The 57,671-nt window shown below is 29.7% G+C and carries 59 protein-coding genes and 2 pseudogenes (1 of these 61 running past the window's edge); 28 read left to right on the top strand and 33 right to left on the bottom strand.

What is annotated here, in order from left to right; translation table 11 throughout:
* Positions 1-846 carry the 3' portion of a hemolysin family protein gene (locus tag ELQ07_RS06470; RefSeq protein WP_134224904.1) on the top strand. 513 nt of this gene lie to the left of the window's left edge, so the window shows 846 of its 1,359 coding nt (coding positions 514-1,359); its start codon lies beyond the left edge, outside the window; the stop codon is at positions 844-846.
* Between the two features lie 12 nt (positions 847-858).
* Here ELQ07_RS06470 and ELQ07_RS06465 read toward each other — a convergent pair whose 3' ends face one another.
* The 10 genes and pseudogenes from ELQ07_RS06465 to tig all read right to left on the bottom strand — a co-directional run bounded on the left by ELQ07_RS06465 (position 859) and on the right by tig (position 9,639).
* Positions 859-2,043 carry a metallophosphoesterase gene (locus tag ELQ07_RS06465; protein ID WP_134224903.1) on the bottom strand — a complete coding sequence of 395 codons (1,185 nt, stop codon included), beginning with the start codon at positions 2,041-2,043 and terminating at the stop codon, positions 859-861.
* A gap of 9 nt (positions 2,044-2,052) precedes the next feature.
* Positions 2,053-2,262, bottom strand: coding sequence for an alkylphosphonate utilization protein (locus tag ELQ07_RS06460; protein ID WP_070316669.1), 210 nt, complete (start codon positions 2,260-2,262; stop codon positions 2,053-2,055).
* The gene (locus ELQ07_RS06455) at positions 2,255-2,974 is read right to left on the bottom strand and encodes a TerC family protein (protein ID WP_134224902.1); all 720 of its coding nucleotides are present in this window, start codon (positions 2,972-2,974) and stop codon (positions 2,255-2,257) included. Before ELQ07_RS06455 ends, ELQ07_RS06460 begins: the two co-directional genes overlap by 8 nt.
* Before the next feature lie 71 nt (positions 2,975-3,045).
* Positions 3,046-3,612 carry a phosphoribosylglycinamide formyltransferase gene (gene purN, locus ELQ07_RS06450; protein WP_070316667.1) on the bottom strand — a complete coding sequence of 189 codons (567 nt, stop codon included), beginning with the start codon at positions 3,610-3,612 and terminating at the stop codon, positions 3,046-3,048.
* Positions 3,603-4,972, bottom strand: a pseudogene (locus tag ELQ07_RS06445) (NAD(P)H-hydrate dehydratase). Before ELQ07_RS06445 ends, purN begins: the two are co-directional and overlap by 10 nt.
* On the bottom strand, positions 4,956-5,654 hold the full coding sequence (locus ELQ07_RS06440; RefSeq protein WP_002937165.1) for an NYN domain-containing protein: 699 nt from the start codon (positions 5,652-5,654) through the stop codon (positions 4,956-4,958). Before ELQ07_RS06440 ends, ELQ07_RS06445 begins: the two are co-directional and overlap by 17 nt.
* A 1-nt stretch (position 5,655) precedes the next feature.
* Positions 5,656-7,161 (bottom strand): YifB family Mg chelatase-like AAA ATPase, encoded by a 1,506-nt coding sequence (locus tag ELQ07_RS06435; RefSeq protein WP_088303917.1) that lies wholly within the window; start codon positions 7,159-7,161, stop codon positions 5,656-5,658.
* Positions 7,158-7,685 carry a peptide deformylase gene (gene def / locus ELQ07_RS06430; protein WP_088303918.1) on the bottom strand — a complete coding sequence of 176 codons (528 nt, stop codon included), beginning with the start codon at positions 7,683-7,685 and terminating at the stop codon, positions 7,158-7,160. The genes ELQ07_RS06435 and def overlap by 4 nt, the downstream gene beginning before the upstream one ends.
* Before the next feature lie 35 nt (positions 7,686-7,720).
* Positions 7,721-8,305 carry an ATP-dependent Clp endopeptidase proteolytic subunit ClpP gene (gene clpP, locus ELQ07_RS06425; protein WP_002806309.1) on the bottom strand — a complete coding sequence of 195 codons (585 nt, stop codon included), beginning with the start codon at positions 8,303-8,305 and terminating at the stop codon, positions 7,721-7,723.
* Positions 8,305-9,639: a trigger factor gene (gene tig / locus ELQ07_RS06420; RefSeq protein WP_134224900.1), complete on the bottom strand. Its 1,335-nt coding sequence runs from the start codon at positions 9,637-9,639 to the stop codon at positions 8,305-8,307. The genes clpP and tig overlap by 1 nt, the downstream gene beginning before the upstream one ends.
* Before the next feature lie 142 nt (positions 9,640-9,781).
* Here tig and folE point away from each other — a divergent pair, with 142 nt between their 5' ends.
* Together folE and fliI are read left to right on the top strand one after the other, a co-directional pair.
* Positions 9,782-10,354 (top strand): GTP cyclohydrolase I FolE, encoded by a 573-nt coding sequence (gene folE / locus ELQ07_RS06415; protein ID WP_002937171.1) that lies wholly within the window; start codon positions 9,782-9,784, stop codon positions 10,352-10,354.
* Complete coding sequence (fliI, locus tag ELQ07_RS06410; RefSeq protein WP_002854283.1) at positions 10,354-11,739, top strand: flagellar protein export ATPase FliI; 1,386 nt, start codon at positions 10,354-10,356, stop codon at positions 11,737-11,739. Before folE ends, fliI begins: the two co-directional genes overlap by 1 nt.
* Before the next feature lie 2 nt (positions 11,740-11,741).
* Here fliI and purF read toward each other — a convergent pair whose 3' ends face one another.
* The 5 genes from purF to ELQ07_RS06385 form a co-directional block, all read right to left on the bottom strand.
* Complete coding sequence (gene purF, locus ELQ07_RS06405) at positions 11,742-13,079, bottom strand: amidophosphoribosyltransferase (protein WP_134224899.1); 1,338 nt, start codon at positions 13,077-13,079, stop codon at positions 11,742-11,744.
* 1 nt (position 13,080) lies between these two features.
* The gene (dapB, locus tag ELQ07_RS06400) at positions 13,081-13,809 is read right to left on the bottom strand and encodes a 4-hydroxy-tetrahydrodipicolinate reductase (protein ID WP_044260750.1); all 729 of its coding nucleotides are present in this window, start codon (positions 13,807-13,809) and stop codon (positions 13,081-13,083) included.
* A gap of 62 nt (positions 13,810-13,871) precedes the next feature.
* On the bottom strand, positions 13,872-15,053 hold the full coding sequence (locus ELQ07_RS06395) for an AAA family ATPase (protein WP_134224898.1): 1,182 nt from the start codon (positions 15,051-15,053) through the stop codon (positions 13,872-13,874).
* Positions 15,053-16,180, bottom strand: a complete 1,128-nt coding sequence (locus ELQ07_RS06390) for a hypothetical protein (RefSeq protein ID WP_070316659.1) — start codon at positions 16,178-16,180, stop codon at positions 15,053-15,055. The genes ELQ07_RS06395 and ELQ07_RS06390 overlap by 1 nt, the downstream gene beginning before the upstream one ends.
* A 134-nt stretch (positions 16,181-16,314) precedes the next feature.
* The gene (locus ELQ07_RS06385) at positions 16,315-16,662 is read right to left on the bottom strand and encodes a hypothetical protein (RefSeq protein WP_096702706.1); all 348 of its coding nucleotides are present in this window, start codon (positions 16,660-16,662) and stop codon (positions 16,315-16,317) included.
* A gap of 319 nt (positions 16,663-16,981) precedes the next feature.
* Between ELQ07_RS06385 and ELQ07_RS06380 the strand changes: the two genes are divergently transcribed.
* The 10 genes from ELQ07_RS06380 to ELQ07_RS06335 all read left to right on the top strand — a co-directional run bounded on the left by ELQ07_RS06380 (position 16,982) and on the right by ELQ07_RS06335 (position 28,659).
* On the top strand, positions 16,982-18,328 hold the full coding sequence (locus ELQ07_RS06380; RefSeq protein WP_002933750.1) for an SLC13 family permease: 1,347 nt from the start codon (positions 16,982-16,984) through the stop codon (positions 18,326-18,328).
* A 182-nt stretch (positions 18,329-18,510) separates the two neighbouring features.
* Positions 18,511-20,508, top strand: a complete 1,998-nt coding sequence (locus ELQ07_RS06375) for an oligopeptide transporter, OPT family (protein WP_096702702.1) — start codon at positions 18,511-18,513, stop codon at positions 20,506-20,508.
* A 73-nt stretch (positions 20,509-20,581) separates the two neighbouring features.
* Positions 20,582-21,385 carry an undecaprenyl-diphosphate phosphatase gene (locus tag ELQ07_RS06370; RefSeq protein ID WP_096702700.1) on the top strand — a complete coding sequence of 268 codons (804 nt, stop codon included), beginning with the start codon at positions 20,582-20,584 and terminating at the stop codon, positions 21,383-21,385.
* Between the two features lie 130 nt (positions 21,386-21,515).
* Positions 21,516-23,324, top strand: a complete 1,809-nt coding sequence (thrS, locus tag ELQ07_RS06365; RefSeq protein ID WP_070316655.1) for a threonine--tRNA ligase — start codon at positions 21,516-21,518, stop codon at positions 23,322-23,324.
* Entirely contained in the window at positions 23,321-23,839 is a 519-nt protein-coding gene (gene infC / locus ELQ07_RS06360) for a translation initiation factor IF-3 (RefSeq protein ID WP_002861015.1), read from the top strand. Before thrS ends, infC begins: the two co-directional genes overlap by 4 nt.
* Before the next feature lie 38 nt (positions 23,840-23,877).
* Positions 23,878-24,969: a DNA adenine methylase gene (locus tag ELQ07_RS06355; RefSeq protein WP_088303831.1), complete on the top strand. Its 1,092-nt coding sequence runs from the start codon at positions 23,878-23,880 to the stop codon at positions 24,967-24,969.
* A gap of 164 nt (positions 24,970-25,133) precedes the next feature.
* A complete protein-coding gene (gene argC / locus ELQ07_RS06350; RefSeq protein WP_070316653.1) occupies positions 25,134-26,162 on the top strand; it encodes an N-acetyl-gamma-glutamyl-phosphate reductase in 1,029 nt (342 codons plus the stop codon).
* A gap of 9 nt (positions 26,163-26,171) precedes the next feature.
* Positions 26,172-26,618 (top strand): N-acetyltransferase, encoded by a 447-nt coding sequence (locus tag ELQ07_RS06345; protein ID WP_070316652.1) that lies wholly within the window; start codon positions 26,172-26,174, stop codon positions 26,616-26,618.
* Positions 26,619-26,621: 3 nt separating this feature from the next.
* Positions 26,622-27,467 (top strand): acetylglutamate kinase, encoded by an 846-nt coding sequence (gene argB / locus ELQ07_RS06340; RefSeq protein ID WP_079862127.1) that lies wholly within the window; start codon positions 26,622-26,624, stop codon positions 27,465-27,467.
* Positions 27,468-27,477: 10 nt separating this feature from the next.
* Positions 27,478-28,659, top strand: coding sequence for an aspartate aminotransferase family protein (locus ELQ07_RS06335; protein ID WP_070316650.1), 1,182 nt, complete (start codon positions 27,478-27,480; stop codon positions 28,657-28,659).
* Between the two features lie 19 nt (positions 28,660-28,678).
* Here ELQ07_RS06335 and ELQ07_RS06330 read toward each other — a convergent pair whose 3' ends face one another.
* The gene (locus tag ELQ07_RS06330) at positions 28,679-29,308 is read right to left on the bottom strand and encodes a protein-L-isoaspartate(D-aspartate) O-methyltransferase (protein ID WP_070316649.1); all 630 of its coding nucleotides are present in this window, start codon (positions 29,306-29,308) and stop codon (positions 28,679-28,681) included.
* 88 nt (positions 29,309-29,396) lie between these two features.
* Between ELQ07_RS06330 and ELQ07_RS06325 the strand changes: the two genes are divergently transcribed.
* The gene (locus tag ELQ07_RS06325; RefSeq protein ID WP_070316648.1) at positions 29,397-29,945 is read left to right on the top strand and encodes a gamma carbonic anhydrase family protein; all 549 of its coding nucleotides are present in this window, start codon (positions 29,397-29,399) and stop codon (positions 29,943-29,945) included.
* Here ELQ07_RS06325 and ELQ07_RS06320 read toward each other — a convergent pair.
* The 7 genes from ELQ07_RS06320 to ELQ07_RS06290 all read right to left on the bottom strand — a co-directional run bounded on the left by ELQ07_RS06320 (position 29,914) and on the right by ELQ07_RS06290 (position 35,076).
* Positions 29,914-31,287 (bottom strand): nicotinate phosphoribosyltransferase, encoded by a 1,374-nt coding sequence (locus tag ELQ07_RS06320; RefSeq protein WP_079862126.1) that lies wholly within the window; start codon positions 31,285-31,287, stop codon positions 29,914-29,916. The two genes, ELQ07_RS06325 and ELQ07_RS06320, sit on opposite strands and share 32 nt — an antisense overlap.
* Positions 31,274-32,296, bottom strand: a complete 1,023-nt coding sequence (locus ELQ07_RS06315; protein ID WP_002851758.1) for a ribonucleotide-diphosphate reductase subunit beta — start codon at positions 32,294-32,296, stop codon at positions 31,274-31,276. Before ELQ07_RS06315 ends, ELQ07_RS06320 begins: the two co-directional genes overlap by 14 nt.
* Positions 32,297-32,309: 13 nt before the next feature.
* A complete protein-coding gene (locus ELQ07_RS06310; RefSeq protein WP_070316646.1) occupies positions 32,310-32,720 on the bottom strand; it encodes an RDD family protein in 411 nt (136 codons plus the stop codon).
* Entirely contained in the window at positions 32,721-33,329 is a 609-nt protein-coding gene (gene pyrE / locus ELQ07_RS06305) for an orotate phosphoribosyltransferase (RefSeq protein ID WP_070316645.1), read from the bottom strand.
* A 2-nt stretch (positions 33,330-33,331) separates the two neighbouring features.
* Positions 33,332-33,895, bottom strand: a complete 564-nt coding sequence (gene frr, locus ELQ07_RS06300) for a ribosome recycling factor (protein ID WP_079460285.1) — start codon at positions 33,893-33,895, stop codon at positions 33,332-33,334.
* 9 nt (positions 33,896-33,904) lie between these two features.
* Positions 33,905-34,276, bottom strand: a complete 372-nt coding sequence (gene secG, locus ELQ07_RS06295) for a preprotein translocase subunit SecG (protein ID WP_002854650.1) — start codon at positions 34,274-34,276, stop codon at positions 33,905-33,907.
* Between the two features lie 104 nt (positions 34,277-34,380).
* Positions 34,381-35,076, bottom strand: coding sequence for a Bax inhibitor-1/YccA family protein (locus ELQ07_RS06290; protein WP_002851668.1), 696 nt, complete (start codon positions 35,074-35,076; stop codon positions 34,381-34,383).
* Between the two features lie 159 nt (positions 35,077-35,235).
* Between ELQ07_RS06290 and ELQ07_RS06285 the strand changes: the two genes are divergently transcribed.
* On the top strand, positions 35,236-35,871 hold the full coding sequence (locus ELQ07_RS06285) for a carbonic anhydrase (RefSeq protein ID WP_002851887.1): 636 nt from the start codon (positions 35,236-35,238) through the stop codon (positions 35,869-35,871).
* Positions 35,868-37,751, top strand: a complete 1,884-nt coding sequence (locus tag ELQ07_RS06280) for a mechanosensitive ion channel family protein (RefSeq protein WP_088303824.1) — start codon at positions 35,868-35,870, stop codon at positions 37,749-37,751. Before ELQ07_RS06285 ends, ELQ07_RS06280 begins: the two co-directional genes overlap by 4 nt.
* A 22-nt stretch (positions 37,752-37,773) precedes the next feature.
* On the opposite strand, the gene ELQ07_RS06275 is transcribed toward ELQ07_RS06280, so the two are convergent.
* The 4 genes from ELQ07_RS06275 to ELQ07_RS06260 form a co-directional block, all read right to left on the bottom strand.
* Positions 37,774-38,745 carry an iron-sulfur cluster assembly scaffold protein gene (locus tag ELQ07_RS06275; RefSeq protein ID WP_088303823.1) on the bottom strand — a complete coding sequence of 324 codons (972 nt, stop codon included), beginning with the start codon at positions 38,743-38,745 and terminating at the stop codon, positions 37,774-37,776.
* A gap of 9 nt (positions 38,746-38,754) precedes the next feature.
* Positions 38,755-39,936: a NifS family cysteine desulfurase gene (locus ELQ07_RS06270; RefSeq protein WP_002858709.1), complete on the bottom strand. Its 1,182-nt coding sequence runs from the start codon at positions 39,934-39,936 to the stop codon at positions 38,755-38,757.
* A gap of 177 nt (positions 39,937-40,113) precedes the next feature.
* Complete coding sequence (locus ELQ07_RS06265) at positions 40,114-40,515, bottom strand: bacteriohemerythrin (RefSeq protein ID WP_002851900.1); 402 nt, start codon at positions 40,513-40,515, stop codon at positions 40,114-40,116.
* Positions 40,516-40,651: 136 nt separating this feature from the next.
* Positions 40,652-41,818 (bottom strand): hypothetical protein, encoded by a 1,167-nt coding sequence (locus ELQ07_RS06260; protein WP_134224897.1) that lies wholly within the window; start codon positions 41,816-41,818, stop codon positions 40,652-40,654.
* A 158-nt stretch (positions 41,819-41,976) separates the two neighbouring features.
* On the opposite strand from ELQ07_RS06260, the gene rpmI reads away from it, so the two are divergent.
* Positions 41,977-42,168 (top strand): 50S ribosomal protein L35, encoded by a 192-nt coding sequence (gene rpmI, locus ELQ07_RS06255; RefSeq protein ID WP_002777995.1) that lies wholly within the window; start codon positions 41,977-41,979, stop codon positions 42,166-42,168.
* A 93-nt stretch (positions 42,169-42,261) separates the two neighbouring features.
* The gene (gene rplT, locus ELQ07_RS06250) at positions 42,262-42,615 is read left to right on the top strand and encodes a 50S ribosomal protein L20 (RefSeq protein WP_002880898.1); all 354 of its coding nucleotides are present in this window, start codon (positions 42,262-42,264) and stop codon (positions 42,613-42,615) included.
* A gap of 53 nt (positions 42,616-42,668) precedes the next feature.
* Here the strand turns inward: rplT and ELQ07_RS08340 are convergent, their stop codons facing one another.
* Both ELQ07_RS08340 and ELQ07_RS08335 read right to left on the bottom strand, forming a co-directional pair.
* Complete coding sequence (locus ELQ07_RS08340; protein ID WP_070316639.1) at positions 42,669-43,796, bottom strand: methyl-accepting chemotaxis protein; 1,128 nt, start codon at positions 43,794-43,796, stop codon at positions 42,669-42,671.
* Positions 43,772-44,645: pseudogene (locus ELQ07_RS08335) on the bottom strand (FIST N-terminal domain-containing protein). Before ELQ07_RS08335 ends, ELQ07_RS08340 begins: the two are co-directional and overlap by 25 nt.
* 193 nt (positions 44,646-44,838) lie before the next feature.
* Here ELQ07_RS08335 and cheP point away from each other — a divergent pair.
* Positions 44,839-45,696: a cheVAW transcriptional regulator CheP gene (gene cheP, locus ELQ07_RS06240; RefSeq protein WP_002933722.1), complete on the top strand. Its 858-nt coding sequence runs from the start codon at positions 44,839-44,841 to the stop codon at positions 45,694-45,696.
* Positions 45,697-45,720: 24 nt separating this feature from the next.
* The gene (cheQ, locus tag ELQ07_RS06235) at positions 45,721-46,200 is read left to right on the top strand and encodes a cheVAW transcriptional regulator CheQ (protein ID WP_079264939.1); all 480 of its coding nucleotides are present in this window, start codon (positions 45,721-45,723) and stop codon (positions 46,198-46,200) included.
* On the opposite strand, the gene ELQ07_RS06230 is transcribed toward cheQ, so the two are convergent.
* A complete protein-coding gene (locus ELQ07_RS06230) occupies positions 46,169-47,479 on the bottom strand; it encodes an MFS transporter (RefSeq protein ID WP_002866386.1) in 1,311 nt (436 codons plus the stop codon). The genes cheQ and ELQ07_RS06230 overlap by 32 nt on opposite strands.
* A gap of 2 nt (positions 47,480-47,481) precedes the next feature.
* Positions 47,482-47,637: a highly acidic protein gene (locus ELQ07_RS06225; protein ID WP_002851965.1), complete on the bottom strand. Its 156-nt coding sequence runs from the start codon at positions 47,635-47,637 to the stop codon at positions 47,482-47,484.
* 92 nt (positions 47,638-47,729) lie between these two features.
* Here ELQ07_RS06225 and moaC point away from each other — a divergent pair, with 92 nt between their 5' ends.
* From moaC to ELQ07_RS06210, 3 genes are read left to right on the top strand one after another with little or no spacing between them, the layout of a single operon-like run.
* Positions 47,730-48,203: a cyclic pyranopterin monophosphate synthase MoaC gene (gene moaC, locus ELQ07_RS06220; protein ID WP_070316637.1), complete on the top strand. Its 474-nt coding sequence runs from the start codon at positions 47,730-47,732 to the stop codon at positions 48,201-48,203.
* Positions 48,181-48,444, top strand: a complete 264-nt coding sequence (locus ELQ07_RS06215) for a DUF493 family protein (RefSeq protein ID WP_088303818.1) — start codon at positions 48,181-48,183, stop codon at positions 48,442-48,444. The genes moaC and ELQ07_RS06215 overlap by 23 nt, the downstream gene beginning before the upstream one ends.
* Positions 48,434-49,594, top strand: coding sequence for a hypothetical protein (locus tag ELQ07_RS06210; RefSeq protein ID WP_088303817.1), 1,161 nt, complete (start codon positions 48,434-48,436; stop codon positions 49,592-49,594). The genes ELQ07_RS06215 and ELQ07_RS06210 overlap by 11 nt, the downstream gene beginning before the upstream one ends.
* 19 nt (positions 49,595-49,613) lie before the next feature.
* Here the strand turns inward: ELQ07_RS06210 and ELQ07_RS06205 are convergent, their stop codons facing one another.
* Entirely contained in the window at positions 49,614-50,372 is a 759-nt protein-coding gene (locus ELQ07_RS06205; protein ID WP_052791911.1) for an exodeoxyribonuclease III, read from the bottom strand.
* A gap of 117 nt (positions 50,373-50,489) precedes the next feature.
* Here ELQ07_RS06205 and eptC point away from each other — a divergent pair, with 117 nt between their 5' ends.
* Genes eptC through ELQ07_RS06180 form a run of 5 tightly spaced genes read left to right on the top strand, consistent with a single transcriptional unit; the run spans position 50,490 to position 56,884 of the window.
* Positions 50,490-52,025 carry a lipid A/FlgG phosphoethanolamine transferase EptC gene (gene eptC / locus ELQ07_RS06200; RefSeq protein WP_134224896.1) on the top strand — a complete coding sequence of 512 codons (1,536 nt, stop codon included), beginning with the start codon at positions 50,490-50,492 and terminating at the stop codon, positions 52,023-52,025.
* On the top strand, positions 52,022-52,378 hold the full coding sequence (locus ELQ07_RS06195) for a diacylglycerol kinase (protein WP_070316635.1): 357 nt from the start codon (positions 52,022-52,024) through the stop codon (positions 52,376-52,378). The genes eptC and ELQ07_RS06195 overlap by 4 nt, the downstream gene beginning before the upstream one ends.
* Positions 52,375-52,620 (top strand): replication/maintenance protein RepL, encoded by a 246-nt coding sequence (locus tag ELQ07_RS06190; protein ID WP_070316634.1) that lies wholly within the window; start codon positions 52,375-52,377, stop codon positions 52,618-52,620. Before ELQ07_RS06195 ends, ELQ07_RS06190 begins: the two co-directional genes overlap by 4 nt.
* On the top strand, positions 52,610-53,605 hold the full coding sequence (gene pyrC / locus ELQ07_RS06185) for a dihydroorotase (protein ID WP_088303816.1): 996 nt from the start codon (positions 52,610-52,612) through the stop codon (positions 53,603-53,605). The genes ELQ07_RS06190 and pyrC overlap by 11 nt, the downstream gene beginning before the upstream one ends.
* A gap of 9 nt (positions 53,606-53,614) precedes the next feature.
* Positions 53,615-56,884: a type ISP restriction/modification enzyme gene (locus ELQ07_RS06180; protein ID WP_134224895.1), complete on the top strand. Its 3,270-nt coding sequence runs from the start codon at positions 53,615-53,617 to the stop codon at positions 56,882-56,884.
* 6 nt (positions 56,885-56,890) lie between these two features.
* Here the strand turns inward: ELQ07_RS06180 and ELQ07_RS06175 are convergent, their stop codons facing one another.
* Complete coding sequence (locus tag ELQ07_RS06175) at positions 56,891-57,601, bottom strand: class I SAM-dependent methyltransferase (protein ID WP_070316631.1); 711 nt, start codon at positions 57,599-57,601, stop codon at positions 56,891-56,893.
* Positions 57,602-57,671 lie beyond the last annotated feature (70 nt).

Genomic DNA, 57,671 nt, shown 5'->3' with positions numbered 1-57,671 from the left:
TGTATTAAAATTTTCGATTTTTTAGCAGCTATAAGTTTGAAACTTTTTGGAATAAAACCTGCTAAAGAAAGCGAGCTAACTCATAGCGAAGAAGAAATTAAAATCATAGCAAGTGAGAGTCAAAAAGGTGGAGTTTTAGATGAATTTGAAACAGAGATCATACGCAATGCTGTTGATTTTTCAGATACTGTTGCTAAAGAGATTATGACTCCTAGAAAAGATATGATTTGTCTAAATAAACAAAAAAGTTACGAAGAAAATATGCAAATCATTTGTGAACATAAACATACTCGCTTTCCTTATATTGACGGTTCTAAAGATACTATTTTAGGGATGATACACATACGAGATATAATACAAAATGAATTAAGCCATAAAAGTCAAAATTTAGATACTTTTGTTAAACCTTTGATTTTAGTTCCTGAAAATATCAGCATTTCAAAAGTACTTGTAATGATGAATAAAGAACGCTCTCATACTGCATTAGTAGTTGATGAGTATGGTGGAACTGCTGGAATTTTAACCATGGAAGATATCATGGAAGAAATTATTGGCGAAATTAAAAGCGAGCATGAAGAAGACAGCTATAAAAAACTTGCTGAAAATATCTATGAATTTCAAGGACGATGCGATATAGAAACTGTTGAAGAAATGCTTGTAATAAACTATAATGAGGATTTAGAACAAGTTACTATAGGTGGATATGTATTTAATCTTTTAGGACGCTTGCCTATAGTAGGAGATCGCATTGAAGATGAACTTTGTTACTATGAAGTTAAAAAAATGGATGGGAATTCTATAGAGCGTGTTAAGGTGGTTAAAAAAACAAATAAAGATGAAGAATAAGCCTCTTTAGGCTTATTTCTTTTTGTAAATTTGGTTTTTAATTTCTATACACTCAAAACCTTTTTTATCTAGTGTAACTACGCGTAAATATCCACCATCATCTATTTTACCCTCGCATAAAAATACTCTTTTGGCTATTTTCATAGGAAGTTTTTCTTTATTTCTGTGTCCAAAGATTTGATAAAGATTGTCCGAGGTGAAATTACAAAATTGATTTGCTATTTTTTGACTGTCTTCATATCCACCTACACCATAAATAAAATCATGGCTTGGTATAAAACTTATTTTTTCAGGTTTGGAGGGTATAAAATTTACTCCTCCATGTGAACAAAATATGAATTTATTTTGGAATTTGTAGTATAAACATTCTTTTAGATGAGGATAGAGTTTTCTAGCATCTCTTGGAGTAAGTTTTTCTTTTCTAAAATCCTTTAAAGTATTTTCATTAAATTCTTTGGAATTTGACAATTCTCCATTAGCCCATTTTATAAGATGTCTTTCGTGATTTCCTTCTAGTAAGCATACATTTTCTTTTTCACAAATTTTTAAAAGAAATTTTATTACTTTGCCATTTTCTATACCTCTGTTGATATAATCTCCTAAAAATATATAAAATTCATCTTCTTTGATTGTTTTAATGTATTCTTTTAAAACACTATAACAACCTTGTAAATCTCCTATATGATGAATTTTTTTGTATTTGCTTAAATTTGGCATTTGGTAAAGACATTTTTTCCAGTCACTTGAGTCTAAAATTGCGTATTTTTTTGGATTTTTTTTGAGTAAATCTTGAGTTTTTTCCAAAAGAGCATAAGGGATGATATATCCATTTTTTTTAGCTTCTAAAAGATTTTTTTCTTGACATTGTTTTAAAGAGCTATCAAAAACAATAACATACATTTTATAGCGATATTGTTTAGCTAAGTCTTTATAAATTTTTAATGTTTCATTGTAAGCGTTTATGATGCAAAACTCACCTTTTTGCATACGCATTTCTAGAAGTTTGAGTAAAATTTTACTCAAATCTTCATCATTTTTAACATTTAAAATTTTATATTCACTGACTATATTTTTAACGCTTCCTGATAAAAGACGCAAAGCATTTAAATCAAGTGTATAATTTTGAAGTTTATTATTTTTGATAAATTCTTCTTGTCCTGCGTAATAATTCCCTCTTAAAACAAGTAAGATTCTCACATTCTTTGCCTAGATTTTCTTTAAAAATTCAGTTTTTAAAACAATAACGCCAAATTTATCTACTCTAGCCTCAATTTCACCTTCTTTAGAAGTGAGCTTAATATTTTTTATAGTAGTTCCACGTTTTAAAGTTGTACTTGCACCTTTAACCTTAAGATCTTTTATTGCACTCACGCTATCACCTGCGTTAAGTTCTGTTCCATTAGCGTCTTTAGCCATTTTTTTCCTTTCTTTGATCTAAAATATTTAAAATTTGCACCACTAAAGCAAAAACCATAGCAGTATAAATATATGCCTTATCAATATGAATATCAAAACTTTCAGCAACTAAAACTACGCCTATTAACACCAAAAAAGCTAAGGCTAAAATTTTAATGCTTGGATATTTTTCAACGAAATTTGCTATAGGTTTAGAAGCAAAAAGCATCACAGCTACTGCGATAATAACAGCGATAATCATGATGGTTACATCTTGAGCAATTCCTACTGCGGTAATAACACTATCAAGCGAAAACACTATGTCAATCACAGCAATTTCAGCTACAACTATCCAAAGTTTATTGCTTGCTTTAAAATGACTTTGACTTTCTTCTTGATGAGAAATTTGCTCTTTAATTTCTTTAATAGACTTTACAATCAAGAAAAGCCCACCTAGTAAAAGAACCAGATCTCTTCCTGAAATTTCATTGCCTAATACACTAAACAAAGGTGTTACAAGTTTCATCACCCAAAAAAGAGATAAAAGAAGTAAAATTCTTGTAATCATTGCAAAAGCTAAACCTAAAATACGTCCTTTATCACGATGTTTAGGGGGTAGTTTACTTACTAAAATAGCTAAAAAAATGATATTATCTATCCCTAGTACAATTTCAAGAGCACTTAAAGTAGCTAAAGTAATCCAAGCATCAATACTAAATATCCATTCAAACATAAATTTCCTTGAAAATTTTAAAATTTTTTAAAGCGATATTTTATAGTTTTAAAGCAAATACCTTTAATTCTTTAAGAAAAAATTTCAATCACACTTAAGGGTAAAATTTCATGTTCTAGACTATGAATTTTTTCTTCAAATTCTTCAAAACTCAAATTTCTTTTTTCAAAAGCTTTTTGAGCTATAATCATTCCACCATCAAGTTCTTCACTGACCCAATGCACACTCACACCAGCCACTTTCATATCACTTTCATAACTTTCTTTAATCGCATGTGCTCCTTTAAAAAGTGGCAATAAAGAAGGATGAAGGTTAATTGCCTTAATATTTTTTGTAAAAACAGGGCTTAAAATTCTCATAAAACCTGCTAATACAGTAAGATTTGCTCCACTTTCTTTGATTTTTTGTACCAAAATTGCATCAAATTCTTCACGAGTATTATAAGCCTTATGATCAACAATGACAGTATCAAGACCAAATTTTTTTGCTCTTTGTATACCAAAAGCGTCTTTTTTATTGCAAAGGCAAAGTACTACTTCATAGGTATTTTCCCTTATGGTTTTTTTATGAAGTTTTTCTAAAATATTTTCTAAATTACTTCCATTTCCACTAAAAAGTACAGCTAATTTTACAAGCATTTTAATCCTTTGATAAGTTTTAAAGCGTCAAAGCTATTTTTATTAAATTTATATTTTTTGCAACAAGTCCATGAGCTAAAGTAGCATTTTTTACTGCTTCTAAAGCGCTAAAACCAAAACCTAAATGTGCAGCAATCATTCCACTTAAAACATCTCCGCTCCCACCTTTAGCTAAGGCTTGATTTCCTAAATTTACAACAAATAATTTTTCTTTTTGCACAATAATAGGATTTGCTCCTTTTAAAACAAGAACACAATCATAATTTTGTGAAAATTTTCTAGCATAGAAAAAGCGATTTTTTTGCAATGTTTCTATATCTAAATCCTCATCAAAGCACATTTTATAAAGTTTTATAAATTCTTTTGGATGAGGGGTTATAACGACATCTTTTCTGTTTAAATACCAAAGCAAAGCCTCACTTAAAAAGCAGTTTGCATCCAAGATCAAAGGAGTGTTTTGCAAAATTTCATCTTTTAGAAAATCCAAATTTTCAAGCCCCATACCTAAAGCAATAGCACTTGCATTATTTTCAATTTTTTCTTTTAACATCAAAAGAGGCGAGAAACTTTTTTGTGCTACTAAAGAAACAAGACCTGCTCCAAAATTTAAGGCTCCAAGTCCTGCTAAAGTTCCAGCACTTGCATTGGCAACTATATAAATATGGCCAAAATTTCCTTTATTGGCGTTGATTTTTCTATCTATAGTTTTTAAATCTTTTTTTTCAAGCAAAAAAGCTTGAGAATTAGGGTAAAATTGCTTAGAGTTAATGCCTAAATTGGCTATTTTAATCCTTCCTACAAATTCCTTAGCAAAATCTTCAAGTAAAATTTCCTTTAAAGCTCCCATGCAAAGTGTAATATCAGCTTTAAAACAAGGATAAAATCCCAAATTTGTAGGTATATCACAAGCTATTTTTAAAGCCTTGCTTTGATTAACTTTTTGAATGATTAAACTTGTTTTTTCATCTAAACAACGATTTGAACCTGTGCCTAAAATACAATCAACAATAATATGAAATTTCTTAAAATCGGGTTCTTTTTTACAAAATTTAAAAGCATAATTTTGTAAAATTTGCTCTTGTTTTTTAAAAAGCGTATTTTCTTTAAAGCCTATTTTATAAGCTTTAGCGTGTTTTAAATTTCTTAAAGCCACCAAGCCATCTGAAGCGTTGTTACCCCCACCTAATAAAAAAAGTATTTTTACTTTTTTAATCTTGCATTGAATGCGAATTTTTTTAGCTTCTTTTTTAATTAGCTTAGCTAAATTTAATCCCGCATTTTCCATTAAAATAAGCTCATCTAAGCCTTTATTTATAGCATTTTGTTCTAAAATTTTTATATTATCAATAATAGCTTTCATAATCTTTTTTCACCAAAAAATATATATTTTTTTCTCTTTCTTCTTCAAATTTTTTCATTTTGGGTAAAAATTTCTGGATCAAAGCACGAAAATTCTTAAAACCATAATTTTGTGGATGAAAATCCGAGTATTTGCGGTTCATATTAGTGCGGATTTGTGCGTATTCGGCACGCCCTTTTTCATCGATAAGCTGTTCGGTGATATTGATTAAAGCTCTTAAATAATCCTTACTTAAAATATCTTCTTTTTTACTCTCATCTTTATCTAAATAAAAAAATTCACTAAAAGCATTTATATAAGATTTTATAGACTTTTCAAGCCCCATTCCTATAACTTGTTTTTTATTTTCTCTTAATTTTTGAATGAGTGAAGTATAATCACTATCGCTTGAAACAATAACAAAAATATCTATATTTTTTTCATAAAATATGGACATGATTTCAGTGATTAAATACATATCGCTTGAGTTTTTGTTGGCTGCAAAATTAAATTGTTGCATAGCGATTAAAGAATATTCAGCAATTTGCTCTCTCCAACCTTGTATATTTTTTTGAGTCCAATCCCCATAAATGCGTTTAATGATAACCTCTCCATAATCTGAAGCGATATCAAAAATACTTTTAGCGTATTTTGCAGGGATATTTTCTGCATCTATAAAGATAGCTATACTTTTATTTTCCATTTTAATTCCTTGCTCTAAAGCTTAAAGCTTCTAAAATATGGGTTTTGTTAATATTAAGACTTTGTTCTAAATCTGCTATACTTCTTGAAACTTTTAAAATTTTATTAAGCGATCGCAAAGAAAGATTATAACGTGAAATTGCTAAATCTAGCGTATCTTTAGCATCTTTTTCCAATACACAAAAACGACTTAAATCTTCATCTTTTAATTTCCCATTAAATTCTTTTTGCCCTCGTTTTTTACCAAAAATAAAAGCTTGTAAAATTTTTTCACTCATTTCTTTAGAACTTATACTTGTTTTATCATCCTTGCTGATCTCATCCATAGCTACATAAAGATCAATCCTATCCATAATAGGAGCTGAAATGTGATTTTTGTATTTTTTAATCTCATTTTCACTACAAACACAAGAAAGATTTTTAGAAAATAAATTTCCGCAAGGACAAGGATTTTGGGCAGCTATAAAGCTAAATTTTGTTTCATAAGTGATTTTAGAATTTACTCTTGAAATATGAATTTTATGATCCTCCAAAGGTTCTCTTAAACTCTCTATGATTTGCTTGTTAAAATGTGGAAATTCATCAAAAAACAATACTCCACCATTTGCAAGTGCGACTTCTCCAATTCTAGCATTTTTTGTTCCTCCGCCAAAAATACTTGCTCTTGTAGAAGTATGATGAGGATGACGAAAAGCACGAATTTTAGTAAATTCACAATCTTTTGAATCTAAAGACATATAAGCATTTTGCATTAAAATTTCACTTAAACTTTGAGGAGGCATGATATAAACAAGGCGTTTAGCACACATACTTTTACCACTTCCTGGACTTCCTTCAAATAAGATATTATGCATACCTAAAGCAGCTATCATACAAGCTCTTTTGGCTTTTTCTTGTCCTTTGATGTCTTTAAAATCAAGTTTAAAATCCATATTTTGTAAAAAAATTTCATTTTCTATTTGTAAAGGGCTTGCGAATAAAGGATGATTGTGAGAAAAGCGAAAATTTTCATAATTTTTTTCTTTAAAAAACTCTATTGCTTCATTTAAATTTTCAAGTCCATAAACCTCCAAATTTGGTATCATGGAAGCTTTTTGCGCTATACTTTTTGGAACAACGATTTTAGCTTTTTTAATTTTAGCAGAGAGAAACAAAAGCAAAGAAAAAAGCTCATTTGTACTTTTAATACTTCCATCAAGTCCTAATTCTCCTACTACAAAAAAGTCATCTAATTCTTCATTTTGCAAAAGAATTAATAAAGCGATAGCCAAATCAAAATGCGATCCCTTTTTTGGGATGCCTGAAGGACTAAGATTGATAGTAATTTTTTTAGCAGGAAAAGCAAAATCACAACTTAAAAGCGTGGCTTTGATGCGTTCGACACTTTCCTTAATCGCTGCACTTGCAAGCCCTACTATGCTTAAATTTGGCAAACCTCTTGTAAAAGTGGATTCTACCTCTATAATGTCTAAGCCTTCATGAAAGCTTATGCACTTTAGTTTTTTCATTTCTCTTTTTTATGATTTTTCTTCTTTTTCTTAAATTCTTTATCGAATTTTTGACGCTTGGCAAAGGAAATTTTTTCTATAAATAAATGTCCATTTAAATGATCATTTTCGTGTTGAATAGCCACAGCTAAAAAACCTTTTGCTTCAAGTTCTTTAAATTCTCCAAAGCGATCTTGATATTTAAGCAAGATATGATTATAGCGTTTCACTTCTTCAAAAAAATCTGGCACACTCAAACATCCTTCTATGCAAGTGATCATTTCTTCATCTAAAGGAATAATTTCAGGATTGATAATCTCTAGCAAATCTTCTTTTTTTTGTTCATCATTTTCATTAAAAATATTCACAAGTAAAACACGCAAAGGAATATCCACTTGAATAGCTGCTAAACCTACTCCATTACTTGCTATCATAGTTTCATACATATCATCAAGTAAGGTGTGAAGTTTTGTATCAAATTTATTTACAATTTCAGAGTTTAAAAAAAGTCTAGGATTGGGATAAGTGATAATTTTTCTAACCATTAAAAAGCCTTTGTTTTAAATGATCTCCAAAGAAATCATTTAAAACTTTTTTCCAAAACCTTATCAATCAGCCCATATTCTTTAGCTTCTTGTGCTGACATGAAAAAATCTCTTTCTGTATCTTTTGCTATTTTTGCAACTTTTTGCTTAGTATTTTTTGCCAAAATATCATTAAGTATAGTTTTGAGTCTTAAAATTTCTTTGGCTTGAATTTCAATATCTGTGGCTTGACCTCTAGCTCCACCTAAAGGTTGATGAATCATAATACGTGAATTAGGCAAAGCAAAACGTTTTCCTTCTGCGCCACAACTAAGCAAAAATGCTCCCATAGAAGCAGCTTGTCCTATACAAATCGTACAAACATCAGGTTTGATATAGTTCATAGTATCATAAATGCTAAAACCACTTGTAATTACACCACCTGGAGAATTGATATAAAGATAAATATCTTTCGTAGGATCTTCAGCTTCTAAAAAAAGAAGTTGTGCTACGATAGAAGCGGCAAGTTCATCATGAATTTCACCACTTAACATAATAATTCTATCTTTTAAAAGGCGTGAATAAATGTCATAACTTCTTTCACCACGACTAGATTTTTCAATAACATAAGGAATAAACATTATTTATCTTCTTTCTCTTTTTTGCTCACTTTTTCCGATTTTTCTGTTTTTGGCATAAAAATATCATTAAAAAGTTTTTCTTCAATTAAAGCCATTTTCACAGCAGGTAAAGCTCCTTGTTTTTTATAGTTTTCTAAATGCTCTTTTGGATTCATACCATAGCGATATGCTTCAAAATAAATCGCTTGAATCAATTCTTGATCATTTACCTCAATCTTACGCAATTTTGCAAGCTCATCAATAATAAAAGTAAGTTTTACACTTTTTTGCGCTTCTTCTTTAAAAGAATCACGTTTTTCTTGGTATTTTTCTTTACTTGCTTTAAGCTCTTCAATTTCTTTTTCGCTAAAAGTATTAAAAGCCGCACGCATTTGCATATCAGTTTCTTGTTCTACTATGCCTTTAGGTAAATCAAAATTATATTTTTCAATCAAAGCATCTGCAAATTTACCTTTTAATTCGTCATTTACAAGTTTAAAAAGTTTTTCATTTTTGATTTGCTCTTTTAATTTTTCATCTAAAACTTCAACACTAGCTTTTTCTTCTCCTGGTAAAAGTTTTTTAAGCATTTCATCATCAAGTTCTGGAATTTTAAGTTCTTGAATTTCATGTAGTTTTACTTTAAATACTGCATCTTTACCCGCTAAATGCGTCGCACCGTATTCTTTAGGGAAAGTTACTTTGATATCTTTTTCTTCACCTATTTTCATTCCTACCATACCATCTTCAAAACCTGGAATAAATTGCTTAGAACCAATTTCTAAAACATAATTTTCAGCTTTACCACCTTCAAAAGCTTTATCATCTACAAAACCTTCAAAATCAAATTTTGCAAAATCACCTTCTTTTAAAGCTCTTTTTGTTTTTATAGCTTCAGGAGTAGCAAAACGCTTTAAAAGTTCATCTTTCTTCTCATCAATTTCTTTTTTACTTACTTTTGGAGTTTGATATTCAGGGATAAGTTTTTCATAACCATCAAGTTTAATTTCAGGTTTAAAAGAAAGTATTAACTCAGCAATAATTTCTCCATCTTTACGATCAAATTTTTCAAAATATGGCTCACCTACAAGCTCTTTACTTTCTTTTTTAAGTTCTTGTAAAGCACTATTTACAGCGGATTTAAAAAGATTTTGTTCTGCATCTTGAGTGAGTTCTCTTTCATATCTTTTAAGTACAGCACTTACAGGAACTTTTCCTGGTCTAAAACCGTCCATTTTTACACTTTTAGAAGCTTTTTTTGCTAAATTTTCTACTTCACTTTTGATCATTCCTGAAGGAATTTTTACACTAGCAGTCGCATTAACAGAATCTAGTTGCTTTGCCTTTACTTCCATAGTTTTTTCCTTATAAAATAAAATTTGCTTTCAATGATAGCAAATTTTTCCTTATTACTTGCATAAAATTTTAAAGTAATTTATGATAAAATTGCAATATTACATTATTATTAAAATATAAAAATATTTTTTGGAGAAAAATTTGCAAAAAAAATTTGAAGATTGTGTTAAAACCATGCTTGAAATTATAGGAGAAAATCCAAATCGTGAAGGGCTTATTAAAACACCAAATCGTGTTTTTAAAGCTTATGAATTTCTTACCAGTGGTTATACGCAAAATGTCAAAGAAATTTTAAATAATGCTTTATTTGAAAGCTCTAATAATGAAATGGTTTTGGTGCGTGATATAGAATTTTATAGTCTTTGCGAACATCATCTTTTACCTTTTTTTGGGCGTGCTCATGTAGCCTATATTCCTAATAAAAAAGTAGTAGGTTTAAGCAAAATTCCACGCCTTGTAGAGGTGTTTGCAAGAAGACTTCAAATTCAAGAACAACTTACCGAACAAATCGCACAAGCTTTAATGGAAAATGTCGATGCCAAAGGTGTTGGCGTAGTCATAGAAGCAAGACATATGTGTGTTGAAATGCGTGGAGTACAAAAAGCTAATTCCACCACTACAACTTCAGCTTTGCGTGGAATTTTCTTGAAAAATGAAAAAACTAGAGAGGAATTTTTTTCTCTCATAAACTCTGCTAAACAGGTAAGATTTTAATGAATCTTGAAAAACTACGATCAAAACTTGGTAAAGAAAATTTAAGTGCTATTTTTGGAGAGATTACAAAAATTTCTGCTACGAGTATAGAAATTCGTGGGCTTAAAACAGGGGTTGGAGATATAGTGAAGTTAGTTTCCAATGAAAATGAAAATTTAAACACTCTAGCTATGGTCGTAGAAATTAAAGAACAATTTAGCTATTTAAGTCCTTTTTCTTTTATAGAAGGTTTTAAAATAGGCGATCGTGCTTTCATAAGTGATGCAGGTATGCAAATAGGCGTTAGCGATGAACTTTTAGGCAGAGTGGTAGATCCTTTTATGCGCCCAAAAGATGGTAAAGGAGCTATAGAAGTAAGTAAATATATGCCTATAATGCGTGCACCTATTGATGCGATGAAAAGAGGGCTTATAGAAGAAGTTTTTCCCGTGGGTGTTAAAACCATAGACGCGCTTTTAACTTGTGGTGTAGGACAAAAACTTGGTATTTTTGCAGGAAGCGGGGTAGGAAAATCCACTCTTATGGGAATGATAGTTAAAAATTCCAAAGCTCCTATAAAAGTAGTGGCTCTCATAGGAGAAAGGGGGCGTGAAATTCCTGAATTTATACAAAAAAATTTAGGTGGAAAGCTCGATGATACAGTGATTATTGTTGCTACAAGTGATGATAGTGCTTTGATGCGTAAATACGGTGCTTTTTGTGCAATGAGTGTGGCAGAATATTTTAAAGAACAAGGTAAAGATGTACTTTTTATCATGGATAGTGTAACGCGTTTTGCTATGGCGCAAAGAGAAATAGGACTAGCTCTTGGGGAGCCTCCTACAACCAAAGGTTATCCGCCAAGCGTTTTAAGTCTTTTGCCTCAACTCATGGAAAGAACGGGTAAAGAAGAAGGTAAAGGCACTATAACAGCCTTTTTTACCGTTTTAGTAGATGGAGATGATATGAGCGATCCAATCGCCGATCAAAGTCGTTCTATCTTAGATGGACACATTGTTTTAAGTCGTGAATTAACAGACTTTGGAATTTATCCTCCTATTAATATACAAAACTCTGCTTCAAGGGTAATGAGTGATATTATAAGTCCTGAACACAAACTTTGGGCAAGAAAATTTAAGCGTTTAAACTCGCTTTTAAAAGAAAATGAAGTACTGCTTCGCATTGGTGCTTATCAAAAAGGAAGTGATAAAGAACTTGATGAAGCTATTTCTAAAAAAGAATTTATGCAAAAATTCTTAGGACAAAACCCTGAGGAAAGCTTTGAATTTAACCAAACTTTAGAGCTCTTAAGTCAAATTGATACGCCAAATACTCCTTTGCCACCAACTCAAAATATAAATGTAGGAAGTGCAAGTGCAACCTTGCCTAATCCTAATTTAAAATAAAATTATTTGATAAAATAATCTCCATCAAAACTGATTAAAGAATATTTTCTTTCATTGCCTATGCTTTGAGTTAGCTCTTCTATGCTTAAAAAACTTAGCGTATCAGCTTCTACATATTCACGCACTTCTTCAGCATTTTTATTTGCGCTGATAAGTTCTTCAAAAGTTGGAGTATCTATACCGTAAGTATCAGGAAATTTGATCTCAGGACAAGCTATGGCAAGATGGATTTTGCTCGCTCCTGCAGCACGAAGTAAGGAAATTATTTTTTTAGAAGTAGTGCCACGCACCAAGCTATCATCAATGACTACGATTTCTTTGCCTTCTAAAACTTTACGCATAGGGTTAAGCTTTAATTTTACTTTTAAATTTCTAAGCTCTTGAGTTGGCTCTATAAAAGTTCTTCCTACATAATGATTTCTTACTATTGCCATTTCAAGAGGGATTTGTAAATATTGAGCAAAACCTATAGCTGCACTTACTCCACTATCTGGCACAGGCACGACAAAGTCTGCTTTATAAGCAAATTTTTTAGCTAAAGCTTCGCCCATTTTTTTACGCACTTCATACACGCTTTTACCTTCTACTATGCTATCAGGTCTAGCAAAATAAATGTATTCAAAAGCGCAAATTCTAGGAGTTTGAAAAAAAAGTTCTATGCTTTCAAATTTATCATTTCCCTGAGTAAAAATAAGCATTTCCCCTGGTTTAACATCGCGAATAAATTCAGCCTCTATAAGATCAAAAGCACAAGTTTCACTAGCAACTATATAGCCTCCATCTTTTAAACGTCCTAAAGACAAAGGACGTACCCCATGAGGATCTCTTACAATATAAAGTTTATCTTTGCTTGCTAAAACAAAACAATAAGCTCCTATACATTCTTTTAAACTCTCAATAAATCTATCTTTTAGACTTTCTTGCTTACTTCTTGCGATAAGATGAACAACATTTTCTGTGTCCATATTGGTTTGAAAAATAGCCCCATCTTGAATAAGTCTTGATCTTACTTCTTCTTTATTGACCAAATTTCCATTATGCGCTAAAGCAATATCACCTAAAACCGAAGTGGCTGCTATGGGTTGGGCATCGTTTAAACTTGAATTTCCTGCTGTACAATAGCGATTATGCCCTATAGCGATTTCACCTTCTAAAGTTTTTAAATTATCGGGATTAAAAATTTGACTCACTTCACCTTTAGCTTTAATAGTCTTAATATTTTTACCATTACTCACACTAATACCACTTGCCTCTTGTCCACGGTGTTGCATAGCAAAAAGAGCATAATACGCATAAGTACTAGCATTTTTTGAATTAATAACTCCTACAACTGCACACATTTTAAATTCCTAAAAAATCATTAATTGAATACATTTTTGCTTCTTGCTTACTAAGCCAAATAGCGATTTTAATCGCACCTTTAGCAAAAGTCGCCCTTGAAGTAGCGGTATGATTAAGTTCTAAAAATTCTCCATCTTCATAAAAACCTACCGTATGACGTCCTACTATATCGCCACCCCTTAAACTCATCACGGCAATCTCATCTTTACTTCTTTCACCTATGATGCCATCTCTTCCACTTACTCTTACTTTTTCAAGTTCTAAATTTCTAGCTTTTGCTACACTTTGAGCTAAAGTCATAGCTGTACCACTTGGTGCATCTTTTTTATGGCGATGATGCATTTCTAAAATTTCTATATCAAAATTTCTTAGCATTTGACTGGCTTTACTAGCAAGATAGTTTAAAACCGCAACACCTAAAGACATATTGGTCGCGTAAAAAATCGGCATTACTTCACTAGCACTTTGCATTAAATGTAAAATTTTCTCATCAAGGCCTGTTGTACCTATTACCAAAGGTTTAGGCATAGTTCTTGCATAATTTAAAAGCTCATGAGTTCCACTTGGGGAAGAAAAATCAATAATCACATCGCTTTTTTCAAAAAGCTCTTCTAAATTTCCACCCTTATCATAAAGTATCGAAATTTGTACTTGTGTTTCGCTTTTTAAACATTCTTCAATCTGTTTTCCCATTCGTCCTTTAGCGCCATAAATTCCTATTTTAATCATCTTTTTCCTTGAAAATAAAATATTGATTTTAGCATTTATTTTGTAAATTTTAAATAATAAAATTAAGCTTTATGGTTTTTTAATTTATATAAATTATCTAACAATTTTACTTCTTCTCCTAAGCCTTTGCTATGATAAAATTTTAAATTTTTACTAAGATATTTTTGCTCCACCCAGCCACCAAAATCATGTGGATAAAGATAGTTTCTTTTTTCTTGATGATTGCTGTTAAGATAATTAGGTATTTCTAAAGCTTCATTATTTTTTACATAGTTTAAAGCTTCATTGATAGCTTTGTAGCTTGCATTGGATTTGATTGTGCTTGCTAAATAAACTACGCATTGAGCTAGGATAATTCTTGCTTCAGGATAACCTATATTTTTAACAGCTTCTAGGGTTGAAACTGCTAAATTTAAAGCATTTGGATCGGCATTTCCGACATCTTCACTTGAAAAAATCACCAAACGCCTAGCGATAAAATCCGCACTTTCTCCTGCATCAATAAGTCTTGCAAGATAATAAATAGCTGCATCAACGTCACTTCCGCGTAAACTTTTTATCATTGCACTTGCTAAAATATAATGTGTATCTTTTGAGCTAATACCCTCACTATTTATGGTGTTGCGAAGTTTTTTAAGATTTTCAAGACTGATATGTTTTTCATCTAAAACCAAGACAAATTCAAGCAAATTTAGCATAGCTCTTGCATCAGCACTTTTAAGTAGAAAATCTTTAGCTTCTTTGTCAATGCTAAATTTCATTTTTTCTTGTACACGCAAGAGCAAAGTTTCAAGTTCCTTTACCCCTAAAGATTTAAATTCGAAAAGCATGGAACGACTTCTTATACCAGAACTTAAAACAAAATAGGGATTTTCAGTACTTGCACCAATTAAAATTAAACGGTAATTTTCCATAGGAATTAAAAGCATTTCTTGTTGGGTTTTACTAAGGCGGTGAATTTCATCAATAAAAATTAAAGGCTTATAAAGACTATTTTTATAATTATCTAAAATTTTTCTTAGTTCTTCGAGTTTAAAATTTCCTCCATCAAATTCATAAAAATCTAAGCCAAATTCTTTTGCTACAACTCTAGCAAAAGTTGTTTTTCCAGAACCTGCTGTTCCAAAAAAAATACTATGAGGAAGTTTTTGTAAAGCAGTAAATTTTTTGAAAATTTCTATAAGCTCATATTGTCCTAAAATATCATCAAAATTTTCAGGGCGAAAGGTCAAAGCTAGGCTCATTAATTTAAATCCATATTTGAAAATTCACTACCATTAATTTTTAGCTGAGGATTAGCTAGGCTATCATAAGATAAATTTAGAAAAAAGTTATTATTTTCTTTTAAAAAATATTGATTTAAACCTCCATAATCTTTTGTCCAAGGAAAAATTTCATCAGGTTCATCTGAACTGATAACTTGTAATTTTGCTTGATAAGAGTTGTTAATATTTAAATTGCCTTGTAGACTGATATTTTGTTTATTTTTTTCAAGAATTAAATTTTGTATTTTTAGATCAAGATTTTTTTGGATAAAATAAGAGATATTGAAATTTGAATTAAGAAATTTATTTATGGTTATATTAAATTTTGTTTTGTCAAAATTCAAATTCTGACCCAATAAAGATTTAAGATCAATATCAATTTCATTGGATTTTCCTTGTATGTTTAAGTTTACTGTTGAATTTTCTTCATTAAAATTTACTTGGTTTTTGCTATAAAAAGAATTGATTTTATTGTTATCTAGCACAAGATAATCAAAGTTGATCTCTTGTTGGCTATCACTAAATAAATTTAACTCATAAAATTGTACAGGATTGTTAAAAAATTGTTCGTAATTTAAATTTTGCAATACAAATTTAGTATAAAATTGAGAAAAATCAATCATATCAAAATGTATTTTAATGTTTTTAATTTCTAAATTTTTATTTATTAAAGCTTCAATATATCCGCCGTTTATGATGGTATCTCCGCCTTCATTGCTTAAATTTATATCTTTAATATTTAGAAATATTTTAGAGTTGTTATCGTGTAATTTGAGAGTAAAAGTTCCTAATTTATTGTTTTTTAACACTTCATCTAAAAAATCAAAAGGATTTGTAAAATTTCCTTTTATAATTTTATTTAAGAAAAAATAATTATTAAATTTAAGGTTGATTTTGGTTGAAAGCTGTGTATGAGAGTGATTTAAAGTAAAACTTCCTTTAGAGGTTAAAAAACCTTTTTTGAAGTAAATATCTGTAATTGTATAATCAGGATTGCAATTTTTAATAAATTTATTAAATAAAAGTTCGTTAGTGTATCCTATATAAAATATATGAGTAATAAAACCTAATATAAAACAAAAAACAATAAAAATCGATTTTTTCATTATTTGCCTTAGATGAAAATATAAGTGTTATTTTATAAATTGCTTGTTAAAAAAGAGTTTAAATTTTTATTTAAGAGCAATGAATGTAGTTTAGCAAAGAATGATTTTATAAATCCCTTGTTAAGGGATTTATATTAATAAGCTTTTTTATAACATTGAATTTCAATTTTTCTAGCTACTGGAATAGCTTGAGTATTTGGTGTAGCAGGTGTTCCATAAGAAATTTTACTTTCTAAAAAATTTCCAACCTGTAAATCTTTAAAAGTTCCATCTTTATCTGTTCCAAAAATACCACAATTATCCATTTCTATTTCGGTATTTGGTAGAACTTTTATAGCCATTTGTCCGCCATAAATAGAGTCAATAAGCAAGGTTTTATTGTTATCATAAATTTGTGCAATAGTACCTTCAAGTTTTAGACTATCTGCAAAAAGCATTGAGCTAGCTAAAAGTGCTGATGCGAATAAAATACTTTTTTTCATAATTATTTCTCCTTCAATGTAAAGTGATAACATTATAAACTTTTTAAGTGAAGTGAATGTGAAGTTAAAAATTTTGATTTTTTAGTTTTGATAATATTATGCAACTTATTATATTTTGACCATCGTTACTTCTAGTTGTAAATTTAAAAGAGTGAATACTTTATCAAAGATAATTCAAAATTATTTTTTTTATTCTTGTTTAAAATGGTTACAATTAGAAAATATATTTTTTTCAAAAAGTTATAAATTAAACACATATAAGTTGGACTTAAAATATCCTATTTTATTATTGAATAAAAATGATACAAAAGGATAGGATATGGAAATTTTTTTAGCTTTATTTGGGTTTTTCTCGTTAGGATTGATAGTTTGGCTTTTGCTAAAAGATTATACTACTCCAGCATTAGCTTTTATAAGTGTAAGTATTAGTGTAGCTTGTATTTTACTTATTCTTGAACAGCTTGGTTTTGGCGTGGGTGCAGCTTTAGGGGTTAAAGGAGGTGTTTTTGATATTAAAACATTGGTTGCTTTTATTAAAGATGGAGTCAAAAGTGTAACGGATACGGCGGCTTTGTTTGTTTTTTCTATACTCTTTTTTAGTGTTTTAAATGCAAGTGGTTTTTTTACTAAAATTTTAAATGCATTTTTATCAAAAATGAAAGCTAATGTATATCAAGTTTGCATTCTTACTGTTTTTATTGCTGCTGCTGTACATTTAGATGGTTCAGGTGCTTCTACTTTTCTTATTGTAATACCTGCATTATTACCTATTTATGAGCGTTTAGGTATAAGAAAGACTTCAATGTTATTGATTATTACTTCGGCTATGGGTGTTATGAATGTTATTCCTTGGGGTGGTCCTACTTTAAGAGCGGCTACTAATATAGGAATGGATGCAAATTTGCTTTGGCACCATATTATACCTATTCAGATTGTAGGTTTGGTATTATCCCTTCTTTTGGCAATTTGGATTGCTAAGATAGAAATAAAAAGAGGTGCAGGCGCAGGTAACTTGTCGGGAATAAATTTAAATATAGAAAAAAGCGAACACCATAATGAAAAATGGTTTTGGTTAAATTTACTTGTAGCTATTGGGGTTATTGGGCTTTTAATTAGTGGCATTTTTCCTAGTTATATTTGCTTTATGATAGGACTTGCAATAATTTTACCGCTTAATTATCCTAATTTAAAAATAGCTAAAAAAGTTTTAGATCGTGCAAGTGCTGGTGCAATGCTTATGTATATTACTTTAATTGGTGCTGGGATATTAATAGGCGTATTTGATAAAAGTGGTATTATGGAGAAAATGGGTGTTTTGATTTTAAATTTTGTTCCAGATTATTTAGGTGCTTATATTCCTTTGATGGTAGGGATATTGGCTGTTCCAATGGCAATTATTTTTTGTACAGATTCTTATTTTTATGGAGTGATGCCTATAGTTTTGAGTGTAACTAAGGCTTTTGGTGCTGAACCTTTGACTATAGCTATTATCATGGTGATAGCAAGAAATTGTGCGACATTTATTTCTCCTGTTGTGCCTGCAACTTTGCTAGGTTGTGGTTTAGCAGAGGTTAATATTAAAGATCATATCAAAAGAAGCTTTTTTTATATATGGGGTATAAGTATTATTTGCTTGATTTTTGCTGAGGTAGCTGGGATAATATAATTAAAATAAAAGAACTTTTGATTTTTCAATGATTGGTTCATTGTTTTATGATATTTTTGAGTCAAAAATTTATAAAAATATAAGCGTTTTTTTGTATTATTTTATTTTTCTTTAGAGAAAAATTATAAATTTAAACTTATAAGAATATTTTTTAAGTTGAAAGTAAATTTTAAAACGGAGAAATGATGTACAAAAAACAAAATTTACCAGAACTTACCTTAAGGGGTTTGATTTTGGGAAGTATTTTAACCATTATTTTTACAGCTTCAAATGTATATTTGGGGTTAAAAGTGGGACTTACTTTTTCATCATCAATTCCAGCTGTGGTCATCTCCATGGCGGTTTTGAGTCTTTTTAAGACTTCAAATATTTTAGAAAATAATATGGTTCAAACTCAAGCTTCAGCAGCAGGAACTTTATCATCAGTTATTTTTGTTATCCCAGGGCTTTTTATGTGTGGGTATTGGAGTGAATTTCCACTTTGGCAAACTTTTATGATATGTCTTTGTGGTGGCGGACTTGGAGTGCTTTTTACTATACCATTAAGAAGGGCTATGGTGGTTGAAAGCAAACTTGCTTATCCTGAAGGTAGGGCCGCAGCTGAAATTTTAAAAGTAGCTAATAAAGATCAGAGCAATAAAAAAGGAAAACAAGGTATTAAAGAAATAGCATTAGGCTCTTTTATAGCTGCTATTTTTAGTTTATTAACCAATGGTTTTAAACTCGCTGCAAGTGAGAGTAATTTTGCTTTTATTTGGAATAAAATGGTTTTTGGTTTTTCTATGGGATATTCTTTGGCACTTTTAGGAGCGGGTTATTTAGTTGGTTTAGCAGGTGCTATAGCTCTTTTTGTAGGTATGTTTTTAGCTTGGGGTATTTTTACTCCTTATCTTTCAAATTTTGAATTCGATAGTGCAAAAAATGCCGTAGATTTAGCTTCTAGTGTATGGAGTTCTAAAGTAAGGCTTATAGGAACAGGAGCTATTGCTATAGCAGCGCTTTGGACTTTAATAGAACTTTTAAAACCCGTTATTGAAGGTATTAAAGAAATTGTTAAAAATGTTAAAATTACTAATCAAGAAAAAAATGAAAGAACAAATATAGATCTTTCTTTAAAAAGTATTTTTATACTTTTTGTTTTAATGGTTGTGGGTTTATTTATTACTTTTTATAGTTTTGTTGAAGATGCTAACTTAAGTATTTATTATCAAATGCTATTTTCATTTATTGGAACTTTAGTTTCTGTTTTAATAGGTTTTTTTGTTGCAGCAGCTTGCGGATATATGGCAGGACTTGTAGGATCTTCTTCTAGTCCTATTTCTGGAATTGGGCTTATTGGTGTTATTATTTCTTCTATTGTTTTTTTGGTTTTAGGTGTGGAACTTTTTCAAGATCCTATGCTTTCTAAATTTGCAGTAGCATTAGCTATTTTTACTACTAGTGTTATTTTGGCTACAGCTGCTATTTCGAATGATAATTTACAAGATTTAAAGACAGGACATTTAGTCGGAGCTACTCCTTGGAAGCAACAAGTTGCTTTACTTGTAGGCTGTGTTTTTGGTGCTTTGGCTATAGTTCCTGTTTTAAATTTGCTTTATCAAGCCTATGGTTTTGTTGGAGCAATACCAAGAGAAGGTATGGATGCTTCATCGGCTTTAGCAGCACCGCAAGCGAATTTAATGAGTACTATCGCTCAAGGAATTTTTCATCACAATATAGAGTGGGGTTATATGGCTTTTGGTGTATTTGTAGGAATTTTAATGATTATTATAGATAAAATTTTAAGAAGAACACAGAAAATGTCTTTGCCGCCTTTAGCTGTTGGAATAGGTATTTACCTTCCGCCTGCTGTAAATATACCTTTAGTTATAGGCGGAATTTTAAAATATATTGTAATGCAATACTTGACTAAAAAATATGCAAAAAATTCTCATAAAGAAGAAAAACTTGCAAGTTGTGAGCAAAGAGGCACGCTTTTTGCTTCAGGGCTTATAGTGGGTGAAAGTATTTTTGGGGTAATTATCGCAGGAATTACTGTATTTTCAGTAAGTATGGGTGGTAGTGAAAATCCTTTAGCTTTAAATTTAGTAAATTTTCATGATAGCGAGCTTTTCGCACTTATCTTTTTTGTGGGAGTTGTATTATATTTTATTAAGCGTATTGTTAAAAAAGATGCTTAATTTTTGGGGTTAAAACCCCATTTAATCCATTCTGATATAATTTTTCTTTTGCAATTATCATTCAAGGATTAAAATGGAAAATTTATATGCTTTAATACTTGGAATTATAGAAGGTCTGACTGAGTTTTTACCTGTTTCTTCAACAGGACATATGATTTTAGGTACGACTATTTTAGGTATTGATATAGATGAGTTTTGGAAAAGTTTTTTGATTATTATCCAGCTTGGTTCTATTTTGGCGGTAATTTTTGTATTTTGGCGTAAATTGTTTCAAGGGCTTGATATTTGGTTAAAACTTGCAGTGGGATTTTTTCCTACTGGAGTTATAGGGCTTTTTGTGGCAAAATACTTAAATGCTTTATTTAATGGTTGGGTTGTGGTTGGAATGCTCATTTTTGGTGGTGTTGTGCTTATTCTTATAGAACTTGCGCACAAAAATAAACAATATCATATCAATTCCTTAGAAGAAATAAGTTTTAAACAAGCTTTTTGTATAGGTATTTTTCAATCTTTGGCCATGATTCCTGGCACTTCAAGGAGTGGAGCAAGTATTATTGGCGGGCTTTTGTTAGGATTTAATAGAAAAGTGGCTGCTGAGTTTAGTTTTTTACTTGCCATTCCAACGATGATTATTGCTACAGCTTATAGTATTTATAAAGAGCCTGAATTACTGAGTAATGCAAATTCTTTAATTCCTTTAGGCATAGGTTTTATCACTGCTTTTGTTGTTGCGGTTTTAGTTATAAAATTTTTCTTAAAATTTATTTCTAAATTCGACTTTATCCCTTTTGGAATTTATCGTATTATTTTAGGATTTGTTTTCTTTTATTTGTATTATAGTGGGATTTTAAATGCTGGAAGTGAATTTAAGCTATAAATAAATATTAAACTTATTCTAAGATTTTTTTAAAAATAAGCTGAATTTCAAAAATAATTAAGTCTTAGAAAGTTAAAATTAGAACTTTATAAACACTCACAGGGTAAGTGAGCGACAAAGGGTTAAAAATATGGAAAAAGAAGTTATTGCGTATTTGGACAATGAGACAATAATTGACTCTCAAAGTGTGAAAAATACAAATTTAAAAGAAATTTATTTTGATAATTCTAAAGAAAGTTTAGAGGTAATCCGTCATTCTTGTGCGCATTTAATGGCACAGGCGATTAAGAATTTGTATCCTGAAGCTAAATTTTTCGTTGGTCCTGTTATAGAAGATGGATTTTATTATGATTTTCGTGTAGAAAGTAAGATCGGCGAAGAAGATTTAGTAAAAATTGAAAAAAAGATGAAAGAACTTGCTGAAGCAAAGATTGAAATTTCAAAATATGAAATCACAAAAAACGAAGCTTTGGCTAAATTTCAAAATGATGATTTAAAACAAGAAGTTTTATTGCGTATTCCTGATGGAGCTGTAAGTATTTATAAGCAAGGTGAATTTGAAGATTTGTGTCGTGGTCCTCATGTGCCAAATACGAAATTTTTACGCTTTTTTAAACTCACTCGTGTTGCAGGAGCGTATTTGGGTGGTGATGAAAAAAGAGAAATGCTTACTCGAATTTATGGGACTGCTTTTGCAGATAAGGAAAGTTTAAAAGAGTATTTAACCATTATCGAAGAAGCTAAAAAACGCGATCATAGAAAGCTTGGAACAGAGCTTAAACTTTTTACTTTTGATGATGAGATCGGAGGTGGTCTTCCTATCTGGTTGAGTAATGGTGCAAGACTTAGATCTAAACTTGAACATATACTTTATAAGATCCATCGTTTGCGTGGTTATGAGCCTGTGCGTGGGCCTGAGCTTTTAAAAGCAGATGCATGGAAAATCAGTGGGCATTATGCAAACTATAAAGAAAATATGTATTTTACACAAATTGATGAACAAGAATATGGTATTAAGCCTATGAACTGTGTGGGGCATATTAAAATTTATCAAAGTGATGTAAGAAGTTATCGTGATTTACCTTTGAAATTTTTTGAATATGGCGTAGTGCATCGTCATGAAAAAAGTGGGGTTTTGCATGGACTTTTTAGGGTGAGAGAATTCACTCAAGATGATGCACATATTTTTTGTATGCCAAGTCAGATTAAAGATCAGGTTTTAGAAATTTTAGCTTTTGTGGATAATTTGATGAAATTATTTGATTTTAGCTATGAAATGGAAATTTCAACTAAACCTGAAAAAGCCATAGGCGATGATGAAATTTGGGAAGTAGCGACTAAGGCTTTAAAAGAAGCTTTAGATGAACAAGGTTTAAAATACGGTATTGACGAAGGTGGAGGGGCTTTTTATGGGCCAAAGATTGATATTAAAATCACTGATGCTTTAAAAAGAAAGTGGCAATGCGGAACCATACAAGTAGATTTTAACCTGCCAAGTCGTTTTAAACTTGAATACACTGATAGTGATAATGAAAAAAAACAACCTGTAATGTTGCATCGTGCGATTTTAGGTTCTTTTGAAAGATTTATAGGAATTTTAACCGAGCATTGTGCGGGTGAGTTTCCATTTTTTATCGCACCAACTGCGGTGGGTATAGTGCCAATAGGCGAAGCACATATTGCTTATGCAAAAGAAATTCAAAAAGAATTATTAGAGCTTAATATCGATAGCGAGGTGTATGAAAAAAATGAGAGCTTAAGTAAGAAAATTCGTATTGCTGAAAAACAAAAATTACCTATGATTTTAGTTTTAGGTGATGATGAGGTGGCAAAGCGTAGCGTTGCTTTAAGAGATAGAAGAGCTAAAGAACAAAAAAATCTTAGCTTGGATGAATTTATTAAATTAGTTAAGGAGAAAATGAGTGAGGTACACTTTTGAGTAAAGAAAAAGAAGTATTGCTCAATGAAGAAATAAGAGCGGATGAAATCAGATGTGTTGGCGATGATGGCAAAGTTTATGGTATTATCAGTAGTGATGAAGCTTTAGAAATTGCAAATCGTTTAGGACTTGATCTTGTAATGATAGCCGCAGATGCTAAGCCACCTGTTTGCAAGATCATGGACTATGGTAAATTCCGTTATCAACAAGAGAAAAAACAAAAAGAAGCAAAGAAAAAACAAAAAGTGATTGATATAAAAGAAATCAAACTTTCTGTAAAAATTGCTCAAAATGATATTAATTACAAGGTAAAACATGCTTTAGAATTTTTAGAACAAGGTAAGCATGTGAGATTTCGTGTGTTCTTAAAAGGACGTGAAATGGCAACTCCTGAAGCGGGTGTAGTTTTGCTTGAAAAAATTTGGACTATGATAGAAAATGAAGCTAATCGTGACAAAGAGCCGAATTTTGAAGGTCGTTATGTAAATATGCTTGTAACTCCAAAAAAAGCTTAATCCACTTTTGTGGATAAGGCTTTTAAAGGTTTTAAATTTTGAAAGAAAATCCTTCTTTTTTAAAAGAGCAAATTATAACTTATCTTGGAAATAAAAGAGCACTTTTAAGTTTTTTAAATAAGGGCTTTAAGGTAGCTAAAAAAGAACTTGGTAAAGATAAATTTAGTTTTTGTGATATATTTAGTGGCTCAGGTATTGTAAGTCGTTTTGCAAAAGCGCACTCAAATTATATTTTAGCCAATGATTTAGAGGATTATTCAAAACTCATCAATGAATGTTATCTTGCTAATAAAGACAAAGATTTACTTCAAAATATAAAAAAGTATTATAAAAATTTAATCCAAAATTTAGATTTTCAAAAAGGTTTTATCAGTGAGCTTTATGCTCCAAAAGATGATGATGATATTAAAAAAAATGAAAGGGTTTTTTATACTTTTAAAAATGCTTTATACCTTGATACCATAAGGCAAAAAATCGAAAATGAAATTCCAAAAGAATTAAAGCATTTTTTTATAGCCCCTTTAATTTATGAAGCCAGCGTGCATTCAAATACTAGTGGAGTTTTTAAAGGTTTTTATAAGGGTAAGGATGGTATCGGAAAATTTGGTGGCGAAGGACAAAATGCACTTAAACGCATTAAAGGAGAAATAGAGCTTAAAATGCCTATTTTTTCAAATTTTTCTTGTGAATTTGAAGTGATGCAAAAGGATGCAAGCATGCTTGCAAAAGAACTTGATTTTTTTGATGTAGTGTATCTTGACCCCCCTTATAATCAGCACCCTTATAGTTCTAATTATTTTATGTTAAATTTAATCGCAAATTATAAAAAACCTGAAGAAATTTCCAAAATTAGTGGCATTCCAAAAGATTGGAATCGCAGTACTTTTAATAAGCCAAAATTTGCCCAAGATGCTTTATTTGAACTTATTAATGATTTAAAAGCAAGAGTGATTTTACTTTCTTATAATTGTGAAGGTTTTGTAAAAAAAGAAATTTTTTTAAAGCACTTAAGTACTCTTGGAAAATGTCGGATTTTAGAGCAAAAATATAATACTTTTAGAGCTTCTCGCAATCTTAAAAATCGTAATATCCATCTTCATGAACAACTTTATATTTTAGTTAAAAATTAAATTTTTGTTGCTAAAATTATTTTTTATTTTTACATGATTAAATTAATTTTATTTTTTCAGATGTTTTGATTTTCGAGCAATAAAGATAAGGTTGAAGAGAATAATAGTTAAAAATTTTAACTTTTTTTGTTTATAATACTTGCTTTTACATTTGAAGGATAAAGATGAAAATAAAAGTTGGGATTTTAGGAGCGAGTGGTTATGCAGGCAATGAGCTTGTTCGCATTTTGCTTAATCATCCCAAAGTTGAAATTTCTTATTTGGGTTCGAGTTCTAGCGTGGGGCAAAATTATCAAGATCTTTATCCTAACACTTTTTTAAATTTATGTTTTGAAAACAAAAATTTAGATGAACTTGAGCTTGATCTTTTATTTTTGGCTACTCCGCATGAATTTAGCGCCAAGCTTTTAAATGAGAATTTGTTAAAAAAGATGAAAATCATTGATTTAAGTGCGGATTTTCGTCTTAAAAATCCTAAAGATTATGAGCTTTGGTATAAATTCACTCATCCTAATCAAGAGCTTTTGCAAAATGCGGTTTATGGACTTTGTGAGCTTTATAAAGAAGAGATAAAAAAAGCAAGTTTAGTGGCAAATCCAGGTTGTTATACCACTTGTTCTATCTTAAGTCTTTATCCGCTTTTTAAAGAAAAGATCATTGATTTTAACTCAGTTATTATTGATGCAAAAAGTGGAGTAAGTGGAGCAGGAAGAAGCGCAAAGGTGGAAAATCTTTTTTGTGAAGTTAATGAAAATATCAAAGCTTATGGTTTAGCTTCGCACCGTCATACTCCTGAAATTGAAGAGCATTTAAGCTATGCGGCCAAAGAGAAAATCACTCTACAATTTACCCCTCATCTTGTACCTATGCAAAGAGGAATTTTAATCAGTGCTTATGCAAATTTAAAAGAGAATTTGCAAGAACAAGATATACGCGATATTTATACAAAATACTATCAAAACAATAAATTCATAAGGCTTTTACCGCCGCAGTCGCTTCCGCAGACTCGGTGGGTTAAATCAAGCAATTTTGCGGATATAAATTTTAGTGTAGATCAACGCACAAAGCGTGTTATTATGCTTGGTGCTATTGATAATTTAATCAAAGGTGCAGCAGGACAAGCTGTTCAAAATATGAATTTAATGTTTGATTTTGATGAAGATGAAGGACTTAAATTCTTTGCAAATTTGTAAAGGATAAAAATGTTAATACGAGCTATGCAAAAAAACGATTATGAAGCCGTTTATAAGCTTTGGTGCGAGATAAAAGGTTTTGGGATAAGAAGCATTGATGATAGCAAAGAAAATATAGAAAATTTTTTAGATAGAAACCCAGATCTTAGTGTTGTAGCAGTACTTGGTGAAGAAATTGTAGGAAGTATACTTTGTGGGCATGATGGGCGCACAGGAGGATTTTATCATGTATGTGTACATAAAGATCATAGAAAAAAGGGTATAGCACACGAGATGACAAAATTTTGTCTTGAGGCCTTAAAAGCTCAAAAAATCAATAAAATCGCCTTAATCGCTTTTAAAAACAATGATTTAGGCAATGAGTTTTGGAAACATTATGGTTTTACTTTAAGAGAAGATGCGAATTATTACGATCTTTCTTTAAATGAGTATAATCAAACTAGCTTTAATGCCTAAGGAATGATCATGCAAAAATATTTAGAAAAAGCCAATGTCTTAATCGAAGCTTTGCCTTATATACGCAAATTTAATTCTAAGATTATACTTATAAAATACGGCGGATCAGCTATGGAAAATGAAGAGCTAAAGCATTGCGTGATGCAAGATATAGTTCTTTTAAAACTCGTGGGTTTAAAGCCTATCATTGTACATGGTGGGGGAAAAGATATTTCTGCTATGTGTGAAAAATTAGGCGTAAAGAGTGAGTTTAAAAACGGTCTTAGAGTTAGTGATAAAGCCACTACTGAAGTAGCAAGCATGGTTTTAAATCATATCAATAAAAATTTAGTCCATAGTTTGCAAAATTTAGGAGTTAAAGCCATAGGGCTTTGTGGTAAAGATGGCGCACTTTTAGAATGTGTGAAAAAAGATGAAAATTTAGCTTTTGTCGGCACGATACAAAAGGTAAATTCGAAAATTTTAGAAGAGCTTTTAGACAAAGATTTTTTACCTATCATTGCTCCTATTGGCATGGATGAGGATTTTAATACTTATAATATTAATGCTGATGACGCAGCTTGTGCGATTGCCAAGGCTTTAAGGGCTGAAAAACTTGCTTTTTTAACCGATACTGCAGGGCTTTATGAGGATTTTAATGATAAAAATTCTTTGATTTCTAAAATCAGCCTTGAACAAGCTAAAATTTTAGCGCCTAAAATAGAAGGTGGCATGCATGTAAAATTAAAATCTTGCATTGATGCTTGTGAAAATGGAGTTACAAAGGTGCATATTTTAGATGGACGCGTGAAGCATTCTTTATTGCTTGAGTTTTTTACCGATAAAGGTATAGGCACTTTGGTGGGCTAAAGGATGAAAAATGGATTATAAAGAAAAAAGTCATATTGTCCCTACTTATAAGCGTTTTGATATAGTTTTAGAAAAAGGACAGGGAGTTTATCTTTTTGATGATAAGGCTAAAAAATATCTTGATTTTTCAAGTGGTATAGGTGTTTGTGCTTTAGGATATAATCATGCTAAATTTAATGCTAAAATCAAAGCTCAAGTGGATAAACTTTTACATACTAGCAATTTATATTATAATGAAAACATAGCTGCTGCAGCTAAAAATTTAGCCAAAGCTAGTGCTTTAGGGCGTGTTTTTTTTACAAATTCTGGCACAGAAAGCGTAGAAGGAGCGATGAAAACAGCTAGAAAGTACGCCTTTAACAAAGGTATCAAGGGTGGACAATTTATTGCTTTTAAGCATTCTTTTCATGGGCGTACTTTAGGGGCTTTATCGCTTACTGCTAATGAAAAATATCAAAAGCCTTTTAAACCTTTAATTTCAGGGGTTAAATTTGCAAAATATAATGATATTTCAAGCGTTGAAAAACTGGCGAATGAAAAAACTTGTGCCATTATCTTAGAAAGCGTGCAAGGAGAAGGTGGAGTAAATCCTGCAAATAAAGATTTTTACAAAGCCTTAAGAAAGCTTTGCGATGAAAAAGATGTATTATTAATCGCTGATGAAATTCAATGTGGCATGGGTAGAAGTGGAAAATTTTTTGCCTATGAGCACGCACAAATTTTGCCTGATATCATGACTTCGGCTAAGGCCTTAGGTTGTGGGCTTAGTGTAGGTGCTTTTGTAATAAATCAAAAAGTAGCAAGCAATTCTTTAAAAGTGGGCGATCATGGTAGCACTTATGGGGGAAATCCTTTGGTTTGTGCAGGGGTGAATGCGGTTTTTGAAATTTTTAAAGAAGAAAAAATTTTAGAAAATGTCAATAAACTCACGCCTTATTTAGAGCAAAGTTTAGATGAGTTGATTAAAGAATTTGATTTTTGTAAAAAACGCAAAGGCTTAGGGTTTATGCAAGGGCTTAGTCTTGATAAAAGTGTAAAAGTAGCTAAGGTCATTCAAAAATGCCAAGAAAATGCACTTTTGCTGATAAGTTGTGGGGAGAATGATTTGAGATTTTTACCTCCTTTGATTTTGCAAAAAGAACATATTGATGAAATGAGTGAAAAGTTAAGAAAGGCTCTAAAGAGTTTTTGATAAATTTTGTACAAAAAGTTTATTCTTTCCCATCTACTATAGGCACAAATAAACATTCTTCTAAAATTTCTTTTTGTAAATTTGTGCCATTTTTTCTAAGGCGTGTGATGAATTGTTTGCCATTGTGTAAAATAGGAGCAACTAAAATCCCGCCATCGCTTAATTGATCAAGTAAAATTTCAGGAATTTGTGTCGCATAAGCAGAAAATAAAATTCTGTCATAAGGAGCATAATTTTTCCAACCATTTTGTCCATCATCAAATTTTACATTGATATTAAAAAGTTCTAATTCTCTGAAAGTTTGAGCGGCTTTTTTGGCTAAATTTTCTATGCGTTCTATGGTAAAAACACGCCTTATGACTTTGCTTAAAATCGCAGCTTGATAGCCGCTTCCACAACCTATCTCTAAAATATTATCAGCATTTTTAAAATCTAAAGCCATAGTCATTTTAGCTACAGTTAAAGGTGAACTAATCCATTGAGAATTTGCCAAAGGCAAAGCATCAAGGCGATAAGCATGGGCTTTTAAAGGAGAAAAAATTTCACGTGGAATTTGACAAAAAGCATTAAAAAGTTCTTCATTGATAAAAACTTTTTGTGCAATTTCTTCAGTCATATTTTGACATCTTTTTTGTTCAAATGTGTTCATTACTTCTCCTATAAATTTAAATAAAAATTGTAACTAAAAAAGTTGAAATAGAGTTAAACTTAGCTATACTTAAATAAAAAGGAAAAAAATGCTTATAAAATTTAAAAATCACAGTCCCAAACTAGGTCAAAATGTTTTTGTTGCAGAGGGTGCTAAAATCATAGGAGAAATAGAAATAGGAGATGAAAGTAGCATTTGGTTTAATTGTGTTTTAAGAGCCGATGTTAATTTTATAAAAATTGGCAAAAGAACCAATATTCAAGATCTTAGCACGGTACATGTTTGGCATAGGGAGTTTGATGAAAAAGGAAAGTTAAAAGACGTTGGTTTTCCTACGATAATAGGAGATGATGTAACTATAGGACATAATTGCGTTATCCATGCTTGTGTGATAAAAAATCGTGTTTTAATCGGAATGAATGCTGTTGTCATGGATAATGCTTTGATAGAAGAAGATAGCATAGTGGGTGCTGGAAGCGTTGTAACAAAGGGTAAAAAATTTCCGCCACGCTCTTTAATACTTGGAAATCCTGCAAAATTTGTGCGTGAATTAAACGATGAAGAAGTCAGCTTTCTAAAACAATCCGCTTTAAATTATGTGGATTTTAAAAACGAGTTTTTAAAAGATCTTCAGTGATATTTTGAAGTTTAGGCGAGAGTTTTACTTCAAATTTCACAAAACGATCAAGATCTAAAAAACTCTCATCGAGTTTTGAAATTTGCTCTTTTGTATAATCTTGAATAGTATTTAAAGATGACTTTTTAAGAAGTCTTTTTTCTTTGTAGACTAATTCTAAAAGTTCTTTGCGTTCTAAATTTTCATCTTGATTTGGGTTTTCGTCAAAAACATAAAGCTCATCAAAAAGGATTTTTTGCGTGTTTTTATCATAAACCCTAAAAAGCTTTTTAAAATGAGGTAGGGTTGATTTTTCGTTATTTTCGCTGATTTTGATTTTAGGTTTTATGCCTTGATCTTCTAAGGCTGCGAGTTTATAAACGCAACTAAAAATAGGATCGCTTGAAGCAGTGATCAATCTTTCGCCTACACCAAAGATATCAATAGGCGCATTTTGTTCTTTGAGTTTTTTAATGCTCCATTCATCAAGGGCGTTAGAAACTATGATTTTACATTTCTGAAGTCCTGCTTGATCAAGTTCTTGTCTGATTTTCAAACTCAACTCAAGTAAATTTCCAGAATCTATTCTCACACCGCCTTCTTGGATACCAAATTCTTTAAAAACTTTAATCGCATTTTTAAGTCCACTATTTAAACAATCATAAGTATCGATCAAAAAAACAGGATTTTTTGGATAAATTTTCACATAAGCTTTAAAAGCTTCAAATTCATTTTTAAACATTTGCACCCAAGAATGTGCCATAGTCCCATTGATAGGGATATTATAAATTTTTCCTGCTAAAGTACAAGCACTTCCTATGCAACCTCCTATAAAAGCTGCTCTTGCTCCTTTCAAGGCTGCTTCACTTCCTTGTGCTCTGCGTGAACCAAATTCTAAAATTTTACTGTCTTTAGCTGCACGCACGATACGATTGGTTTTGGTAGCAATAAGGCTTTGGTGGTTTAAACTTAAAAGTAAAAAAGTTTCTAAAAGCTGTGCTTCTATAGTTGTAGCTTTAATACAAAGCAAAGGTTCGTTTGGAAAAATTACTTCTCCTTCGCGCATAGCATAAATTTCGCCTTTAAATTTAAAGTTAGCTAAAAAATCTAAAAATTCTGTATCAAAAATACCTTGTTTTCTTAAAAATTCTATATCTTCTACATCAAAACTCAAATTTTCAATAAAGTCTAAAATATCTTCAAGACCTGCAAAAATAGCAAAAGATCCTGAATCTGGAATTTTTCTAAAAAATATATCAAAATAACAAATTTGATCTTTTTTATTGTTTTTGAAATAGCCTTGAGACATTGTAAATTCATAAAAATCACAAAGCAAGGCTAAAGAAGTTTTAGAAGTCATCAAAGCTTATGCTACCCTTAGAATAATTCGTTACTTTACTTTCAAAGAAATTGCTCTTTTGATCGTTAAATTTTGAAAAATCATCTACCCATTTAATAGGATGTTTTGCATTGTATAATTTATCTAAATTGATCGCACTTAATCTTTGATCTACAAGATAATGGATATATTCTTCTATGATATCATCAGTAAAGCCCATGATTTGATTTTGAGTGATGTATTTACCCCATTTGATCTCAAGATCTCCGGCTTTTTTAAACATATCATAAATTTTATTGATATTTTCATCATGGAACAAATCAGGTCTTTCTTTGCGTACTGAATTGATCATATTTTGAAATAATAAAAGATGTGTGATTTCATCTCTTTGGATAAAGCGGATCATTTGTGCTGAACCTAGCATTTTTCCTGCACGTGCAAGTGCGTAAATAGCAGTAAAACCGCTATAAAAATATACTCCTTCTAAAATTTGATTTGCCACCATAGCTAAAAGAAGTTTATTATCATCTACATCGCCTGCTAATTCTTCATAAATGCTTGAAATAAAGTCATTTTTTTCACGCAAAGTTTCATCATGCTTTTCCATTTCATAAATCAAATCTGTATTATCGCAAATCGCTTCTACCATAACAGCGTAAGATTTTGAATGGTTTGCCTCTTCATAAGCTTGGCGTGCTAAAACCGCATTGATTTCAGGAGCTGTGATGTAAGGGTTGATATTATCTGCTAAATTATTGGTTTGAAAACTATCCATAGAAATAAGCTGACTCCAAACCAAATCATACATTCTTTTTTCACCTGCAGTTAAATTACAGCGATAATCAAGTGCATCTTTGGTTGTATCTACTTCTTTTGGAAACCAAGTATTTGCTTCCATTAAATCCCAAAGTTTTAAAGCCCAAGTATATTTTGCCTTAGTGAAATTTAAAATTCCATGTGGGTTACCATCAAAAACTTTACGATCTCCTAGAGTTTCGTTTGAACTTGGATTGTAAATTCTTTTTCTTTGCATTTTTAACCTTTCTTTATGCTTTGGTAGCTATACAACTTTGAGTTAAAATATCGTGTAAATTTAAACGATCTTTTCTTGCAAAACTGACAAATAAACCAAAGAGTAAGCCAAAACTTATAATAAATATCACATATCTTAGTAAAATTCTAAGAAAACTTAGTTTCTTTCCCGTTTTTATATCAATAAGATATAAATCATATGCTTTAAGACCTGGGCTTTGTGCCTTTTTTGTTAAAAAAATAGCTTGAATCAAACCAAATAAAAAAGTACATAAAGTTGTGATAAAATGGTTGTTTAAAAAAGCTTCTTTAGAGCCCAATAGAAAATAAAATAAATACAAAATAGGAACATAAATAAGAAAAATATCTATAAGCAAAGCTCTAAATCTTAGCCATCTAGAGCTAATTTTTGCTTTAGTTTTCATTTAATTTCCACGACTTCCTGGTTTTATAGCCTTACTCCCTTTTTTACAAAGCGGACAATTTGTTTCATCGTAAATTTCAAATTCAAAATTCCCTAGAGTAAAGAGTGGTAAATTTTCAGGTAATTTCGCATTATCTTTTCTTGGAGATTTTAAATTTTCTACCGCACAAAAACCACGATTTGCCAATGCTGCAAAACCTACAACAATTCCACCTAAACTTTCAATGATTTTTGCACTCTCTAAAGCACTACCACCTGTAGTAATGATATCTTCACAAATTATAAATTTTTCACCCTTTTTTACCTCAAAACCACGTCTTAAAGTCATTTCTTTATTTACTCTTTCAGTGAAGATAAAACGTTTACTACAAGCTCTTGCAAGCTCATAACCTGCTAAAATTCCACCTAAAGCAGGAGAACAAATGCTATCAAATTCTATCTTATAGTTTGCAATAATCTTTGCAAGTTCATCACAAAGTTTTGCTGCTAATTTTGGGTCCTCTAAAACTTTTGCACTTTGAAGATAAAACTGCGAATGTTTACCTGAACTTAGTAAAAAATGCCCTTCTAAATAAGCACCATAATCTTTATAAATTTGCTCTAAATTCATCGTTAAACCTTTAAAAGTTCACTTTCTTTGCTTTTTACACTCTCATCAATTTTTGTTGTGTAGGTGTCGGTAAGTTTTTGTACTTCATCATAAGCTTTTTTTGCTTCATCTTCGCTTATTGCCTTATCTTTTTCTAGTTTTTTAACTGCATCGTTGGCATCTTTGCGTATATTTCTTATAGAAACTTTTGCCTTTTCACCCATAGCTTTAGCTTGTTTTACATTTTCTTCTCTTTGCTCTCTAGTCATCGGAGGGAAAAATAATTTTACACTTTCGCCGTCATTATTTGGATTTACACCGATATTTGCAGCTGCAATAGCACTTTCTATGGTTTTTAGTAAAGGTTTTTCCCAAGGAGTGATGCTAATAGTTGAAGCATCACTTGCTAAAACAGTTGCTACTTGATTTAAAGGAGTTTGAGTTCCATAATAATCCACTGTAATATGATCTAAAATATGGGTATTAACTTTTCCAGTTCTTAAAGTGGTGAAGTCTTTTTTTAAGGCTTCTAAAGATTTTTCACTTTGGGTTTTTTGTTTGTTAAAAATTTCACTTAGCATTATCATTTCCTTTAATTATTTACTTGAATTAACATCGCTTGGAAGTTGTGGTGCACTTGGAGCGATAGAATTTGTGTTTGGGGTAGCAGGCACAATAGGAGCACTTGGAATAGTAGTGTTGTTGTTTTCTACTTTAATTTTCTCTGCTAAAGAGTCCTTGCTAGCTTTATTGTATAAATAACCAAGACCAATAGTATTTGCAATAAGTAAAATTCCCATGACAAAGGTAAATTTTGCCAAAAATCCAGCCGGTCCTTTGGCGCCAAATAAACTTTCATTGCTTCCACTATAAGCTCCAAGTCCTATACTTGAACTTTTTTGAAGTAAAACTGCTATACAAATAACTACAACGATGATAAATTGTAAAATGATTAAAAGAGTGATCATTGAAAATTCCTATAAAGTTAATTTTTAAATGATTATTTTAACTAAATAAAACTTGAAAAGTTTTGAAACTTGAAAAGTTTTTGTGAGAAAAATCCCACAAAAACTTATCTGCTATTGAAGCTTCTTAAGATATTAAGTAAAGATACGAAAAGATTAACAAAATCAAGATAAAGTGCTACTGCACCTTCGATTGGGGTTTCATAATTTCCGCGGATAATATTTTGCGTATCATAAAGAATGTAAAATGAAAATAATATTGCAGCTACTGCTGAAATAGCTAGATTAACTATACTGCTTTGGAAGAAAAGGTTTAGTAAAGATGCTGCTACAATAACGATCAATACTATAAATAAAGCTTTACCCATAACAGTAAAATCTTTTTTTGTATTCATAGCAAATACACTAAGTCCTGCAAAAGCAACTGTTGTTAAAGCAAAAGCTTGAGCGATGATAATTCCTCCAGCTGGTAGAGCTAAAACTGAAATAAGTAAAGGTGTAAGCGTTAAACCTGAGCAGAAAGTAAAACCAAAAAGTAAAACAAGATTTAATGGAGCTTCTCTTTTTTTCCATTGCAAAGCAAATAAAAGTCCGATTTCAACAGCAAAAAGGATCCAAAAAGTTACTTGTGATTGTATAAAAAATGATGCTAAAGCAAAAATTCCTACATATGCACCTACTGTTGCAGCTAATAATGAAGCAGCAAAAAGTTGATAAGTTTGTTTAATAAAAATACTTAATTCGCTTGAGCGTGTATTTTCAAATTCTTTTGATCTTGAGTAGTCTCTATCATAAAGACTCATAAAATTCTCCTTGCAAAATTGTTAGATTTTTTAAAATCTTGAGCGAAATCTAACATATTAGACTAAATAAAAAGTTAATTTATATAATATCTTATACTTAAATGAAATCTTTGCTGAAATTTTGTTATAATTTCAAGATTTTAGTTTCAGGTTGGTTCTATGGAAAATCTTATTAGCGGTGCGATTAAGTTTATGCAAGAAGACTTTAAGGAGCATGAAGAACTTTTTGAAAGTCTAAAAAATAAGCAAAATCCCCATACTCTTTTTATAGGTTGTTCTGATTCTAGAGTAATTCCAAATTTGATCACTAATACGGGTCCAGGTGAGCTTTTTGTAATACGAAATATTGCAAATATAGTTCCACCTTATCGCGTTGGAGAAGATTACTTGGCGACAACTTCAGCAATAGAGTATGCTTTAAATTCATTGCATATTAAAAATATCGTCGTTTGTGGCCATAGTAATTGTGGAGGTTGTAATGCTCTTTATTATTCTGATGAAGAATTAAATAAAATTCCTAACGTGAAAAAGTGGCTTACCATGTTAGATCCGATAAAAAAAGATGTGATGATTTTTGCAAGAGACGATTTGGCTATGCGTTCATGGCTTACAGAAAAATTAAATTTAGTAAATTCTTTGCAAAATATACTTACTTATCCAGGCGTGCAAGAAGCTTTAGATGAAGGAAAAATAGAAGTACATGCTTGGTATTATATTATAGAGACAGGTGAAATTTATGAGTATGATTTTAAAGCAAAAATTTTTACTTTAATACAGGATAGGAAAGTTCAATGAAAAAAATTATTTTTAGTTTATGTTTTTTTATTTTATACCTTGGAGCACAAGAATTTAAATTTATTGATGCGAATATTAGTAAAGAAGATGAAGGAATTTATGCTTTAGTTGAAAAATATGTTGATCTTAACAATCAAATTAAAGAATTTAAGAAAAACAATGATGAAAATTCAAGCACTTTTAATGGTATTTTAAGTGAATTTGAAAAAGACAAAAAGACTATTTTAGCAAAAATACCCGATATGATAGTAGGACAAAAGATTAATGAAGAGGCAGTGGCTAGATTTTTAAAAGCAAAAGAAAAATTACTAGATGTTCAAAAAAAGAATATTAATAAGCCTTACATTTATACAGATGCCACTCTTAATCTAGTTTATTTTAACATTGTGGAAAGTTTTTATTCTTCTTTGTTTGAAGTGGAAAAACTTTTTAAAAATACAGCAAGCAGTGAAGATTTGATTGCTACTGTTGATAAGGCAATGGAAAATTTACAAAATTCTTCTAATGTTAATTTAGATAGTTTTAAAAGCAAAATTACAAATCCAGAAGAATTAGAAAAAATTACCCTAAAAGAAAGATATATCAGTAATGCTGTAGATTCTTATTCTGAAATTCTTAAGTATTTACGTTCAAATGCAGATTTGCTTGAAAGTAATTATATTTTTTCACTACTTGAGCTTCAAGTTTGGATAGATCGTATAAATGAGGCAATTGGGGTAAGTTTTGTTAATATCGGAAAAATAGTAATTTCTGCTTTGGTTTTAGTATTTTTTATATCTTTAAGACGTTTTTTTGCAAATATAGTATATTTTTTCCTTGTTCGGCTTTTTTATAGAAATAAAAATGATGTAGATGATATTAAAGTTATTTTTATTGAGAATATTAAAAAACCAGTGAGTTTTTTTCTGATTGTTTATGCTATTTCGATTTGTCTTACTATAGCAACTTATCCTGCACCTTTAAGTATTAATTTGAGTAATTTTTTCCACATAATTTATGCGGTTTTGATTGCATGGCTTATTTTAAAAATGCTTGATGGTTATGGAATGGTACTAGTTTCTAAGCTTGCTCAAAAAAGCGGAAAAAAAGAAGTTGTAAATTTAATTATTAAAATTTTATATTTTGTTATTATTATCATAGCTTTATTATATATCCTTGCTCAGCTTGGTTTTAATATTTCGGCTATTATTGCATCTTTGGGAATTGGTGGTTTAGCTGTTGCTTTAGCAGCGAAAGATATCATTGCAAATTTCTTTGCTTCTATACTTTTACTTTTTGATAATAGTTTTAATCAAGGAGATTGGGTAGAGGTTTCAGGTATAGAAGGAACAGTAGTTGAAATAGGACTTAGAAAAACTACTATTAGAACTTTTGATAATTGTCTCGTATTTTTACCAAATTCAACTATTATGGGAGCTAATATCAAAAATTGGAGTAAAAGACGCATGGGTCGCCATGTTAGAATGTATTTGGGTGTTGGTTATGATGCTACTCCTGAAAAATTAGATCAATGTGTAAAAGATTTGAAAGAATTTTTGGATACAAGTGATTTGGTAGCTCACGATGAGGATAGTGCATTAAAATATGGTGATCATACGACAAAATATCGTCAAAATCTTGTATCTATTAACGATTTAGAAGGCTATAAAAATGCTTGTTATGTGGCTTTAAGCGAATTTGCAGATAGTAGTATTAATATAGAGCTTTATTTTTATACCAAAAAAATAGGAGCAAAAGATTTTAGGGAAGCTAGACAAAGCTTAATGCTTGAGTTTATGCGTATAATCGAAAAAAATGGCTTAACTTTTGCTTTCCCAAGTCGCAGTATTTATATAGAAAATTTACCACCTCTTGATTTGCAAGCAAAAGCTATAAAATAGCAAGATTTTATCTTGCTATTTTTTAAACCGGCATAACGCGTATATTTGGACTTAATTCTTCTTGTAAAATTGTTTCAATAGCATAAAGTGTCGCACCACTTCCACTAGAACAACCACTACAAGCACCAAGATAACGAATATAAACGTCAATTGCTGCACCTTCAGCCTTTTGTATATCAATCACTTCCAAATCTCCACCATCATTATGAAGCATAGGGCGAATTTCAGCATCTAAAACACTTTCAACTGCTTTTAATTGTCCTACTACGGTCATTTCATCAAAAGCCACATCACTTTTCATTGTATTTTTGAGTTTTTCTCTATCCATCTCGGCTCTGGTTTCAGCTAAAATATCTACAAGGTAATAATCTCTTTTTTCATGTCCGCCTGGTTTGATACAGGACTTGCAAAAAGCACCTGCTTTAGTATATTGTGTGATTTCTTCTACACTATGCAAATCATTAAGTTTAATCACTTCTTTAATGGTTCCAAGACTTACTCTAGCGCACTCACAAACTATAATTTGATCTTCAAAATCTTCAGGACTTATACCTTTATAATGCGCTGCTGCTTGTTTGATTACATCATAAGCCATAACTGAACAGTGCATTTTTTGAGGTGGAACAGCTGGAATTTCTGGATTATCTCTCATGGCAAATTCCACATCTAAATTTGTGATTTTTACTGCTTCATCTACAGTTTTTCCTATACAAAGATCCACCATAGTATCACTACTTGCTATAGCTGTACCACAACCAAAACTTTTAAATTTTGCATCGATAATTTTATCAGTTTTTTCATCTACAAGCCAAAAAAGTCTTACCGCATCGCCGCAACTTTCTGCACCAAAATCAGCTACGATCAATTTTGCATTGCGTGCTTTAGCATCTTCTTCACTAAATTCTCCCATATGTTGAGGATTATTCATTCTATCTTGAACTTTTTGTGAATACTCATCCCAAATGGATCCACCAATTAAACTATTTTTTCCCATTTTTCATCCTTATTTGTAATTATTTGGATTATAAGCATAAGTGCAAGAAATTGCTCTTAATCTCTGTGTTGCATTTTTAATTTGTTTTGCTGCATAATCAATTTCTTCTTCAGTGTTAAAACGTGACAAAGAAAGCCTTAAAGCTGTATGCGCTAAATCATGCTCCGCACCGATAGCTTCCATAATAGGATTGCTTTCTAAAGCTTCACTTGCACAGGCTGAGCCCGTACTTGCAGCTATACCATTTTTATTTAAATCCCAAAGCATTGCTTCGCCTTCAACACCTTTAATACTTGCTAAGATTGTATTAGGCACACGGTGTTCCCTTTTTCCAACCACTGTTGTATCAGGCAAGGCCAAAATTTGATCTTCTAGTTTATCTCTTAAACGGCGTATATGAGAATCTTCAAAATCAAGCATAGTATTTGCAATACGCAAAGCCTCGCCCATAGCCACTATGTAAGGTACATTTAAAGTTCCACTTCTACGACCACCCATGTGTTCTCCACCGTGTAAAAGTGGAGTAAGTTTAAGTCCTTTTTTTATAAAAAGTCCACCCACACCCTTTGGTCCATGAAATTTATGTGCTGAAAATGAAGCAAAATCAACTCCTACTTGAGTTAAATTAACCTTTATTTTACCTACTGCTTGAGTAGCATCTGTATGAAAAAGAGCACCAAATTCATGCGCAAGTTCTGCCATCGCTTTAATATCAAAAATCATACCTGTTTCATTATTTGCCCACATAACACTTACAAGTGCTGTTTTATCGCTAATCACTTTACGCAAATCTTCTACAGTAGAAACCCCTTCTTCATTTACAGGAAGTTCTATGACTTTTACTCCAAGACTTTTTAAAAAATAAGCAGCAGCAGTAACAGCAGGGTGTTCTACACTAGAAATAATCACTTCATTGCGTTCTTTATCTAAAATATGATCAAAATACACACCCTTAAGCACCCAGTTAATGCTTTCTGTCGCACAGGAGGTTACAACTATGTCATCTAGGTCATTTGCTCCAAGTCCTGCATAAAGTTTATCCAAAGCTTCTCTTAAGGCAGGATGTGTTGCGCTACCATATTGATGAAGGCTATTTGGATTTCCATACATATCCTTTAAAAAAGGTAGCATCAACTCATAAGCATTAGGATCAAGCATTGTCGTTGCGTTGTTATCTAAATATACTTTCACTTTAAAATCCTTAATTTATCCTTAATTTTAATTAGGATATTTTTTATCTTTATTTGAAAACGGATAATAACAAAAATTTATAAAAATTAGGTTAAAAATTATAACAAAAATAAAATGCTAAAGTAAAATTTTAAAGTGAAATATTTTGTGAATTTTATATAGCAAAAATGAGAAATACTATTTCTTAAATTTTTCTTCGTAATACTTTACTATCTTTGAATCTTCTTTGGCTGTATGTTTAAAGATAAAATCTTGAACAACGAGATTTAATTTTTCGGTCATTATATTTACAAATTTAGCTTCACTGATGATAATTTCTTCAATTTCTAAGATAATTTTTCTATGAATTCTTGTATGATGGTTGATATAAGGATATTCTATTTCTCTCATAAAGGCTTCTTCATCTGAAAAATGTCTATTGATCATTATCAACAACTCTCTTAAGACAATTTTTAACTCTTTTGTTCCAACATGACGTTGGTTCATTAAAGAGAGTTTTTTAGAAATTTCAAAAAGTTCTTTATGTTGATGATCTAAAAGATCATTATTCATCGAAATAATTTTTTCATTATAAGTCATGGTTTTGAGTACTTTTATATTTATATTTTTTGAGAGCGGATTATAATGCTATAATACTTAAAATTTTATTAATTAATTATATAAAAATTATTATTATTAAAGTATTTATAATTTATATATTTTTTAAAAAATTATTTTAAACCATCACAGACATATAAGAGTTTAGAATTTTATTTATATTTGCTTGTTTTTGACGACGATCTAAAAAATTTTCTATAGAGCTAGAACGTAGTTGATTTACTTCTTCTAATCTTTGCGTATCTTGACTTTGGTTTTGATATTGTTTTTTAAGAGCATCAAAATCATTGCGATTTTGATCGATATAAATTTGAAATATTGAACTTGAATTTGCAAATTCTCTTAAATCCATATCTTTTTGGTAGTTAATATATTGTTGAAAAAATACAGATAGTTTGTCTTGAGTGCTTGTTTTTTTATCTACGCCATTAACATAAAGATAAAGATCAAAACTCATCTTTTTTTCATTTTCTTTTTTGATGTAATCTTCTATATCTGTTTCGCCCTTGAGAATTTTTTGTAAATTTTGATGAGAGCTTAGTTCTAAAGTGGCAGGTTTCATAAAAAAGTTAAATTCTTTTTCGTTTTGAGTTTTTATATCATGGTAGATAAAATTCATTAAAAGACCAGATTTTGATACTTCTGCATTTTTAGTTAAATAAGGTTTTAAAATTTCATTAGAAGAAGTGTTTTCTATGGCTTTATCAAAATGAAAATTAGTTATTTTATTATCTAACATTAAAGTATTTAAATTTGTGATATTGCTTAATGCCAAATCAATTTCTTCTTGATTGTTGTAAATTCTTGAAATTTGGCCTAAAAATTCTCCATTATCTGTTGAAAAACCTGATGATAGTTTTGAAATAAGATCGCGACTTAAATAAGCATTATCATCTTGTAAAAATTCTGAATTTATAGATTTTAATGAACTATGATAGCTATTTAAAAGATAAGGTAGATCAATTTTATTGTAGTTTAAATTTTCATCTTGTTTTGTGAGTTCTTTTGCTATGCTTCTAACGCTTTTAATGTTGATATTATAAGATTCTGGTATATTTGCAATTTTATTTAAATCTTTATCAAAAAAACCTTCTTCATTGATTCTAAATCCAAATTCACTGGCATAAGTGGTATTATTAAAAATATAACTTAATTGTTCTAAGCTATTTTCATTTCCTTCTTGTTCTAAAGCTTTGTTATCTTTAATCAAATTTAAAGCAGAGCTATTCTGTAAAGGATTAGATAAGGTTAAATTTTGATACGGATTTGCCGAATTTATAGTCATTTTAAATCTTTCCAAAATATTGCTGATTTTTTTATAAGCAAAAGGTGTGCCAAGTTTTTTTTAAAAATTAAATTCAGTCAAAAATTAGAAAAAATTTGATAGTATTTAGCTTTTCTTTTAATTTGAAAAATAAAAATTTATCTAAATAAGGAAAGCGTATGCCAAAGATGAAAAGCGTTAAAAGCGCAGTTAAACGCTTCAAAGTAGGTAAAAATAAAATCAAAAGAGGCTCAGCTTTTAGAAGTCATATTTTGACTAAAAAACCTGCAAAAAGAATGCGTGATCTTCGCACAGCTAAATATGTGCATAGCACAAATGTAAAAGCTGTTGAAAAAATGCTAGGAATTTAAGTTTTTGACTAAAAGTCATTCAAACTCCCCTTTGAAATAAAATTTCAAGGGCAAGCTCCAAATTTGGACGCCACTTTATGAAAGGAAATAAAAATGGCAAGAGTAAAAACAGGTGTTGTTAGACGCCGTAGACATAAAAAAGTTTTAAAATTAGCGCGTGGTTTTTATAGTGGACGCCGCAAACATTTTAGAAAAGCAAAAGAACAATTAGAAAGAAGTCTAGTCTATGCTTATCGTGATAGACGCCGTAAAAAAAGAGACTTCCGTCGTCTTTGGATTGTGCGTATCAATGCTGCTTGTAGGCTTAATAATTTAAGTTATTCAAGATTTATTAATGGTCTTAAAAAAGCAGGCATTGAACTTGATAGAAAAATTCTAGCAGATTTAGCTATGAATGATGCTGCTGCTTTTGCAAAAATTGCAGAGGCCGCAAAAAAAGCACTTTAATTTTTTTAGTGTAAGAATTTCAAGATTTTCGATTTCTTGAAATTCTTAATTTTTTAGTATTGATTTAATTTAGCTAGAACATCTTCATAACATTTGAGTTGATTTACATTTTTTTCAAAATCTTCGCTGACATTGCTTCTTTGTTCTAATTTATCTGAAATTTCTTTACCTGAATTTATAAGATTTGAAATGATTTTGGAAAATTCATTGGATTTATCCCTTATAAAATTCATTTCTTGAGTGCTAGAATTGGAACTTTTTGCAATGGATTGTATGGTCTGAATAACTAATTTAATAGCTCCTTCCATTTCACCTAGACCCATTTGGGTATTTTCTGAAAGTTTTCTAACTTCATCAGCTACAACTGCAAATCCACGACCAAGTTTTCCAGCTCTAGCAGCTTCTATACCTGCATTTAAAGATAAAAGGCTAGTTTGTTCAGCAATCCCTGAAATAAGATCTAAAATACTATTTAATTGATCTATATTTTTCAAAGAAGATTGCACTTCTTTTTCTAAATTCATTTTTTCTTCGCTTTGGTAAAGGTTGTATTCTAGGTAGTTAGTGAAATTGGTAAAACTTTCACTAATAGTTGTAAGACTTCTTCTTATATTTTCAAGTTCTTCAAAAATTTCTTTAAATATACTTGTATTTTTATCAATTTCTGATGTATTTTGTTTGAGTTGATTTAAAATTATTTTATTAATCTCATTTGTCATTTCTAGTTTTTGAGCTCTTATATTAAGATAATAGTATTTAAAATCGCTGTATTTTTGTATGAAAGTTTTTAAATATCTAGGTTTGAAATCATTAAAATTTTCAACTTCATAAAAAAATATTGCCACTAAACTTTTTGCAATTCCCACTCCATAAATTTCTCCAAAACTAGAAAAACCAACTATAGGAAAATCATTAAAATGGATTTGATTTAAATATTCTTTGTTGTGAAGTCTTCTTAAGATACAATCATTAAAAATTGCTCCTAGTGGTTTTGGTTTATTAAGAGAAAATTTTTCGTAATCTTTTTTTATGGCTTCAATAAAATTTGTTTTTTTAAGCAAGCTTAATTCTTGAGCACTTTCTATATCACAATAACTAAATAATGTTTTATCTGGGTTGATTTCCATAGGGGAAATAAGATAGTCTTCTCCAATTTTTAAAGCAAAAGTATATTCTTGCATTTTATTTTTAAGTTCTTCAAAAGTACAGTTAAAATAATTACATAAAGCTTCAACCGCGTTGATGGATTGAAAGGTTTTTTTATCAATAAATTCACGTACTGTCCTATCATATAAGCTTGCATCAAGTATAGTAAAGGTAATGTTGCTTTGAGGATTGAAATTTTGAGACTTCATTAAATCAAAACGATACTTAGGTTTAAATTGAACATGTATGCTTAAAGCTTGATTTTTTAATATTTCTCCATTATAAAATATAAATGTTCCGCTAAAGTCCATATTTCCACTAGATCCACCTCCTACTAAAGCACAAGGATAGGGGTTGTGTTTGTATAAAAGTTCTAAAAGAGAACTTTCGCTTTGACTTAAACCGTCATAAATTAAATAATGTAAAGTATTTGTGCAGTGTGCTTCAAAAGGTATATTTATAGATAAAACTTCTTTTTCTATCAGTTTTTTTCTTTCTGTATAATCTTTTATATTGCTAAAAAGCTTGATTTTATTTGCGCAAAGATTTTCTACCATATCTTCACTAAAAAGCATCAAACTTATTCCTTGGATATTTTGTTTATAGGGACTATTTTCAATGTTTGAGTTAGAATCAAGGTTGCATAATAAATCAGTAGCACTGCTTAAGATGATATCACATTGTTCATTTATAGAATTTTGAATCTTATTTCCTATGATCGCTAGATTAAGTTGATACGACACAAAGCCTATGATTAATTTTGGCTTGATATTTATTTTTTTCAATTTTTCTTCAAGTTCATTTTCTTGAAGATATAGAGCTTCTAAAACTTTTTTACTTTCTTCTTTTTTTGTTGAGCTTTTATTTTTAAAATTAAAAAACATCAATTTAACTCCATTAAAACTATTTTTTAATTACTAGTTAACTAAATCAAAATGTCATAAATTCAAGCATTTACATTTATTTGTAATTTTTATTATACCTTAAGCAATAAAAAAATGCAATAAGTAAATTAAATTTTAGATATAATTGTAAATCTATGAACAACATTGAATATTAAATAAGGATGTATTAAATATGATCGGAGATATGAACGAGCTTTTATTAAAAAGCGTCGAAGTTTTGCCACCTTTGCCTGATACTGTAAGTAAGTTAAGAAAATATGTAAGTGAGGCTAATTCAAATATAGAAACCATGAAAGTTGCTGAAATTATTTCAAGCGATCCGTTGATGACGGCTAAGCTTTTGCAATTAGCAAATTCTCCTTATTATGGTTTTACAAGAGAAATTACAACCATAAATCAAGTGATTACTTTATTAGGTGTTAGTAATATCATCAATATAGTTACCGCTGATTCCATTAGGGATAGTTTTAAAATAGATGTTTCGCCATATGGTTTGGATACTCAAGTTTTTTTAAGAAATTGCAACGAAGAGGCAACTTTTATCACAAATTGGCTTAATGATGAAGATAAAAAACTTTCTCATCTTTTAGTTCCTTGTGCAATGCTTTTAAGATTTGGTATTGTTATTTTTTCAAATTTTCTTATACAAAATCATAAGGATAAGGATTTTTTAGCTTTTTTAAATAAAAATGAAAATCTTGCTTTAGCAGAGAATGAATTTTTAGGTGTAGATCATATTTCTTTCTTAGGATTTTTGTTGCATCGTTGGAATTTTGATGATGTTTTGATTGAAAGTATATGTTTTGTTCGCACTCCTCATGCTGCTCGTGAAGAAGTGAAAAAATCCGCTTATGCTCTAGCAATAACAGATCATCTTTTTACTCCACATGATGGCTCTTCTCCATTTAATGCAAAAGCTGCAGTTGCTTTACTTGAAGAGGCAAAAACTCAGGGAATTAATTTTGATTTAAATAATCTTTTATCCAAGCTTCCTAGCAAAGCTAAGGAAAATTTAGATAAAGAAGATTAAAGAGCCTTTAGATTCTAAATTATAGTGATGAAAAGTTTAATCTTACCTCCTAATGAATTTTTAGATCATTATATTTTAAACGCTGAATTTCATCGTTTTGCTGGAATTTCAAAAAATGCTTATAAATTTTGGAAAAATGTAGAAATAGGTAGATATCAAGGAACAAGAATTGTATTTTTGCATAGAAATTGCATTTTAGAAAAACATCAGCAAGCTTTAAGGCAGTGTAATGGTTTAAATGGTTTTGTATTGGCAAGTGCTTTTTGCTCTTTTACTGGATTAGCTCCCTCTCATTTAGTGGAAAAAAATAATTCTTCTATTTATAAACTTTTAGAGCTTAAGGAGATTTGCGGGATTAAATTTGTTAACCTAAAAAAATTTTATGATTTTTTAGGGCTAAATTATCATCAGCATATTTATATAGAAAAATGCCATTTTTTTAGCCCAGCTCCTTTTGAAAAGCGTATCAAAATCACTGAGAGTATGTGCGTTGGGTATTATTAAGATAAGAAAAAATAAATGCACATAGCAAAGCTATAATAGCCAAAAAGAAAACATAAATTCCCAAAGAAAAACGCCAAAAATTACTTAAATTATCTAAGGCAAAACTATGCAAGAAAAAAGCAAGTTGCGGAGTTAAACCTCCAGCTATAGCATAAGCAATATTATATGAAAAAGAAAGTCCTGAAAATTTAATTTTTGCATCAAATACTTCACTCATTATTAAAGGACAAAAATTCATCACTCCGCTAAAAAAACATACAAGTAAATATAAGCAAGCTACTAGGTTAAAATCAGCATTTTGTCTATATAGAGTATTAAAATAAAGCAAGCTTACAATTCCAAAAAAAACACTAAAAAATACACAAGATTTGATAATGCCTATTTTATCCGCTAAAATTCCACTTATAATACACCCTAGGCAAATAAGTAAAATTCCACCTATTTGAAGATAGGTTTGTATAGAAGTGTTAATTTGAAGTATTTTTGCCATATAGCTAGGCATAAGCAAAATCATTACAACAATGCAACCTGTCAAAACCCAAGTAATCATCATAGAAAGAACAATTCCCATTTTAGCTTTTTTAAACACTTCTTTTAAAGGAAATTTTTCTAAAGCCTTGTCTTTTTTCATTTGTTCAAAAACAGGAGTTTCTCTTAAAAATTTTCTCAAATAAGCAGAAATAATCCCAAAAATTCCACCTAAAAAGAATGGAATTCTCCAAGCCCATTCATGAAGTTCTTCTTGGGTATAAATTTTATTCATAATTAAAAAAACTAAACTACCTAATAAAATTCCACCTACAACCGAAGCGGTTAAAATTCCCAAATAAGTTCTTTTTTGACCTTGTGGTGCGTGTTCGTATACAAAAACCCAAGCTCCAGGAAGTTCCCCGCCTATAGCAATGCCTTGACAAATGCGTATAAAAACTAAAAGCACAATACAAAGAAAACCTATGCTTTCATAATTTGGAATAAAAGCTAGAGTAAAAGTTGGAATAACCATTAACAAAATACTAATCATAAACATTCTTTTGCGTCCAAATTTATCTCCAAAATGCGCCAGTATCACACCTCCCAAGGGACGCGCTAAATATCCAGCCGCAAATATTCCATAAGTATTAAACATTTGCCAAAAACTACTTAAATCTTTTGGAAAAAAGTTTGTTGAAATATAATTTGCAAAAAATACAAAAATAATAAAATCATAAAATTCTAAAGTTCCACCTAATGATGAAAGTCCTAAAACTTTTATATCTTTTTGATTAAGGGTTTTGCTCATTCTTAATCCATCTCATAAAAATCATCATCATTGTTATCATCATCGTATTCATAATCATCATCATCATAATTATAATTTTTATGGTGATTTTGTGGATATTCTTCATCTTCGTTTTCATAATCATCGTAATTTAAATCTTCTTCATCTTCATAAGCCATTGTTTTCTCCTTAAATAAAAATACAAAGCTTATTTTATCTTAAATTTGTTTGGTTTTGCTATAATTTTTATAATTTTTTAAAAGGTGAATTTATGAAATTAAGTCATTTAGATGAAAAAAATCATCCTAAAATGGTAGATGTAAGCGATAAAAATATTACTTCAAGAATAGCCACAGCTAGCGGTATGATATATGTGAGTCAAGAAGCTTTTGATGTAATTAAAAACAATACTGCAAAAAAAGGTCCTGTTCTTCAAACAGCTATTGTTGCGGCTATAATGGGGGCTAAAAAAACAAGTGAAATTATTCCTATGTGCCATCCTTTAATGCTTTCTAAAGTTGAAACTGATATTGTGGAATTTTTTAAAGAATGTGCATTTAAGCTTATTGTAACAGTTAAGTGTGAAGGTAAAACAGGAGTTGAAATGGAAGCTTTAAGTGGGGTTAGTATAGGACTTTTAACTATATATGATATGATCAAGGCTATAGATAAATCAATGAGGATTACGGATATAGTGCTTGAAAGCAAAGAAGGAGGTAAAAGTGGTAAATTTGTGCGATCTTAAAAAAGAACCTCAGATCAATTATCCTACTTTTTGGAATTATAAGGTGATTTTTGAGGTGCATATTAAGGCAAGTGAAATTTTTCAAGAAATTTTAGGTCAAAGAGAATATAAATTTGAACATTCGAATTCAAGTGCGAGTGGAAAATATCAAAGTTATTTATTAAATGTTTATGTTGATAGCAAAAAAGATCGTTTGGATATATTTGATAAATTAAAAGCTAAAGCAAAATTTGTACTTTAAGAAAGAAGGAAAAATGAAAAATACTTTAATTATTTTTGAAAATTCTTTATCAAATCTCGGTAAAGATGAAGCAAGTGATTTACTCGAAGACTTGAGTTTTAATCTTGCGTATAAGCAAATTTCACATAATCCTCATGAAACAAAAAAAGTTTTAAATTCTCTTTTGGTTGAATTTTTAACTATTTTGAAAAAACTTGATTTTTTTGATGATGAAAATGTTACAAAGGTTATCAAAGCTTTGGTTAAGGCGAGTATTGTAGATGCTCAAAATTCACTTTATGAGTATATTAGCGAAGCTGAATTATTAAACAAACAGATTGAAAATCAAAAGAATTTGATTAAAAATCAAATCAGCGATAATTTTTTTGAATTCGAGAATATTTTACAAGAATGTTCTTTTTGCGATGAATTTAGTGGCGGTTTAAATGATGCTATTTTATTTGATATAGAAATGCTTGGAATTTTAAAAGAAACCGCTGAAAGTGCTTTTTTAACTACATTAGAAAAGGCTGAAGATATAGAACTTACAAGTAGTGAAATAGCTAAAAATCTCGTATATAATGCCATTTGTGAAGCTCATTTTGAAAAAGAAAGAATTTTAAAAATTTCAAGTATTATTTTAAATACCGCTTTTGAAATAGCTAATGAATCTATGGCTTATGCAAAAGATCTTTGTTTAGGTGTGATTAAAGGCGCAAGAGATGGTATTGTTTTAGCAATGGAAAAATTTAAAGCTTCATTAACTTATGCAAATTTTGAAGAAGATGTTAGTTTAAAAAGTAAAGAACTAATAGGTATAGAAGATGATTTTATTGCTCTTTTAAAAAAAGAGATTCAATTACAAAATGATCCTTGTAAGAGTATAGTTGAGAATTTGCTAGAACATGAACTTGATAATCTTTTTGCTAAATTTAGACGTCTTGCAGGTGAAAGCAGAGAGCAACTAATATTAGTTTTAAATGATATTAAAAAAAATCCAAAGATTAATGATTTTAACAAACTTACTCAAAGAAAATTAAATCGTTTTAAACAAGAAATTTTTGAATTAGAAAAAATTGCTAGTGAAAAATACAAAGATTTAAATTCTAAAAAAGCTAAAAAGCTCGGTGTAAGACTTTGGGAAAAAGCAAAAAAATTTGTTAAAAAATAATATCCCATTTTTTGGGATATTAAATATCTATTTCTATACCTACAGGTGCGTGATCAGAGCCAAAAATATCATCTCTTATGAAAGCGTTTTTAAGTTTATCTTTTAACCCCTTTGAAATGAAAAAATAATCAATCCTCCAGCCTACATTTCTTTCTCTTGCTTTCATTCTATAGCTCCACCACGAGTATTTTTCTTTGATTTCACCATTAATTTCTCTAAAAGTATCTATAAAACCAAGTTTTAGCAAATCATCAATCCAAGCTCTTTCTATAGGTAAAAAACCTGAAGTGTTGGCATTGACTTTTGGGTGGGTAAGATCGATTTCTTTGTGAGCGGTATTGACATCACCACAAATGATAATTTCAAACCCATCTTTTAAAAGCTTATCCAAATATACTAAAAAATCTGCATAAAATTTCATCTTAAAATTTAAACGCTCTTCATCTTTTTGACCATTTGGAAAATAGATATTAAAAAGTGCGATATTTTTAAAGCGGTGTTCTAAAACCCTACCTTCTTCATCATCAAAAAATTCGCATTTTTTTACTTCACTATCAAAATTACAAAGACTCATTACTCCAGAATATCCTGCTCTTTTAGCAGAATTAAAATACATGTGTTTAAAAGGATATTCATAAATTTTTTTAGGAAATTTATCTTCATGTGCTTTGATTTCTTGAAAACCTATAAAATCAATCTTTTCTTGTGCTATCCAATCAAGTGCATTTTTATCACAAATGGCTCTTAAGCCATTTACATTCCATGAAAGTAGTTTCATTGTTTTCCTTAAAATTTTCATTAAAAGTGTAAATCATAACATAAAAAGATTTAAAACTACAATCCATTTAAAAAAATTCAATAAAATTAAAACCTTAAATTTGAAGGAGGGATTTATATGCTTAGATTAACTTGGTTTTGGTTTACTTTTTTAAATTCTTTAATGATTGCAATATTAAATTTTAATTTATTTGAGTTTGTGTATGAAAAAAATAATCAAAATTGGTTTATAACTTTTGTTTTCATTATAGCTTATTTTGCATTGGTTCATGCGATTTTTTCTTTATTTTTTGTGAAATTTTTTACCAAATTTTTTTCTATACTGTTTATAATATCATCTTTTTTAAGTGTTTATTTCATTAGTTTTTATGGAGTGCTTATAGACTCTGATATGATACAAAATGTTGTTCAAACAGATATCAAAGAAGTAAAAGATTTGTTAAATTTAAAATTGATCTTATTTGTTGTTTTGGCTTTATTATTGGTTTTTTATGTTGTTAAAGTAAAAATTGATTATGGTAGTTTTAAATCTCATATGAAAATTAAAATTATCAATATAATATCGGCTTTGATTGTGGTTAGTGCGGTTTTAATTCCTTTAAGTAAAACTTTCTTGCCTTTTTTTAGAAATTACAATGAAATAAGGATGTACAATACACCTTTTTATCAATTTTATGCCGTATATCGTTATTATATTCGTTTTGTAAAAGCTAAGCCAGAATTTAAAACCATAGCTAATGATGCTTATAGAGAAAACAATCACACTAAAAAAATTTTGGTTTTGGTAGTAGGTGAAACCGCTAGAGCGGCAAATTACTCTTTGGGTGGATATGCTAAAAATGATACCAATTTCTACACTAAAAAAGATAATGTAGTCTTTTTTGATAATTTTTCATCATGCGGAACAGCAACAGCGGTAAGTTTACCTTGTATGTTTTCTATATCCAAGCGTAGAGATTATTCGAGTTCAGAATTTCAAGAAAATGCTATGGATATACTTTATAAAACAGGTGTAGATGCTACATGGTTTGATAATAATTCTGGTGGTTGTAAAGGGGTTTGTGATAGATTGGCTTATAAACAAAAGCTTTCTAGTGATTTGGATGAAAATTTACTCACTCCTTTTAAAGAAAAATTAAATCATTTAAGTGATCAAAATATAATAGTTCTTCATTTACAAGGTTCTCACGGGCCAACTTATTATAAACGCTATCCAAATGAGTTTAAAAAATTTACTCCAACTTGTGATACCAATGAACTTTCAAAATGTGATAGTAAGGCTTTAATCAATACTTATGACAATACTTTACTTTACACAGACTATCTTTTAAGTGAGATTATAAAACTATTAAAAGAACAAAAAGATTATGAAAGTTCTTTGTTTTATCTTTCAGATCATGGTGAAAGTTTGGGCGAAAATGATATTTATCTTCATGGTATGCCTTATGCTATAGCGCCAAGTTATCAAACTCATATTCCTGCTATTTTTTGGAGTAATGATGAAAATTTAATGAATTTAGCTAAAGAGCATAAAGGTTTAAAACTTTCTCAAGATAATCTTTTTAGTACTCTTTTAGGATATTTTGATGTAAAAACAAGTGTTTATGAACCAGAATATGATTTATTAAATCCTAAACTTAAGGCAAATCCATGAAGCCTAAATATCATTTTTTAAATAACGCAAGATATGCTTTAGAAGGGATTTTTGCTTTATTTAAAAATGAAATGGCGTTTAGAATTGAACTTTGCATTATTATCCCTGCGATAGTTTTTAGTTTTTTCTTAAAAGTTAGTTTTTTGGAGCATTTGTTATTGGTAAGTGTCTTAATGCTTATCTTAATTGTAGAAGCTTTAAATTCGGCTATTGAAGCTTGTGTTGATTTAGTTACTAATGAATGGCATGAAAAGGCAAAAATCGCTAAAGATTGTGCGAGTACGGCAGTGTTTTTTAGTCTGCTTTTAGCTCTTTTTGTTTGGGGCTTTATTTTATATAGTATTTACTTATGAAATTTGAAAATTTAATACGAGAAATTTTAGGAAAAAAGCGTTTTGAATTGTTAAAATTTTTATGTGAAAATGCCGATGAAAATGGTTTTATTATGATTAAAATCAGTGAGCTTGAAGAAAAATTAAATCAAAGTAAACCTACTATCATCACTACTTTTAAGTTTTTAGAAGAAAAAAAGCTTTTTAAGCGCCTTAAGAATGGATTTTATCAGCTAAATATAGGAGGTAAAAATGATACTTAAAAATCCTTTAGATATGCATTTGCATTTAAGAGATAATCAAATGTTAGAACTTATCGCACCTTTTAGTGCAAGAGATTTTTGTGCAGCTGTGATTATGCCAAATTTAATCCCTCCACTTTGTAATTTAGAAGATTTAAAAGCTTATAAAATGCGTATCATTAAGGCTTGTAAAGATAAAAATTTCACTCCTTTAATGACACTTTTTTTTAAAAATTATGATGAGAAATTTCTTTACAGTGCTAAAGATGAAATTTTTGGCATTAAGCTTTATCCAGCAGGAATTACAACAAATTCAAATGGCGGAGTTTCAAATTTTGATATAGAGTATTTAAAACCTACTTTAGAGGCTATGAGTGATTTAAATATTCCTTTGCTAGTGCATGGTGAAACAAATGATTTTGTAATGGATAGAGAAGCAAATTTTGCCAAAATATATGAAAAATTAGCTAAAAACTTTCCAAAATTAAAAATTGTAATGGAGCATATTACCACTAAGGTTTTGTGTGATTTATTAAAAGATTATGAAAATTTATACGCAACTATTACTTTGCATCATTTAATGATAACGCTTGATGATGTAGTGGGTGGTAAGATGGATCCACATTTATTTTGCAAGCCTATTGCAAAACGCTATGAAGATAAAGACGCTTTATGTGAGCTTGCTTTTAGTGGCTATGAAAAGGCTATGTTTGGAAGCGATAGCGCGCCTCATCCATTGCACACTAAAGAATGTTGTGGTTGTGCCGCAGGGGTTTTTAGCGCACCGGTGATTTTACCTGTATTAGCTGAATTATTTGACAAACATTCAAATGAAAAAAATTTGCAAAAATTTATCAGCGATAATGCTTGTAAAATTCACGCTCTTAAATTTGAAAAAGAAAAAATTATAAAACTAGAAAAACAAGAATGGCAAATTCCACAAAAATACGGCGATGTAGTGCCATTTATGGCAGGGAAAACTTTAAATTTCAAAGTCGCAAATTAAAGGAAATTAATGCTAAAAACTTATTTAGAAAACATAAAAGATATTTCTATCAATGATAAGGAACATACACATAGAACAGCTTTGCAAAATTTATTGCAAGCTATAAAAGACAATCAAGACAAGCAAAATAAAATCTCTATCAAACAAGAACCAAACAATGATAAAGAAGGTAGAGGCGCTCCGGATTTTTTAATTACAAAAGATTTTCTAACACTAGGTTACATAGAAAACAAAAGAGTAAATGCAAATCTTGATAACATCATAAAAAGTGATCAAATTTTAAAATACACAAAATTAAGCCCAAATATCATTCTCACAGATTATTTAAGATTTGTATTATTAAGCTTAAATGAGAAAAATGAAATTATCATTTGCAAAGAAGTAAAAATTTGCTCTCTTGATGAGATTAAAAGCATTGTTAAGAATCAATCTTTACTAGAAACAAAAACAAAAGAACTAAACGAGCTTTTTGCTATCTTTTTTTCTAAAATCCCAAATCCCATAAATTCAGCTCTAGATTTTGCAAATCATCTAAGCCTAAGAACAAGAATTTTAAAAGATGAACTTTTATTATCAAGCAAAAATGAAACTTTAATAAGTTTATTTAACACCTTCAAAGAAACACTTTATAAAGAATTACATTATGAAGAATTTTGTGATTCTTTTGCACAAACTCTAACTTATAGTTTATTTTTAGCAAAATTAAATAACAACACTACAAAAGAAATAGATCTAAATAATGCCAAAAAATTCATACCAAAATCATTTCCATTAATCCGTTCTATGAGTGGATTTTTAGATGATAGTTTTGAAAATTTAGAAAGCATAAAATGGCTTTTAGAAGAAATCATAAACATTATAAATCACATAGACATTACAAGCATTATAAAAGAATTAAACAAAACAGGCGAGAAAGACTTATTTAATCGTCCTACTATTTTATCTACTCACAAAGATCCTTATTTGCACTTTTATGAAACATTTTTAGCAAGTTATGATCCAAAGCTTAGAGAAGTAAGGGGAGTGTATTATACTCCTGCGCCTGTAGTAATTTTCATCATCAATGCTATTGATGAAGTTTTAAAACAAGATTTCAATCACAAAAAAGGATTAAGTGAAGCTTTGGATAAAAATATAACTTTGCTTGATTTTGCCACAGGCACTGGCACCTTTTTACTTGAAGCTTTTAGAAAAGCTTTAGAACCTATAAGCAAAAATAGCGTTAATTACAATCCAAAAGCTTTGATAGACAAATTTTGCGGTTTTGAATTTTTAATAGCACCTTACACCATAGCGCACTTAAAACTTTCTCAAAGCTTCAAAGAAGAATTTAACTCCCCGTTAAATGATAATGAAAGTCTTAAAATAGCACTAACAAATACCCTATATTCAAAAAGCACAACCCAAGAAGAAAATTCACAAAATACACTTTTTACGCTTGCTGATTTAACCAACGAATTTAAAAAAGCCCAAAAGATAAAAGAAGAGCAAATTCTAATTATCACAGGCAATCCACCATATAGTGGAGCAAGTAGTAACAAAGGCTTATACGAAGATGAGATCAAAATAAGCTATGGTTTAGAACCAAGCAAAGCAAATCTTAACAAAGAACAAAAAGAATATATAAATTTATATTTTCAAGAAAAAACTAAGCAAAACACAAGCACTTTTAAAGCTATATACGAAAAATACAAACTAGAAAATGAAAAAAATCCAAAATGGCTTTTAGATGATTATGTAAAATTTATACGCTTTGCTCAAAGTAAAATCGACTCTCAAGAAAATGGAATTTTTGCTTTTATTTCAAACAATGGCTTTTTAGATAATCCTACCTTTAGAGGTATGAGATATTCTCTAATGCAAAGCTTTGATAAAATCTACATACTTAACTTACACGGCGATACTAGAAAAAAAGAAAAAGCTCCTGATGGAAGCAAAGATGATAATGTCTTTGATATCATGCAAGGTGTGAGTATAAATATCTTTATAAAACAAAATTCAAAAGTCAAAAATACAAAGATTTATTATCATGATTTATACGGCAAAAGAAAAGATAAATACGAATTTTTATATGAAAATAACTTAAATTCTATAAAATGGACTTTAGTTAAAAACAACGAGCCTTTTTATCTTTTCTTACCACAAAATAATGACTTGTTAGAAGAATACAACAAAGGCATAAGCGTAAAAGATATTTTTATGCTTTCAAGTGTAGGGATTGTTGGTGGTAGAGATAAATTTGTAATATCAAATTCCGATAATTTAGAATCTTTAGAAAATCTTAAAACAAAAATTAAAAGATTTTTATCATTAGATATAGAAAGCGCAAGAAAGGAATTTGATTTAGGACAAGATTCTAGAGATTGGAAAATAGAATACGCATTAAAAGAACTAAAAGATACTCAAAATAATTCATTTAATTATAAGAAAATTCACTATCGTCCATTTGATGTTCGTTGGACTTATTATACAGGAAAATCAAAAGGATTTCATTGTATGCCTAGAGGAGAAATTTTTGAGCATTTTTTAGAAAATGAAAATATAGGATTAATTTGCGATAGAGGAACAAAATTAAATAATATTAATAATATTTTTATTAGTAACAAAATCATAGATTTGCATTTAGTGGGTAGTGGTAGCTATATTTATCCACTTTATCTTTACCCTACAACTAGAAGTAAAAGATTCCTAAAAAAAGAAAATCCAAATTTTAATGAAGAAAATTTCACCTCAAAAATAGAAAATTTCAAAGAAAGCTTTAGAGCTTTCATAGATGAGCTTTACAAAGAAAAATTCTCACCAGAAGACATACTAGGCTATATCTATGCTGTGCTTTTTCATAAATTTTATAGAGAAAAATATCTTGATTTTTTAAAAACTGATTTTCCAAAAATTCCTTTTACAAAAGATAAAAATACTTTTAAAAATTTAAGCAAACTAGGCTTAAAACTTGTAAATTTACATTTATTAAAAAATGATGAGTTAGATTTTAATGTAGGTGAAGCCTTGTTTAAAGACATTAAAAATAAAAATTTAAAAATACAAAAAATCAAATACAACAAAGACACAAAAGAACTTTTCATAAACGAAAGCTTGTATTTTACTAAAGTAAGTCTTGAAATTTATGAGTTTAAAATAGGCGGTTATGCTGTGCTAGATAAATACTTAAAAAGCCACAAAGAAGAAGACATAGATCATAATCATTTTACCTTAATCATACAAACTTTAAATGAGACTTTAAAAATACAAGATGAAATTTCAAAAATCAATCTTAGCTAGTATATACTAGCTAATGATTAAAAGTTTTATCTTAGCCTCTATAATCTCTTCTACTTCATCTTTTACAAAGCTTTCTAATTCTTGTTTGTTTATATTAATACCATTCATACTTAAATGCCACAAAGCATTTTCTATCGCACTTTGTTTGTCTCTTTTTACAACTCTAGTTTCGTTAAAAATTTCATACTCATAAGGGATATTTTGTGCATTTAAAAAACTTTGCAAATCACTTTCATAAAAACCTTTAAAATGTGTGTTAAAATGTTCAAATATAGGATCTAAAAAGCTACTTTTACGCCTACTTGCCCAGCCTAAATACACCTTTTTAGAAGCCAAGCTTAAAAAAGCTTTATAGTCTTTTTCATTTTGTAAAGCGGGAGACATACTCAAAAAGGCTAAGTCAAATTTTGCGTTATTATTTTTATAAAAGTTTTCAAAATCTAAATTTAAAGTTTTTACATTTGATATAGCATGAGTTTTTGCATCTTCTTGTAAAATTTCAAGCATAACATTTGCACTATCTAGAGCTAAAATTTCTTTAGCTTCTTTAGCTAAATGTAAAGTCCAAACCCCAGTTCCACATCCTATATCTATAACGCTTTTATCTTGAAAGGAAATCTTTAAATTTTGCAAATATTCGAAAGTTTGCTTTTGTATGGTGTTTAAAGTGTTTTGATATCTTGTGTAAGTTTTGGCTTTTTTATCCCATAGATTCATATATTTTCCTTGATAAAATATATAAAATCATAGCATAAATTTTTAAAATTCAAGCCCTTTTTTGGGCTTG

It is taken from the genome of Campylobacter sp. US55 (assembly GCF_004378955.1).
Classification (GTDB): domain Bacteria; phylum Campylobacterota; class Campylobacteria; order Campylobacterales; family Campylobacteraceae; genus Campylobacter_D; species Campylobacter_D jejuni.
Note: the sequence above shows the minus strand (reverse complement) of the source record. Positions and strands in the feature narration are given on the sequence as shown.

Bases quoted from the DNA above. Each gene is read 5' to 3' on its own strand.
- ELQ07_RS06460 (WP_070316669.1), bottom strand. From the start codon at position 2,262: ATGGCTAAAGACGCTAATGGAACAGAACTTAACGCAGGTGATAGCGTG.
- ELQ07_RS06455 (WP_134224902.1), bottom strand. From the start codon at position 2,974: ATGTTTGAATGGATATTTAGTATTGATGCTTGGATTACTTTAGCTACT.
- purN (WP_070316667.1), bottom strand. From the start codon at position 3,612: ATGCTTGTAAAATTAGCTGTACTTTTTAGTGGAAATGGAAGTAATTTA.
- ELQ07_RS06440 (WP_002937165.1), bottom strand. From the start codon at position 5,654: ATGGAAAATAAAAGTATAGCTATCTTTATAGATGCAGAAAATATCCCT.
- ELQ07_RS06435 (WP_088303917.1), bottom strand. From the start codon at position 7,161: ATGAAAAAACTAAAGTGCATAAGCTTTCATGAAGGCTTAGACATTATA.
- def (WP_088303918.1), bottom strand. From the start codon at position 7,685: ATGGTTAGAAAAATTATCACTTATCCCAATCCTAGACTTTTTTTAAAC.
- clpP (WP_002806309.1), bottom strand. From the start codon at position 8,305: ATGTTTATTCCTTATGTTATTGAAAAATCTAGTCGTGGTGAAAGAAGT.
- tig (WP_134224900.1), bottom strand. From the start codon at position 9,639: ATGGAAGTAAAGGCAAAGCAACTAGATTCTGTTAATGCGACTGCTAGT.
- fliI (WP_002854283.1), top strand. From the start codon at position 10,354: ATGAATCTTGAAAAACTACGATCAAAACTTGGTAAAGAAAATTTAAGT.
- purF (WP_134224899.1), bottom strand. From the start codon at position 13,079: ATGTGTGCAGTTGTAGGAGTTATTAATTCAAAAAATGCTAGTACTTAT.
- dapB (WP_044260750.1), bottom strand. From the start codon at position 13,809: ATGATTAAAATAGGAATTTATGGCGCTAAAGGACGAATGGGAAAACAG.
- ELQ07_RS06395 (WP_134224898.1), bottom strand. From the start codon at position 15,053: ATGAGCCTAGCTTTGACCTTTCGCCCTGAAAATTTTGATGATATTTTA.
- ELQ07_RS06390 (WP_070316659.1), bottom strand. From the start codon at position 16,180: ATGAAAAAATCGATTTTTATTGTTTTTTGTTTTATATTAGGTTTTATT.
- ELQ07_RS06385 (WP_096702706.1), bottom strand. From the start codon at position 16,662: ATGAAAAAAAGTATTTTATTCGCATCAGCACTTTTAGCTAGCTCAATG.
- ELQ07_RS06380 (WP_002933750.1), top strand. From the start codon at position 16,982: ATGGAAATTTTTTTAGCTTTATTTGGGTTTTTCTCGTTAGGATTGATA.
- ELQ07_RS06375 (WP_096702702.1), top strand. From the start codon at position 18,511: ATGATGTACAAAAAACAAAATTTACCAGAACTTACCTTAAGGGGTTTG.
- ELQ07_RS06370 (WP_096702700.1), top strand. From the start codon at position 20,582: ATGGAAAATTTATATGCTTTAATACTTGGAATTATAGAAGGTCTGACT.
- thrS (WP_070316655.1), top strand. From the start codon at position 21,516: ATGGAAAAAGAAGTTATTGCGTATTTGGACAATGAGACAATAATTGAC.
- argC (WP_070316653.1), top strand. From the start codon at position 25,134: ATGAAAATAAAAGTTGGGATTTTAGGAGCGAGTGGTTATGCAGGCAAT.
- ELQ07_RS06345 (WP_070316652.1), top strand. From the start codon at position 26,172: ATGTTAATACGAGCTATGCAAAAAAACGATTATGAAGCCGTTTATAAG.
- argB (WP_079862127.1), top strand. From the start codon at position 26,622: ATGATCATGCAAAAATATTTAGAAAAAGCCAATGTCTTAATCGAAGCT.
- ELQ07_RS06335 (WP_070316650.1), top strand. From the start codon at position 27,478: ATGGATTATAAAGAAAAAAGTCATATTGTCCCTACTTATAAGCGTTTT.
- ELQ07_RS06330 (WP_070316649.1), bottom strand. From the start codon at position 29,308: ATGAACACATTTGAACAAAAAAGATGTCAAAATATGACTGAAGAAATT.
- ELQ07_RS06325 (WP_070316648.1), top strand. From the start codon at position 29,397: ATGCTTATAAAATTTAAAAATCACAGTCCCAAACTAGGTCAAAATGTT.
- ELQ07_RS06315 (WP_002851758.1), bottom strand. From the start codon at position 32,296: ATGCAAAGAAAAAGAATTTACAATCCAAGTTCAAACGAAACTCTAGGA.
- ELQ07_RS06310 (WP_070316646.1), bottom strand. From the start codon at position 32,720: ATGAAAACTAAAGCAAAAATTAGCTCTAGATGGCTAAGATTTAGAGCT.
- pyrE (WP_070316645.1), bottom strand. From the start codon at position 33,329: ATGAATTTAGAGCAAATTTATAAAGATTATGGTGCTTATTTAGAAGGG.
- frr (WP_079460285.1), bottom strand. From the start codon at position 33,895: ATGATAATGCTAAGTGAAATTTTTAACAAACAAAAAACCCAAAGTGAA.
- secG (WP_002854650.1), bottom strand. From the start codon at position 34,276: ATGATCACTCTTTTAATCATTTTACAATTTATCATCGTTGTAGTTATT.
- ELQ07_RS06290 (WP_002851668.1), bottom strand. From the start codon at position 35,076: ATGAGTCTTTATGATAGAGACTACTCAAGATCAAAAGAATTTGAAAAT.
- ELQ07_RS06285 (WP_002851887.1), top strand. From the start codon at position 35,236: ATGGAAAATCTTATTAGCGGTGCGATTAAGTTTATGCAAGAAGACTTT.
- ELQ07_RS06280 (WP_088303824.1), top strand. From the start codon at position 35,868: ATGAAAAAAATTATTTTTAGTTTATGTTTTTTTATTTTATACCTTGGA.
- ELQ07_RS06275 (WP_088303823.1), bottom strand. From the start codon at position 38,745: ATGGGAAAAAATAGTTTAATTGGTGGATCCATTTGGGATGAGTATTCA.
- ELQ07_RS06265 (WP_002851900.1), bottom strand. From the start codon at position 40,515: ATGACTTATAATGAAAAAATTATTTCGATGAATAATGATCTTTTAGAT.
- ELQ07_RS06260 (WP_134224897.1), bottom strand. From the start codon at position 41,818: ATGACTATAAATTCGGCAAATCCGTATCAAAATTTAACCTTATCTAAT.
- rpmI (WP_002777995.1), top strand. From the start codon at position 41,977: ATGCCAAAGATGAAAAGCGTTAAAAGCGCAGTTAAACGCTTCAAAGTA.
- rplT (WP_002880898.1), top strand. From the start codon at position 42,262: ATGGCAAGAGTAAAAACAGGTGTTGTTAGACGCCGTAGACATAAAAAA.
- ELQ07_RS08340 (WP_070316639.1), bottom strand. From the start codon at position 43,796: ATGCAAGAATATACTTTTGCTTTAAAAATTGGAGAAGACTATCTTATT.
- cheP (WP_002933722.1), top strand. From the start codon at position 44,839: ATGATCGGAGATATGAACGAGCTTTTATTAAAAAGCGTCGAAGTTTTG.
- ELQ07_RS06230 (WP_002866386.1), bottom strand. From the start codon at position 47,479: ATGAGCAAAACCCTTAATCAAAAAGATATAAAAGTTTTAGGACTTTCA.
- ELQ07_RS06225 (WP_002851965.1), bottom strand. From the start codon at position 47,637: ATGGCTTATGAAGATGAAGAAGATTTAAATTACGATGATTATGAAAAC.
- moaC (WP_070316637.1), top strand. From the start codon at position 47,730: ATGAAATTAAGTCATTTAGATGAAAAAAATCATCCTAAAATGGTAGAT.
- ELQ07_RS06205 (WP_052791911.1), bottom strand. From the start codon at position 50,372: ATGAAACTACTTTCATGGAATGTAAATGGCTTAAGAGCCATTTGTGAT.
- eptC (WP_134224896.1), top strand. From the start codon at position 50,490: ATGCTTAGATTAACTTGGTTTTGGTTTACTTTTTTAAATTCTTTAATG.
- ELQ07_RS06195 (WP_070316635.1), top strand. From the start codon at position 52,022: ATGAAGCCTAAATATCATTTTTTAAATAACGCAAGATATGCTTTAGAA.
- ELQ07_RS06190 (WP_070316634.1), top strand. From the start codon at position 52,375: ATGAAATTTGAAAATTTAATACGAGAAATTTTAGGAAAAAAGCGTTTT.
- pyrC (WP_088303816.1), top strand. From the start codon at position 52,610: ATGATACTTAAAAATCCTTTAGATATGCATTTGCATTTAAGAGATAAT.
- ELQ07_RS06180 (WP_134224895.1), top strand. From the start codon at position 53,615: ATGCTAAAAACTTATTTAGAAAACATAAAAGATATTTCTATCAATGAT.
- ELQ07_RS06175 (WP_070316631.1), bottom strand. From the start codon at position 57,601: ATGAATCTATGGGATAAAAAAGCCAAAACTTACACAAGATATCAAAAC.